The 56746-nt window shown below is 71.1% G+C and carries 51 protein-coding genes (2 of these 51 only partly in view); 24 read left to right on the top strand and 27 right to left on the bottom strand.

Features of this window, described 5'->3' with window-relative positions:
* The 6 genes in view from M2157_RS07270 to iolC are tightly spaced (at most 28 nt apart) and all read right to left on the bottom strand, a layout consistent with a single transcriptional unit that may run on beyond the window.
* A protein-coding gene (locus tag M2157_RS07270; RefSeq protein ID WP_280864793.1) for a TIM barrel protein crosses the window boundary here: on the bottom strand, positions 1-909 show its 5' portion. Its footprint begins 42 nt before the window's first position; 909 of the gene's 951 nt are visible here — the first part of the coding sequence; the start codon lies at positions 907-909; the stop codon falls past the left edge of the window.
* A 28-nt stretch (positions 910-937) separates the two neighbouring features.
* A complete protein-coding gene (locus M2157_RS07265) occupies positions 938-2428 on the bottom strand; it encodes a CoA-acylating methylmalonate-semialdehyde dehydrogenase (protein ID WP_280860971.1) in 1491 nt (496 codons plus the stop codon).
* A gap of 14 nt (positions 2429-2442) precedes the next feature.
* Entirely contained in the window at positions 2443-4320 is a 1878-nt protein-coding gene (gene iolD, locus M2157_RS07260) for a 3D-(3,5/4)-trihydroxycyclohexane-1,2-dione acylhydrolase (decyclizing) (protein WP_280860970.1), read from the bottom strand.
* Positions 4317-5189 (bottom strand): 5-deoxy-glucuronate isomerase, encoded by an 873-nt coding sequence (gene iolB / locus M2157_RS07255; protein ID WP_280864792.1) that lies wholly within the window; start codon positions 5187-5189, stop codon positions 4317-4319. The genes iolD and iolB overlap by 4 nt, the downstream gene beginning before the upstream one ends.
* Positions 5186-6058, bottom strand: a complete 873-nt coding sequence (locus M2157_RS07250; RefSeq protein WP_280864791.1) for an aldolase — start codon at positions 6056-6058, stop codon at positions 5186-5188. Before M2157_RS07250 ends, iolB begins: the two co-directional genes overlap by 4 nt.
* Positions 6048-7016: a 5-dehydro-2-deoxygluconokinase gene (gene iolC, locus M2157_RS07245; RefSeq protein WP_280860967.1), complete on the bottom strand. Its 969-nt coding sequence runs from the start codon at positions 7014-7016 to the stop codon at positions 6048-6050. The genes M2157_RS07250 and iolC overlap by 11 nt, the downstream gene beginning before the upstream one ends.
* A gap of 179 nt (positions 7017-7195) precedes the next feature.
* On the opposite strand from iolC, the gene M2157_RS07240 reads away from it, so the two are divergent.
* Positions 7196-8194 carry a LacI family DNA-binding transcriptional regulator gene (locus M2157_RS07240; protein WP_280863717.1) on the top strand — a complete coding sequence of 333 codons (999 nt, stop codon included), beginning with the start codon at positions 7196-7198 and terminating at the stop codon, positions 8192-8194.
* Positions 8195-8239: 45 nt separating this feature from the next.
* Here the strand turns inward: M2157_RS07240 and M2157_RS07235 are convergent, their stop codons facing one another.
* Positions 8240-9952, bottom strand: a complete 1713-nt coding sequence (locus M2157_RS07235; RefSeq protein ID WP_280864790.1) for a helix-turn-helix domain-containing protein — start codon at positions 9950-9952, stop codon at positions 8240-8242.
* 198 nt (positions 9953-10150) lie between these two features.
* On the opposite strand from M2157_RS07235, the gene M2157_RS07230 reads away from it, so the two are divergent.
* The 6 genes from M2157_RS07230 (at position 10151) to M2157_RS07205 (ending at position 16602) form a co-directional block, all read left to right on the top strand.
* Positions 10151-11890, top strand: a complete 1740-nt coding sequence (locus tag M2157_RS07230) for an FAD-dependent monooxygenase (protein WP_280864789.1) — start codon at positions 10151-10153, stop codon at positions 11888-11890.
* A 66-nt stretch (positions 11891-11956) separates the two neighbouring features.
* Positions 11957-12826 (top strand): intradiol ring-cleavage dioxygenase, encoded by an 870-nt coding sequence (locus M2157_RS07225; RefSeq protein ID WP_280860964.1) that lies wholly within the window; start codon positions 11957-11959, stop codon positions 12824-12826.
* Positions 12823-13890 carry a maleylacetate reductase gene (locus tag M2157_RS07220; RefSeq protein ID WP_280860963.1) on the top strand — a complete coding sequence of 356 codons (1068 nt, stop codon included), beginning with the start codon at positions 12823-12825 and terminating at the stop codon, positions 13888-13890. Before M2157_RS07225 ends, M2157_RS07220 begins: the two co-directional genes overlap by 4 nt.
* Positions 13891-13933: 43 nt before the next feature.
* Positions 13934-14848 (top strand): YceI family protein, encoded by a 915-nt coding sequence (locus M2157_RS07215; RefSeq protein ID WP_280864788.1) that lies wholly within the window; start codon positions 13934-13936, stop codon positions 14846-14848.
* 50 nt (positions 14849-14898) lie between these two features.
* Positions 14899-15306: a DUF3224 domain-containing protein gene (locus tag M2157_RS07210; RefSeq protein ID WP_280860961.1), complete on the top strand. Its 408-nt coding sequence runs from the start codon at positions 14899-14901 to the stop codon at positions 15304-15306.
* Positions 15307-15495: 189 nt separating this feature from the next.
* On the top strand, positions 15496-16602 hold the full coding sequence (locus M2157_RS07205; RefSeq protein ID WP_280860960.1) for an FAD-dependent oxidoreductase: 1107 nt from the start codon (positions 15496-15498) through the stop codon (positions 16600-16602).
* 126 nt (positions 16603-16728) lie between these two features.
* On the opposite strand, the gene M2157_RS07200 is transcribed toward M2157_RS07205, so the two are convergent.
* Positions 16729-17406 (bottom strand): response regulator transcription factor, encoded by a 678-nt coding sequence (locus M2157_RS07200; RefSeq protein WP_280860959.1) that lies wholly within the window; start codon positions 17404-17406, stop codon positions 16729-16731.
* A gap of 144 nt (positions 17407-17550) precedes the next feature.
* Positions 17551-18576 (bottom strand): serine/threonine-protein kinase, encoded by a 1026-nt coding sequence (locus tag M2157_RS07195; protein ID WP_348541783.1) that lies wholly within the window; start codon positions 18574-18576, stop codon positions 17551-17553.
* A gap of 114 nt (positions 18577-18690) precedes the next feature.
* Between M2157_RS07195 and M2157_RS07190 the strand changes: the two genes are divergently transcribed.
* The 3 genes from M2157_RS07190 to M2157_RS07180 all read left to right on the top strand — a co-directional run bounded on the left by M2157_RS07190 (position 18691) and on the right by M2157_RS07180 (position 22863).
* Entirely contained in the window at positions 18691-19542 is an 852-nt protein-coding gene (locus M2157_RS07190) for a hypothetical protein (protein WP_280864787.1), read from the top strand.
* A 123-nt stretch (positions 19543-19665) separates the two neighbouring features.
* Positions 19666-20712 carry a LacI family DNA-binding transcriptional regulator gene (locus M2157_RS07185; RefSeq protein ID WP_280864786.1) on the top strand — a complete coding sequence of 349 codons (1047 nt, stop codon included), beginning with the start codon at positions 19666-19668 and terminating at the stop codon, positions 20710-20712.
* A 78-nt stretch (positions 20713-20790) separates the two neighbouring features.
* On the top strand, positions 20791-22863 hold the full coding sequence (locus tag M2157_RS07180) for a beta-galactosidase (RefSeq protein ID WP_280860956.1): 2073 nt from the start codon (positions 20791-20793) through the stop codon (positions 22861-22863).
* On the opposite strand, the gene M2157_RS07175 is transcribed toward M2157_RS07180, so the two are convergent.
* Positions 22860-23705 carry a helix-turn-helix transcriptional regulator gene (locus tag M2157_RS07175; protein WP_280864784.1) on the bottom strand — a complete coding sequence of 282 codons (846 nt, stop codon included), beginning with the start codon at positions 23703-23705 and terminating at the stop codon, positions 22860-22862. The genes M2157_RS07180 and M2157_RS07175 overlap by 4 nt on opposite strands.
* Before the next feature lie 103 nt (positions 23706-23808).
* Between M2157_RS07175 and M2157_RS07170 the strand changes: the two genes are divergently transcribed.
* Positions 23809-24516, top strand: a complete 708-nt coding sequence (locus M2157_RS07170) for an SDR family oxidoreductase (protein WP_280864783.1) — start codon at positions 23809-23811, stop codon at positions 24514-24516.
* 33 nt (positions 24517-24549) lie between these two features.
* Here the strand turns inward: M2157_RS07170 and M2157_RS07165 are convergent, their stop codons facing one another.
* From M2157_RS07165 to M2157_RS07135, 7 genes are all read right to left on the bottom strand, one after another.
* Positions 24550-25512 (bottom strand): electron transfer flavoprotein subunit alpha/FixB family protein, encoded by a 963-nt coding sequence (locus M2157_RS07165; protein ID WP_280864782.1) that lies wholly within the window; start codon positions 25510-25512, stop codon positions 24550-24552.
* Between the two features lie 21 nt (positions 25513-25533).
* Positions 25534-26319, bottom strand: a complete 786-nt coding sequence (locus M2157_RS07160) for an electron transfer flavoprotein subunit beta/FixA family protein (RefSeq protein ID WP_280864781.1) — start codon at positions 26317-26319, stop codon at positions 25534-25536.
* Positions 26320-26351: 32 nt separating this feature from the next.
* On the bottom strand, positions 26352-27098 hold the full coding sequence (locus tag M2157_RS07155) for a GntR family transcriptional regulator (protein WP_280864780.1): 747 nt from the start codon (positions 27096-27098) through the stop codon (positions 26352-26354).
* Positions 27091-28257 (bottom strand): acyl-CoA dehydrogenase family protein, encoded by a 1167-nt coding sequence (locus M2157_RS07150; protein WP_280864779.1) that lies wholly within the window; start codon positions 28255-28257, stop codon positions 27091-27093. The genes M2157_RS07155 and M2157_RS07150 overlap by 8 nt, the downstream gene beginning before the upstream one ends.
* A 27-nt stretch (positions 28258-28284) precedes the next feature.
* Positions 28285-29478 carry a CaiB/BaiF CoA-transferase family protein gene (locus tag M2157_RS07145; RefSeq protein WP_280864778.1) on the bottom strand — a complete coding sequence of 398 codons (1194 nt, stop codon included), beginning with the start codon at positions 29476-29478 and terminating at the stop codon, positions 28285-28287.
* A 135-nt stretch (positions 29479-29613) separates the two neighbouring features.
* Positions 29614-29880, bottom strand: coding sequence for a hypothetical protein (locus M2157_RS07140; RefSeq protein WP_280860947.1), 267 nt, complete (start codon positions 29878-29880; stop codon positions 29614-29616).
* A gap of 330 nt (positions 29881-30210) precedes the next feature.
* The gene (locus M2157_RS07135) at positions 30211-30669 is read right to left on the bottom strand and encodes a MarR family transcriptional regulator (RefSeq protein WP_266511678.1); all 459 of its coding nucleotides are present in this window, start codon (positions 30667-30669) and stop codon (positions 30211-30213) included.
* A gap of 138 nt (positions 30670-30807) precedes the next feature.
* Between M2157_RS07135 and M2157_RS07130 the strand changes: the two genes are divergently transcribed.
* A complete protein-coding gene (locus tag M2157_RS07130) occupies positions 30808-31161 on the top strand; it encodes a hypothetical protein (protein WP_280864777.1) in 354 nt (117 codons plus the stop codon).
* Positions 31162-31174: 13 nt separating this feature from the next.
* On the opposite strand, the gene M2157_RS07125 is transcribed toward M2157_RS07130, so the two are convergent.
* Positions 31175-32164 (bottom strand): helix-turn-helix domain-containing protein, encoded by a 990-nt coding sequence (locus tag M2157_RS07125; RefSeq protein WP_280864776.1) that lies wholly within the window; start codon positions 32162-32164, stop codon positions 31175-31177.
* Positions 32165-32397: 233 nt separating this feature from the next.
* Positions 32398-33375, bottom strand: a complete 978-nt coding sequence (locus M2157_RS07120) for an alpha/beta hydrolase (RefSeq protein ID WP_280860943.1) — start codon at positions 33373-33375, stop codon at positions 32398-32400.
* A 247-nt stretch (positions 33376-33622) separates the two neighbouring features.
* On the opposite strand from M2157_RS07120, the gene M2157_RS07115 reads away from it, so the two are divergent.
* Together M2157_RS07115 and M2157_RS07110 are read left to right on the top strand one after the other, a co-directional pair.
* Positions 33623-34591: a TerC family protein gene (locus tag M2157_RS07115; protein WP_280864775.1), complete on the top strand. Its 969-nt coding sequence runs from the start codon at positions 33623-33625 to the stop codon at positions 34589-34591.
* Between the two features lie 109 nt (positions 34592-34700).
* On the top strand, positions 34701-35582 hold the full coding sequence (locus M2157_RS07110; RefSeq protein ID WP_280864774.1) for an LLM class F420-dependent oxidoreductase: 882 nt from the start codon (positions 34701-34703) through the stop codon (positions 35580-35582).
* Positions 35583-35720: 138 nt separating this feature from the next.
* Here the strand turns inward: M2157_RS07110 and M2157_RS07105 are convergent, their stop codons facing one another.
* Positions 35721-35927 (bottom strand): hypothetical protein, encoded by a 207-nt coding sequence (locus M2157_RS07105; RefSeq protein ID WP_057618090.1) that lies wholly within the window; start codon positions 35925-35927, stop codon positions 35721-35723.
* A gap of 117 nt (positions 35928-36044) precedes the next feature.
* On the opposite strand from M2157_RS07105, the gene M2157_RS07100 reads away from it, so the two are divergent.
* Entirely contained in the window at positions 36045-36950 is a 906-nt protein-coding gene (locus M2157_RS07100; protein ID WP_280864773.1) for a LysR family transcriptional regulator, read from the top strand.
* A 137-nt stretch (positions 36951-37087) separates the two neighbouring features.
* Here the strand turns inward: M2157_RS07100 and M2157_RS07095 are convergent, their stop codons facing one another.
* Positions 37088-37651: an NADPH-dependent FMN reductase gene (locus M2157_RS07095; protein WP_266511696.1), complete on the bottom strand. Its 564-nt coding sequence runs from the start codon at positions 37649-37651 to the stop codon at positions 37088-37090.
* Positions 37652-37770: 119 nt separating this feature from the next.
* Here M2157_RS07095 and M2157_RS07090 point away from each other — a divergent pair, with 119 nt between their 5' ends.
* Genes M2157_RS07090 through M2157_RS07075 form a run of 4 tightly spaced genes read left to right on the top strand, consistent with a single transcriptional unit; the run spans position 37771 to position 42199 of the window.
* Positions 37771-38442 carry a helix-turn-helix domain-containing protein gene (locus M2157_RS07090; protein WP_280864772.1) on the top strand — a complete coding sequence of 224 codons (672 nt, stop codon included), beginning with the start codon at positions 37771-37773 and terminating at the stop codon, positions 38440-38442.
* A 59-nt stretch (positions 38443-38501) separates the two neighbouring features.
* Positions 38502-39536, top strand: coding sequence for a LacI family DNA-binding transcriptional regulator (locus M2157_RS07085; RefSeq protein ID WP_280864771.1), 1035 nt, complete (start codon positions 38502-38504; stop codon positions 39534-39536).
* Between the two features lie 17 nt (positions 39537-39553).
* Positions 39554-40732, top strand: coding sequence for a 4-hydroxybenzoate 3-monooxygenase (locus M2157_RS07080; RefSeq protein ID WP_280864770.1), 1179 nt, complete (start codon positions 39554-39556; stop codon positions 40730-40732).
* 30 nt (positions 40733-40762) lie between these two features.
* Positions 40763-42199, top strand: coding sequence for a benzaldehyde dehydrogenase (locus M2157_RS07075; RefSeq protein ID WP_280864769.1), 1437 nt, complete (start codon positions 40763-40765; stop codon positions 42197-42199).
* Positions 42200-42202: 3 nt separating this feature from the next.
* Here the strand turns inward: M2157_RS07075 and trxA are convergent, their stop codons facing one another.
* On the bottom strand, positions 42203-42589 hold the full coding sequence (gene trxA, locus M2157_RS07070) for a thioredoxin (RefSeq protein WP_280864768.1): 387 nt from the start codon (positions 42587-42589) through the stop codon (positions 42203-42205).
* A 144-nt stretch (positions 42590-42733) separates the two neighbouring features.
* Between trxA and M2157_RS07065 the strand changes: the two genes are divergently transcribed.
* Positions 42734-44173, top strand: a complete 1440-nt coding sequence (locus tag M2157_RS07065; RefSeq protein WP_280864767.1) for an NAD(P)/FAD-dependent oxidoreductase — start codon at positions 42734-42736, stop codon at positions 44171-44173.
* On the opposite strand, the gene M2157_RS07060 is transcribed toward M2157_RS07065, so the two are convergent.
* Positions 44170-44814, bottom strand: coding sequence for a peptide deformylase (locus M2157_RS07060; protein ID WP_280864766.1), 645 nt, complete (start codon positions 44812-44814; stop codon positions 44170-44172). The genes M2157_RS07065 and M2157_RS07060 overlap by 4 nt on opposite strands.
* Before the next feature lie 136 nt (positions 44815-44950).
* Between M2157_RS07060 and M2157_RS07055 the strand changes: the two genes are divergently transcribed.
* Positions 44951-46348, top strand: coding sequence for a PepSY-associated TM helix domain-containing protein (locus tag M2157_RS07055; RefSeq protein ID WP_280864765.1), 1398 nt, complete (start codon positions 44951-44953; stop codon positions 46346-46348).
* 18 nt (positions 46349-46366) lie between these two features.
* Here M2157_RS07055 and M2157_RS07050 read toward each other — a convergent pair whose 3' ends face one another.
* Together M2157_RS07050 and M2157_RS07045 are read right to left on the bottom strand one after the other, a co-directional pair.
* A complete protein-coding gene (locus tag M2157_RS07050) occupies positions 46367-46813 on the bottom strand; it encodes a MarR family transcriptional regulator (protein ID WP_280864764.1) in 447 nt (148 codons plus the stop codon).
* Complete coding sequence (locus M2157_RS07045; RefSeq protein WP_280860930.1) at positions 46810-47292, bottom strand: MarR family transcriptional regulator; 483 nt, start codon at positions 47290-47292, stop codon at positions 46810-46812. The genes M2157_RS07050 and M2157_RS07045 overlap by 4 nt, the downstream gene beginning before the upstream one ends.
* Positions 47293-47383: 91 nt before the next feature.
* Between M2157_RS07045 and M2157_RS07040 the strand changes: the two genes are divergently transcribed.
* Positions 47384-48349, top strand: coding sequence for a pirin family protein (locus M2157_RS07040; protein WP_280860928.1), 966 nt, complete (start codon positions 47384-47386; stop codon positions 48347-48349).
* Between the two features lie 250 nt (positions 48350-48599).
* Here M2157_RS07040 and M2157_RS07035 read toward each other — a convergent pair whose 3' ends face one another.
* Positions 48600-50417, bottom strand: coding sequence for an ABC transporter ATP-binding protein (locus M2157_RS07035; RefSeq protein ID WP_280860927.1), 1818 nt, complete (start codon positions 50415-50417; stop codon positions 48600-48602).
* Between the two features lie 167 nt (positions 50418-50584).
* On the opposite strand from M2157_RS07035, the gene M2157_RS07030 reads away from it, so the two are divergent.
* Both M2157_RS07030 and M2157_RS07025 read left to right on the top strand, forming a co-directional pair.
* Complete coding sequence (locus tag M2157_RS07030) at positions 50585-53545, top strand: GH59 galactosidase (RefSeq protein WP_280864763.1); 2961 nt, start codon at positions 50585-50587, stop codon at positions 53543-53545.
* A 191-nt stretch (positions 53546-53736) separates the two neighbouring features.
* Positions 53737-55533, top strand: a complete 1797-nt coding sequence (locus tag M2157_RS07025) for an APC family permease (RefSeq protein WP_280864762.1) — start codon at positions 53737-53739, stop codon at positions 55531-55533.
* Here M2157_RS07025 and M2157_RS07020 read toward each other — a convergent pair.
* Positions 55517-56746, bottom strand: the 3' portion of a protein-coding gene (locus M2157_RS07020; protein ID WP_280864761.1) for a hypothetical protein. Its footprint extends 438 nt past the window's final position; 1230 of the gene's 1668 nt are visible here — the last part of the coding sequence; its start codon lies beyond the right edge, outside the window — the gene reads right to left on this strand; its stop codon occupies positions 55517-55519. The two genes, M2157_RS07025 and M2157_RS07020, sit on opposite strands and share 17 nt — an antisense overlap.

The following is a 56746-nucleotide window of genomic DNA, read 5'->3' as shown; positions in this document are numbered from 1 at the left end:
GCCGGCCAGGTGTTCACGCGTGGTCACCGCGATGGGCAGCGGCACCTCGGGAGCGCACGGGTACAGGTCCTGCTCGACGATCACGAACAACTCGGCGTCCAGCTTGGCGAGTTCGGCCACCACCTCGGCCGGGTCCGGCACTCCCGCGGGCGGCGACACGCACACACCCCGCTTGACGGCCTCCCCGAAGGAGAGATCCTCGGCGGCGACCTGCGCGAGTATCTCCGGGTCCATCTGCTTGATGTGGACGTAGCCCACCCGCTCGCCGAACCGGCGGATGAGATCGAGGTTGTCCCCGCCGCCGTAGGCCACGTGCCCGGTGTCCAGGCAGAGGTTGGTGTACCGGTCGTCCGACTCGTTCAGGAGCCGCTCGATCTCCGGCTGGGTCTGGATGTGGCTGTCGGCGTGCGGGTGGATCACCAGCCGGACGTCGTACTCGTCGAGCAGCAGCCTGCCCAGCCGGTCGGCGGCCTTGCCGAAGCCCGCCCACTGGCCGGCGGCCAGCTCCGGGGACTCGGTGAACGCGCCGGTCTTCTCGTCCCGGTACATGGGTGGGATGAGGACCAGGTGGTGGGCGCCCGCCGCCTGGGTGAGCGTGGCGACCTGGCGGACGTGGGCGAGCATCTCGTCCCATGCCTCGGGCCGGTGCAGCGCGCCGAAGGCCGTACCGCCGGAGACCTGGAGGCCACGGGCGTCCAGCTCCTCCTTGAGGCGCTGCGGGTCGGTGGGGAGATAGCCGTACGGGCCGAGCTCCAGCCACCGGTAACCGGCCTGTGCGAGTTCGTCGAGGAAGCGGGTGTGCGGCACCTGGTGCTCGTCCTCGGGGAACCAGACGCCCCAGGAGTCGGGGGCGGAGCCCAGACACAGGTTGCCGACGGTGGTGCGGAGCGGGGATGGCGCCGTTGCCATGAAGTGTCCTTCGGGGAGGGGACAGGGGTCAGTTGGAGGTGGGGAAGTCGAAGCCGGCGGCGATCTGCTGGGACTGCTGCGGCCAGCGGGTGGTGACGACCTTGGGGCGGGTGTAGAAGCGGATGCCCTCGGGGCCGTGGATCGGGTGGTCGCCGATGAGGGAGTCCTTCCAGCCGCCGAAGGAGTAGTAGGACATCGGGACCGGGACCGGCACGTTGATGCCGATCATGCCGACCTTGATACGGCGCTGGAATCGCCGTGCGGCCTCGCCAGAGGCGGTGAACAGGGCGGTGCCGTTGCCGTAGGGGTTGGCGTTGATGACGTCGATGGCCTGGTCGAGGGTGTCCACGCGCACGATCGCGAGGACGGGGCCGAAGAGTTCTTCCCGGTAGGCGTCCATGGCGGTGGTGACGTGGTCGAGGAGGGAGGGGCCGGTGAAGAAGCCGTCCTCGTGTCCGTCGACCTTGAGACCCCGGCCGTCGACCACGACGGTGGCGCCCTGCGCCTGCGCGGTGCCGACCGCGTTCTCCACCCGCTCCTGGGCGGCCTTGGTGACCAGGGGGCCCATGTCGGTGCCGGGCCGGTCGCCGGGGCCGACGTTGATCTCGCGGGCCTTGCGTTCCAGGACTTCGACGAGTCCCTCGGCCGCGTCGCCGACGGCGACGGCCACGGACACGGCCATGCAGCGCTCGCCCGCGGAGCCGTAGGCGCCTGCGGTGATGTGGTTGGCGGCGAACTCCAGGTCGGCGTCCGGCAGGACCACGGCGTGGTTCTTGGCGCCACCGAGGGCCTGGACGCGCTTGCCCGCCGAGGTGGCCCGTTCGTGCACGTACCTGGCGATCGGCGTAGAGCCGACGAAGGAGACGGCCTCGATGCCCGGGTGGGTCAGGATCGCGTCCACGGCGTCCTTGCCGCCGTGGACGACGTTGAACACACCGTCCGGCAGACCGGCCTTCTGGTAGAGCCCGGCGACGAAGTTGGCAGCCGAGGGGTCGCGCTCGGACGGCTTCAACAGGAACGTGTTGCCGGTCGCGATGGCGATCGGGTGCATCCACAGCGGCACCATGGCGGGGAAGTTGAACGGCGTGATGCCGGCGACCACGCCCAGCGGCTGGCGGAAGTCGTGCACGTCCACGCCACGCGAGACCTGGTCGGAGAAGGAGCCCTTGAGCACCTCACCCAGGCCGCAGGCGAACTCCACGACCTCCCGCCCGCGGGTGATCTCCCCGCGGGCGTCGTCGACGGTCTTGCCGTGCTCGGCGGAGATGATCCGGCCCAGCTCCTCCTCGTGCTCCACGAGGAGCTGACGGAAGGCGAACATCACCTGGGTGCGCTGCGAGAGCGAGGACTCCGACCAGGTCTCGAAGGCACGGCCGGCGGCCTGGACCGCGGTGTCCACGTCGGTGGCGCCGCCGAGGGCGACACGGGCCTGCTCGGCGCCGGTGGCGGGATTGAAAACCGGGGCGGTGTCCGTGCCGGGGACCGGGGAGCCGTTGATCCAGTGGGGAATGGTCTTCACGGGGAGCGGTTTCCTTACAGGTAGGGGCGCTGGGTCTGCTTGCGGGCGGCGTAGGTGGCGCGGGCGGCCCGGGTGGTGTCGAGGGCGGCGACCTCGCTGACCGGGACGTCCCACCAGCCGTGGCCGGGCGGGTTGGGCCCGTACAGGTCGGTCTCCACGTGCACGACCGTGGTGCGGGTAGCCGCCTTCGCCTTCTCCATGGCCGAGCGGAACTCGTCGACGGAGGTGGCGTGCAGGACGTCCGCGCCCAGGGAGGAGGCGTTCGCGGCCAGGTCGACGGGGAGCACCTCACCGTCGAGCAGGCCCGAATCGCCGTCGCGGTAGCGGTACTTGGTGCCGAAGCGCTGCGATCCGAGCGACTCCGACAGGGCGCCGATGGAGGCGAAGCCGTGGTTCTGGACCAGGACGACGATGACCTTGAGGCCTTCGGAGATCATGGTCACGATCTCCTGGGCCATCATCAGGTAAGAGCCGTCGCCGACCAGAACCACGACCTCGCGGGTGGGGTCGGCCATCTTGACGCCGACGCCGGCGGCGACCTCGTAGCCCATGCAGGAGTAGGCGTACTCGACGTGATAGGCCTTGGGATCCCTGGCCCGCCACAGCTGCTGCAGATCGCCGGGCATGGAACCGGCCGCGTTGATGACCACGGCCCGGTCGTCGAGGACGTCGTTGAGGGCGCCGAGGATCTCGGTCTGGGCGGGCAGCGGGCCATGACCGACGTGGAAGCACTCCTCCTCGATCTCCCGCGTCCGGGCGATGAGCCGACGGGTGAGCGCGCGGTACTCCGCCGGGACCTCCCAGTCCGTCAGCGCGCCCGCGAGTGCCTCGATGCCCAGCCGGGCGTCGGCCACCAGGGGTTCCGCCGAGTGCTTCACGGCGTCGAGGCGGGCCACGTTGAGGTTGACGAAGGTGACGTCCGGGTTGGCGAAGACCGTGTGGCTCGCGGTCGTGAAGTCCGAGTACCGGGTGCCGACACCGAGCACCACGTCCGCCTCCCGGGCCAGCTCGTTCGCCGCGTACGACCCCGTCGAACCGATACCGCCGACGGCGCGGGGGTGATCCCAGGGCACGGCGCCCTTGCCGGCGTGGGTGTCGGCGACCGGGATGCCGGTGGCCTCGGCGAAGGCGCGCAGCGCGGTCTCGGCACCGGAGTACACGGCACCCCCGCCGGCCACGATCAGCGGCTTCTTGGCATTCCGCAGCAGCAGCGCGGCCCGTTCCACGGCTGCCGGCTCCGGCACCGGGCGTCCCACGTGCCACACCCGGCGCCGGAAGAAGGCCACCGGCCAGTCGTACGCCTCGGCCTGCACGTCCTGCGGCAGCGCGAGGGTGACCGCCCCCGTCTCCACGGGGTCGGTAAGGACCCGCATCGCCGCGAGCGCGGCGGGGATGAGCTGTTCGGGGCGCGAGACGCGGTCGAAGTACTTCGACACGGCGCGGAAGGTGTCGTTGACGGTGACGTCGCCGCCGCGGGTGTCCTCCAGCTGCTGCAGCACCGGGTCGGCGGCGCGGGTGGCGAACATGTCGGACGGCAGCAGCAGTACGGGCAGGCGGTTGGTGGTGGCCAGCGCCGCACCGGTGATCATGTTCGTCGAGCCGGGCCCGGTGGAGGCGGTGCACGCGAAGGTGGCCAGGCGGTCGCGCATCTTGGCGAACGCGACGGAGGCGTGCACCATGCCCTGTTCGTTGCGGGCGAGGTAGTAGGGGAGGTCGGCCTCTCCGGTGGTGGCGGCCTGCAGCAGGGCCTGCCCGATGCCGGCGACGTTGCCGTGGCCGAAGATGCCCCACACGCCGGGGATGAGCCGCTGCTCCTGTCCGTCGCGCTCGCTGTACTGGTGGGCCAGGAAGCGCACCAGGGCCTGCGAGGTGGTCAGTCGGATGGTGTTCATCGGTGTTCTCCGAAGGGCAGCCGGTCGTCGACGTCCTGGGACGCCCAGGTGTCACGGACCCAGCCGTGGGCGGGGTCGTCGCAGATCAGCCAGGCGCGGTCCTGGCCGGGTCCGGCCATCACGTTGAGGTAGTACAGGTCGTAGCCGGGCGCGGCGATGGACGGGCCGTGCCAGCCGTGCGGGATCAGCACCGAGTCGCCCGAGCGGACCTCGGCCAGCACGTCGATGGGCCGCTCGGGCGTGCCGTAGACCCGCTGATAGCCGAAGCCGTTCTCGCCCGCGACCTGGAAGTGGTAGATCTCCTCCAGCTCCGACTCGACGCCCGGGCGGACCTCGTCGTGCTTGTGCGGCGGGTACGAGGACCAGTTCCCGCCGGGCGTGAGGACCTCGCACACCAGCAGCTGCTCGGCGTCGAAGGTGCCGGGCAGGCAGTAGTTGTTGACCTGTCGTGAGCAGGCGCCGGCGCCGCGCAGTTCGACGGGGACGTCCTCCTTGCGCCCGTACCGAGCCGAGTGACCTCCCCGCTCGGTACGGGCGGAGGGCAGTGCGTACGTTCCACCGCCCGCACTGCTGATCACGGCCTGCGACTCGCGGGGCAGATACGCGAAGTCGGTGACCGCCGAGAACACGTCCGTCCGGCCGCCGAGTTCGAAGCTCCGCCCGTCGACGGCGACGGTGCAGCCGCCGTTCAGGGGCAGGACCAGGAACTCGTTCTCCCCGGTGGACAGGGCGTGTTCCGCGCCCGGCTTCAGGGTCAGGATCCTGAGGCCGGAGTATGCCCAGCCCGCCGACTCCGGCGTGATGGCCAGGTCGTAGGGGCCGTCGGCCGAAGTCCCCTTCGGCAGGTGGTACTTGCCCGAGGAGGTCACAGCAGGCTCACCGCCTTGTCCACGGCGCCGGCCACATCGCCGCCCGCGGGGTAGAGCAGCGAACGGCCCACGACCAGGCCCTGCGCGGTCGGCTGCTTCAACGCCGTGCCCCAGGACGCGAAGGCCGCCTCTGCGTCCTTGACCTCCCCGCCCAGCAGCAGCGCCGGCAGGGTGGAGGAGGCGAGCACCCGCTCCATCCCGGCGACCACCGGGAGTTTCAGCCAGGTGTAGGCGGTACGGCGGCCCAGCGCCGAGGCAATGGTGATCGACTTGATGACCGCGTCGGTCGACAGGTCGTTGCGGATGCGGCCGTTCTCCCACCTCGAGATGAACGGCTCGACCATCGCGATCAGTTGGCGGTCGTTCAGCTCGTCCACGGCACGCGCGGTGTTCTCCAGCGCGGAGGGCGTCGCGGGGTCGTCGAGGGCGATCCGGGTGAGCATCTTGCCGCCGTCGAAGCCCATCGCGGCGATCGTGGCGGCGTCATAGCCGGTGAACCGGTCGTCGATCTCGAACACCGAACCCGCGAGACCGGCCCGGTTCATGGACCCGAAGACGCTCCTGCCGTCCAGGACCCCGAGCAGCAGCAGGTCCTCCAGGATGTCGGCGGTGGCCAGCACGCCGGTCACACCGGGGCGTTCGAGGGCGATGCAGAGCCGGTCGAGCAGCTCGGAGCGGTCGGCCATCGCGTGGGGGTCGTCGCCGACGCCGCTGGCGCCGCGGGCGGGGTGGTCGGCGGCGATGATCATCGCCTTGCCGTGCTCACCGAGAATCGAGGTCGCCTTCACCCGGCGGGCGGCGGCCGCCGCGACGGCGCCGGGGTCGCCCACCCGGGCGGACACGATCCGGCTCAGCTTCTCAGACGGCACTGGGCACCTCATCCAGCTTGGCGTGGACTTCCGACTCGGTCGGCATGGCGTCGGAGCAGGACAGCCGGCCCGCGACGATCGCGCCGGCCGCATTGGCGAAGGACACCGCCCGGCGGGTGTCCCAGCCGGACAGCAGCCCGTGGCACAGCGCCCCGCCGAAGGCATCGCCGGCGCCCAGGCCGTTGACCACGTCCACCGGCACCGGCGGGATCTCGACGGCAAAACCGTCCCGGGCCATCGCCAGCACGCCCTTGGGCCCCTGCTTCACCACCGCCAGCTCCACACCGGCGGCCAGCAGCGCCTTCGCGGCGGCGTACGGCTCACGCTCACCGGTGGCCACCTCGCACTCGTCGAGATTGCCCACCGCCACCGTCGTGTGGCGCAGCGCCTCGGCGTACAGCCCACGCGCCTGACCGGGATCGGCCCAGGCTGTGTCCTTCCAAAACGTCGGCCGCCAGTCCAGGTCGAAGACCGTCACCCCGGCCTTCGCCCGGTGCGCCAGCGCCGCCAGCGTGGCCGAACGGCTCGGCTCCTCACTCAGCCCGGTCCCGGTCACCCAGAAGATCCGCGCGTCCCGCACCGCGTCCAGATCCAGCTCACCGGGGGCGATGTCCAGGTCGGGAGCCTTCGGCAGCCGGTAGAAATACAGCGGGAAGTCGTCCGGCGGGAAGATCTCACAGAACGTCACCGGGGTCGGCGCGATGTCCGACGTACCGACGAAGCGGCTGTCGACGCCGTAGCCGTCGAGCGCCTGTCGCACGAAGTCCCCGAAGGGGTCCCGGCCCGTCTTGGTGATCACCGCCGCCGAGTGCCCGTACCGGGCCGCCGCCACCGCCACGTTGGTGGGACTGCCGCCCAGGTACTTGCCGAACGACGTGACCTCCGCCAGCCCGACACCGGTCTGGAGCGGATAGACATCCACCCCCACGCGGCCCATGGTCAGCACATCGAACGGCATCGCTGAATTCCCTTCGCTGTCGCGCTCTACTAGCGCGCTCTAGTGCGAGTACGATGACCCCTGTCCAAATGTCATGTCAATAGCTTGTTGCCGGAAGATTTCGAGGCTGCCCTAGGGTGGGCTCCGTCGAAAGGTGGGTTCAACGCGTGGATGCAGCACCGGGCAGGCAGCGGCCGACGATGGCCGATGTGGCCGACAAGGCAGGTGTGTCCCGGGCGCTCGTCTCGATCGTGTTCCGCAATCAGCCCGGCGCGAGCCAGGAGACCCGTGAGCGAGTGCTGAGGGTCGCCGACGAGATCGGCTACCGCCCGGACAGCGCGGCCCGGTTGCTGGCCCGGGGCCGCAGCCGCACGCTCGGCGTGATGTTCACCGTGCACCAGACCTTCCAGACCGACCTGATCGAGGGCATCTACCCCGAGGCCGAGCGGCTCGGATACGACGTCCTGCTCTCGGCGGCGGTCCAGGGGCGCAGTGAGGCCAAGGCGGTCGAGGCGCTCCTCGGGCACCGCTGCGAGGCGCTGATCCTGCTCGGCCCGGACGCGGACGCCGGCTATCTCGACGAGCTCGGTCAGCGGGCCGTGACCGTGTCGGTCAGCCGTCGCGTCCCGCGGGCCCGCGTGGACTTCGTGCACAGCGCCGAGAGCAAGGGTGTCCGGCAGGCCATGGACCACCTGGTCGAACTCGGCCACCGCAGGATCGTGCACATCGACGGTGGCCGCGGTCCCGGGTCCGCCGAACGCCGGCGCTCCTACCGGGCCGCGATGCGCCGGCACGGCCTCGAGTCGGAGATCCGGGTCATCCCCGGTGAGCACACCGAGCAGTCCGGTATCGAGACCGGCAGGCTGCTCCTGGAGGAGCGGGACCGCGGACTGCCGCTGCCGACCGCGGTGCTCGCGGGCAACGACCGTTGCGCGATGGGCCTGCTGATGCCGTTGGCCCGGGCGGGTGTCGAGGTTCCGCGGGACATGTCCGTCGTCGGCTACGACGACAGCCACCTCTCCCATCTCATGCCGATCGGCCTCACCACCGTGCGCCAGGACGCGGTCCTGATGGCCGAGCACGCGGTGCGGTTCGCCGTGGAGCGGCTGGAGAATCCGCAACTGGAGCCGCGCGAGGCCGTGTTGGACCCCAAGCTCGTCGTGCGCGGCACCAGTGGCCCGCCGCGGGAAGCGCCCTGAACGACGTGTCCGCCGGCCCGGTTGCCCGGGGCCCGAGCCCGTTCCTCAGCCCTCGTACTCCCGCAGTTTGCGGTACAGCGTGGCCCGCCCGATGCCGAGTACCGCCGCCGCGCGGGACTTGTTGCCGCCGTGGCGGTGCAGTGTCTCCAGGATCGTGGCGCGTTCGGCGTGTTCCATAGGGCTGAGCGGGCGGGCGGCGGGCCCTTCCCGCACGGTGTCCGGCAGTTCGGCCCGGCGTACCGGACCGGAGGCCCTTCGGTGTTCCGCCAACGCCTGGACGACATGGGCGAGTTCGGTGACGTTCCCTGGCCACGGATGCTGTTCGAGCGCGCGCAGGGCGTCCAGGGTCCAGGTCAGCGGAGGACTTCCCGGTGCGGGGCGCGGGGTGAGGGCCGACAGCAACTCCCTGATGTCCTCGGTGCGTTCGCGCAGTGGTGGGAGGGCGACCGTGCGGGCGGCGAGTTTGTCGAGGAGCCGTTGCAGGCAGGGGCCGGGCGGAGTGCCGGGGGTGTGGGTGACCAGCAGCCGGGTGTCCGGGTGCGCGTCGAGCAGGGAGTTGAGCGTGGCCACGGCGGGCTGTGTCAGCCGCTCGGCGTGCCGGAGGATGAGGGGCCTCGCCGCGGCCCATTCCGTCAAGTCCCCTTCGAGCGCGCCGCCTTCGGCCGCGTCCACGGTCTCGATGCCGGCCGGTCCCAGCAACTCCCGGGCCAGCGCGGTCTTGCCCGTCCCCCGTTCACCGGTCAGCAGCACGGGCTCGGGGGAGCGGACCAGTTCGGCGGCGCGTTCCACGGCGTACCGCCACGGAAGGGAGGAGCCGGTCAGACGGGGGAGCGGGCGCGGTCTCGGCCTCGGCGTGCCCTCGGCCTGCGGCTCCAGGACGGCCACGATCCCCACGACCACGCCCGCCTGCCGCACCAGGTCGATCCGAGCGCTGCACCCGGCTCCCTCGGGCAGTCGGGCGGCGGCCGGTGCGTCCGTGTGCCGTGCCGTCGTCGCCGTACGCTCAAGAACCCGAAGGATCTCCTCGGTCATCAGCCGCTCCGCCGCCGAGCTGATCAGACGGTTGCGGCCGTCCAACACGACCACCGCACGGTCCTCTCCCCGCGCGGCGCGCAAGTAGGCGTCCAGAAGGACCTGTTCGGCACGTCCCGCCCGGGCGACAAGTTCGGCCTCCACGGCGGCGGCAGCGGCCTCGGCGAGGGCCGCCTGCGGGTGCGGCGGGCATCCGCCGCACAGGTGGGAGGCGACGGTGAGGGTGCCGAGTGCCTGTCCGCTCTTCGGCGCGAGCACCGGGACGCTGACCGCCGACACGTCCTGCCACACGTCGAGGAAGTGCTCGGGCCCGTGCACCTCGGCCCGGCGCCGACTGCGCAGGGCGAGAGCCGCGCTGTTGTGGCCCACCTCCTGCTCCGACAGCCCCGGGTGCGGGGTGAGCTCGGGCGCGCTCCCGGACGTCCACAGCACACGCAGTCGCGCGTCGGTGAGGAGGAGGACCGAGCGGCCGGTGCCCAGGGCGGGGGCGATCCGTTCGAGCACCGGACGGGCGGCGCCGAGGAGCGGCGACTCGACCGGTCGGGGCGCATCGGCGGCGGGCTCCTTCAGGTCGTGCGGAACGCCGAAGAACCGGGCCCGCCGCCACGCCGCGAGGACCTCCTCCGGCACACCGTCGGGCAGCGGGCGCCCGGACAGGAAGCGCTCGCGCGCCACTCGCAGCGGTGGGAGGGCGTGGACTGCGGGGGAGGGCTCTGTGGTGGTCACGACGTACCCACCGTAGCGGGTTCGGTTGAACGGGCAACGACTGCCCCGTACGGAGGCGGCGTCCGGCGGCACGGGTCCCCCACCAACCGCCCGCCCTGCAGCCGATGCCTATGTCTCACATTGAGACACCCGCACACCGCCGTACCGCACCATGATCAAGACTGTCCGTCGTCCGTATGCCCACGCCAGGAGCGCCCCGTGTCCCCCGTCGTCGAGACCGACGTCCTGATCGTAGGCAGCGGCCCGGCCGGAGCCTCGGCCGCGCTCGCCCTGAGCACCTACGGCGTCCCCAACATCGTCGTCACCCGCTACGCGAGCCTCGCAGACACCCCCCGCGCGCACATCACCAACCAGCGCACGATGGAGGTGCTGCGCGACCTCGGCGTGGAACAGGACGTCATCGCGCAGGCGACCCCGCAGCATCTGATGGGCAACACCACCTTCTGCACGAGCCTGGCCGGCGAGGAACTGGGCCGGGTGCGCTCGTGGGGCAACGACCCGCTCGTCCAGGCCGCCCACGAACTCGCCAGCCCCACCCGCATGTGCGACATGCCGCAGCACCTCATGGAGCCGGTCCTCGTCAACGCGGCCGTCGCCCGCGGCACAAGCCTGCGCTTTCAGACCGAGTACCTCTCCCACACCCAGGACGCCGACGGCGTGACGGTCACCGTGCGGGACCGGCTGCGCGGCGACACGTACGAGATCCGCGCCAAGTACCTGATCGGCGCGGACGGCGGCCGCTCCAGGGTCGCCGAGGACGCCGGGCTGCCGATGGGCGGCCAGATGGGCGTGGCCGGCAGCATCAACATCGTCTTCGAGGCGGACCTGGCGAAGTACACCGCCCACCGGCCCTCCACCCTCTACTGGGTCCTCGCCCCGGGCGCCACCGTCGGCGGCATCGGCGCGGGCCTGGTGCGTTGTGTGCGGCCGTGGAACGAGTGGATGATCGTGTGGGGGTACGACGTCACGGCGGGCGCCCCCGACCTGACCACCGAGTACGCCGAGTCGATCGTGCGCCAGCTGGTCGGCGACGACGAGATTTCCGTGACGATCAAGTCGTCCTCGGCCTGGACCGTCAACGAGATGTACGCCGAGACCTACTCCAACGGCCGCGTCCTCTGCGCCGGTGACGCCACCCACCGCCACCCGCCGTCCAACGGCCTCGGCTCCAACACCTCCATCCAGGACTCCTACAACCTCGCCTGGAAGCTCAAGCTCGTCCTCGACGGCACCGCCGCCCCGAAGCTCCTCGACACCTACACCGCCGAACGCGCTCCCGTCGGCAAGCAGGTCGTCACCCGCGCCAACCAGTCGATCGGCGAGACCGCCCCGATCTTCGAGGCCCTCGACGGACTCTCCCCGCAGACCCCCGAACAGCTGTGGGCCAACATCGCCGCCCGCAAGGACACCACCGAGGCCGCCGAGAAGCAGCGGGCCCGGCTCCGCGAGGCCATCGCCTTCAAGGTGTACGAGTTCAACGCGCACGGCGTCGACCTCAACCAGCGCTACGCCTCGGACGCCGTCGTCCCCGACGGCACCCCCGCGGAGACCTTCGCGCGCGATCCCGAGCTCCACCACCAGCCCACCTCCCGCCCCGGCGCCCGCGTCCCGCACGCCTGGATCACCTCCGGCACCCGCACCCTCTCCACCCTCGACACCGTCGGAAAAGGCCGCTTCACCCTGCTGACCGGCATCGGCGGCGAGGGCTGGGTCCGGGCCGCCGCGGCACAGGACATCGAAATCGCCACCGTGGTCGTCGGCCCCGGGCAGGAGTACGAGGACCCGTACGGCGACTGGGCGCGCCTGAGCGAGATCTCCGACGCGGGCGCGCTGCTCGTACGGCCCGACGGGTTCGTCGCCTTCCGGCACGCGACCGCCGCGCCGGACGCCGGAACACTCCTGACGGACGCGTTGCGGCAGGTCCTCGGGCACGCCTGAGCCAGGCCCGGACACACCGGGCGCGCAATCATGGAAGAAGCGACATGCCGACGAGGAGGAGCCGGGATGACCACCGACGCGATCGGAACCAGCGTCACCGAGGAGGCCGTGGCCAGCCTCCACGCGACCGCCGATCCCCGCCTGCGCGAACTGCTCGCCGGCCTGATCGGCCACCTGCACGACTTCGTGCGCGAGAGCCGGCTCACCCAGGAGGAGTGGGAGAAGGCGATCGCCTTCCTGACGGCGACCGGGCAGAAGTGCACCGACACCCGGCAGGAGTTCATCCTGCTCTCGGACGTCCTCGGCGTCTCCATGCTCGTGGAGACACTCAACGGCGACCGCGTACCGGGCGCCACCGAGTCCACCGTGCTCGGCCCCTTCCATATGACCGAGTCGCCCGTGCGGGAACTCGGGGACGACATCGACCTGGTGGGCGGTGCCGAGCCGTGCGTGGTCAGCGGCCGGGTGCTGTCGGCGGACGGCACCCCGCTGCCCGGCGCCGTCCTGGACGTCTGGCAGGCCGACGATCAGGGCTTCTACGACGTCCAGCAGCCCGACGTACAGCCCGCGGGCAACGGACGCGGACTGTTCACCGCCGACGCCGAGGGCCGCTTCTGGTTCCGCACGTGCGTCCCGGCGCCCTACCCGATCCCCACCGACGGCCCGGTCGGCGACCTGCTCGACGCGACCGGACGGCACCCGTACCGGCCCGCCCACATCCACTTCATCGCCGGAGCCGAAGACCACACCCCCGTCACGACCCACATCTTCGTCGCGGGCAGCGACTACCTCGACTCCGACGCCGTCTTCGCCGTGAAACAGAGCCTGGTGCAGGACTTCGCGACGACCGACGACCCGTCCCTGGCCGCCGAGTTCGGCATCCCGAACCCCTTCCGGCACGCCCGCTTCGACCTCGTACTGGAGCCGAACGCATGACGTTCTCGGCCGACTTCACCTACGAGAGCCGTCCCACGCGGGTCGTGTTCCGGCCCGGCGCCGCCGTGACGGCGACCCCCGGCGAGGCCGAACACCTGGGCCTGCGCCGCCTGTTGGTGGTGTGCGGCAGCCGGGGCGAGGCCGTGGCGCGGGCGGTCGCGGACGCGCTCGGCGACGCGTGCGCGGGGCTGCACGCCGAGGCCCGTATGCATGTACCCGTCGAGGACGCCGACCGGGCCGTGGCGGTGGCCCGCGCGGCTGGGGCCGACGGGGTCGTCGCGGTCGGCGGCGGCTCGTCCATCGGCCTCGGCAAGGCGATCGCCCTGCGCACCGGACTGCCGCTGATCGCCGTGCCGTCGACCTACTCGGGCTCCGAGATGACCCCCGTGTGGGGCCTGACCGAGGGCGGGGTCAAGCGCACCGGCCGCGACCCGAAGGTCCAGCCCCGCAGTGTCGTCTACGACCCCGAGCTGACCGTCTCCCTGCCGGTGCCGCTCACCGTGACCAGCGGCATCAACGCCCTCGCCCACGCGGTCGAGGCGCTCTACGCCCCGGACACCTCGCCGCTGATCGCGTTGATGGCCCAGGACGGCGTACGGGCGATGGCCGAGGCGCTGCCGCTGCTCGCCGCGCGGCCCGACGACCTGGACGCGCGCGGCCGGGCCCTGTACGGCGCGTGGCTGTGCGGGGCGTGTCTGGGGGCGACCACCATGGGGCTGCACCACAAGCTGTGCCACGTCCTGGGCGGCACCTTCGGCCTGCCGCACGCCGAGACACACACGGTCGTCCTGCCGTACGCGCTCGCGTACAACGCCCCCGCCGCTCCCGGTGCGTTGACCGTGCTGGGACGGGCACTCGATGCCGACGACCCGTCACGAGCCCTGTGGGATCTGGCCGGACGCCTGGGTGCGCCGCGCTCCCTCGCCGAACTCGGTCTCCAGGAGACCGACGTGGCGGAGGCGGCCGTACAGGTGGCGGGGCAGCCGTACGCCAACCCGCGTCCTGTGACGGCGGAAGGTGTGCGGGAGGTACTCCAGGCGGCCTATGAGGGACGTCGACCATGAGTCCCGCAGCACCACAGCAAGTCCCCTAAGAAAGGTGAACATCATGGCCCTCGCACTGCTCCGGCGCCGGCGGTCCAAGGCTGCCCTTGCCGAGGCGGCGGGCCTCTCCGTCCCCCTCCCGGAAGGCGCGGGCGCCGTGGCCCGTGAGATCGTCGACCCGATGGGCTCGCCCATGGCGGGCGCGGACGTCACCGTCACCGCCCTGGACACGCACCGGGTCGCGGTCCGCGGTACGACCGACCCCTACGGCTACTTCCTCGCCGTTCTGCCGCCCGGCCGCTACAGCCTGCTGGCCGCGGCGGAGGGGCTTCAGCCGCATCGCGAGACGGTCGACGTGGGGCCGTACGGGATGACGCCCACCGAGCGGGTCTGGCTCCAGCCCGCCCAGGCGCTGCAGCTGCCCACGCCAGGCGTCTGGCTGTTCGATCCGCCGCACACCGCGATCCGATTCATCGCCAAGCACGTCGGCATGGCGCACGTCCACGGCCGCTTCGAGCGTTTCGAGGGCGGTATCCAGGTCGCGCAGGACATGTCGCAGACCCGTGTCCAGGTCCGTATCGACGCCTCGAGCATCACCACCGGCAACACCACGCGGGACAATCATCTGCGGTCCGCCGACTTCCTCGACGTCGAACGCTTCCCCCACATCGACTTCGTCAGCACCCGCTTCGCCTACCGCGGCGGAAGCAAGTGGACCCTCCAGGGCAGTCTGACCATGCACGGCGTGAGCCGCTCGGTCGCCCTGGACACGACCTACCTCGGCACGGTGAACGGCGGCTACGGGGAGGAACTCCGCTGTGCGGCCCTGGCGACGGCGGAACTCCATCGCGAGGACTACACGCTCAACTGGCGGTCGATGCTGGCCCGGGGCATCGCGGTCGTCGGCCCCACGGTCCAGCTGGAACTGGACGTCCAGGCGATGTACCGCACCCACGACACGCCCACCCCACCGGAGTAGGCGCGAGCGGAAGACCGGGCATTGTCAGACCCGGTCGGTACCGTCGGCCCATGAGAGCCAACGGAACATTTGGCGTGAAGGCGTTCGTCCCGACCGAGCTGAAGCCCGAGCCGGCCGTGACCACCGGGCTTCCGGTCGGTGTCGCGACGATGGAGAAGCACTTCGAGGGCGAGATCGCCGGCCGCTCGGCGACCTTGTTCACCGCCGCGTACGACCAGCAGTCCGGCGTCGGCACCTACGTGGCCATGGAGTCCTTCGAGGGTTCGCTGCACGGCAGGTCCGGCGCCTTCAACTTCGTGCACTCGGCGACGACCTCCGGCAGCGACCGCACCGCGGAGTTCTTCACGATCGTGCCCTCCAGTGGCACCGGGGACCTGGCGGGGATCTCCGGCACCGGCGGCCTCGCGGTCGACGCCGACGGCACCCACCGGATCCGGCTGGACTACGAGCTCGGCTGACGTCGCGGTCCAACTCGCCGTCACTGGAAGGCACATCGCACGTCCTCGGGGCCGACAGCTTCACGGAAAGCTCACATAACCCAACTCAAACTTTAGGTTTCAAGCGTTACGCTCACCGGCATCCGAGTGCTCGGGGGAGCGGCTCGTCCGCCATGGCACTCCCTCCCCCCACGGTTCAGGAGACTCGGCGTGAGTGACGGCGACGTAGTGGTGATCGGCGGCGGCTATGCGGGCGTCCGGCTGGCGAAACGGCTGGACGCGACGGCACGGGTCACGCTCGTGGACCGCAAGGAGGTCTTCTTCCACCGCATCTCCTCCCTCCGGGCGGGTGTGCGCAGGGAGTGGAGCGCCACCCCCTTCATCCCGTACGACCGGCTGCTGCGCCACGGCCAGATGGTCGTGGGCAAGGTGGTGCGCATCGACACCGCCGAGCGACGAGTGGTGCTGGCCAACGGCACACGGCTGCCCTACGACGTGGTGGTGATCGCGACCGGCGCCGACTACCCGGAGCCGGCCCGCTTCGCCGGGACCACCACCGAGGAGGCGATGAAGTCCTTCGCCGAGCACCAGCAGAAGATCGCCTTCGCCGAGCACGTCCTCGTCGTCGGCGGCGGGCCCTCCGGCGTCGAACTCAGCGCCGAGATCCGGCTGGCCCGGCCGGACGCCCGGGTCACGCTCGCGCATTCCGGCACCGAGCTGCTCGGCAGCACGGGCAGTGAACGGGCCGGGCGCAAGGCGCGCGAGTGGCTGGAGGCCCACGACGTGGAGGTACGGCTCGACTCCTTCATGGCCCCGGGCAACGACTTCGCCACCTACCGCGACGCCCGCGGCGACGTCATCTCCGCGGACCTCTCCTTCTGGGCCACCGGCACCACCCCCAACACGCTCTGGCTGCGCCTGGGCGGACACGGCGAACTGCTGACCCCCTCCGGGCATGTGAAGGTCGACCGCTCGCTGCGGGCCGAAGGGCACCTGGACGTCTTCGCGGTCGGCGACGTCAACGACGCCACCGAGCTCAAGATCACCCCGGCGGCGCTCGCCCAGGCCGACCTCGCGGCCTGGAACATCCGCGCCCACCTGAACAGTTCGGGCAAGCACCGCAAGGAGCCGCGCTTCTACCGGCCCATCCACCGCACCCCGCTGATCGTGCCCTTCGGCCCTGCCGACGGGGTGACCATGCTGCCCGTGCCGGGAGGCGAGACGGCGGTGCTCGGCAGCCGCACCAGCACCGTGGCCAAGGCGAAGACCCTCATGACGCCCTACATGAGGCGCCAACTCGGCTACACGGCCGCCTGATCGGCGAAGGCGAACTCGGCGGTGGCGTGCCGGGACCCCCGGTGCGTGGCGAGGCGAAGCCACGCCCGGCCGTCGGCAGGGCGGCTCCAGCAGGACCGGGTCCCGCTGGAGCCGCGGTCCCCGCTCTCACGCGTGCAGGACGTGCTGGGTGGGCCGGACCAGTCCCGACTCGTAGGCGAAGACCACCGCCTGGACCCGGCCGCGAGCCCCGATCTTGGTGAGGATGTTGCTGACGTGGGACTTCACGGTGGTCGGGGCGATGGAGAGCCGGTCGGCGATCTCGGCGTTGGAGTCGCCGGAGGCGACGGCGGTGAGTACGTCCCGCTCGCGTCCGGTGAGGGTGCCCAATCGGTTGCCGGGTGCGTTGCTCCCGATGGCGCGCTGGTCGCGGACGGCGTCGATGAGCGCACGGGTCAGTCCGGGGGAGACGACGACGTCGCCGGCGGCCACGACCCGCACGGCCGCGACCAGTTCGTCGGCGGTGGCGTTCTCGGGGAGGTGTCCGGCGGCCCCGGCGCGCAGGGCGCCGTAGGGGTAGGTGTCGTCGGTCGTGGTGAGGAGCAGGACGTGCGGGGCGTGCCCGTCCGGAGCGTGGGCGAGACGGCGGACGGTCTCGACGGTGTCCGTGTCGGTGGCACGGCCCTCCAGCAGGACGACGTCCGGCCGGAGCAGGGCGCTCAGCCGGACCGCCTGCGGCCCGTGCGCAGCCTCGCCGACCACGCTCAGACCGGGCTGGGACTCGAGGAGCATTCGAAGGCCGACACGCTGAAGTGACTGGCCGGTGGCGATGAGGACGCTGGTCATGGCGTGCGTGCTCCATCCTCGTCCAGCGGACTACGTGCTGAACGAAACGGTTTCGTTCTCGTGGATTTCAGAGTAGCCCCGGAGTTATCGAAACGGGCGCGTATCGGTTGTGGGGTGGGTCACATTCCGGTTGTGTTTGGGTCCTCAGGGGGTCGTCGTCGCTGGTGAGGACGGGGGCCGGGAAGTGCCCGCGACCGTCGGAGGCGGAGTGGTCTCCGGCAGCCTGGTCGCACCGCCCGGCGGAATCGCGGTGACGACCATGACGGCGGCCACCGCTGCGGCGACGATCAGCACCAGCACGGTCAGGAGACGGGGGCGCGTGTCGCGCGCTGGTCGCTGTACCGGCCCGACCGGCTCGGGTGCCGAGGCGAGCGGGGCCGGATACGCCACGACGTCGTCCGCCCCGGGCCGCAGGTCCGGATCCTTGCTGAGGAGTCCGCGCAGCAGCGGCGTCAACGGGCAGTCCGCACCCGGCAGTTCGGGCTCCTCGTAGACCACGGCCAGCAGCGTCGCCGGCAATGAGGGGCGGGAGAAGGGGGAGCGGCCGGTCAGCGCCGTGCACAGGGTGGCGCCCAGGGACCACCAGTCGGAGGCCGTGCCCGGCTCGGCACCCGTGGCGCGCTCCGGGGGCAGGTACTCCGGGGAGCCGATGAGCATGCCGTCCCTGGTGAGCGCCTGCGCGTCCTGAAGGGCGGCGATCCCGAAGTCGGTGAGCACGACCCGCTGTCCGGGGCTCAGCAGGACGTTGCCGGGCTTGACGTCACGGTGCAGCACCCCGGCGGCGTGCACCTGGCGAAGTGCCTGGGCCGGCGCCAGTCCGATGCGGGCCGTCTCGCGCACGCCCAGCGGCCCCTGATCGGCGACGGTCCGTTCCGGCGAGGGCGCTTCGATCAGCTCCATCACGATCCAGAGCCGGTCGTCCTCCTCGGCCACGTCGTAGACGCGGACCACGCCCGGATGGTCGATGCGCGCACCGGCCCTCGCCTCACGCAGCGCGCGCTCCCGACGGATGTGCGCGTCGGCGTCCGTGCCCGGGCCCTCCAGATACAACCCCTTGACCGCCACCGGACGTTCCAGCATTTCGTCGCGGGCCCGCCACGCCCGCCCCGTACCGCCTTGCCCGACACTCTCCGTCAGGCGGTAGCGGCCCCGATCCGCATGTGTGTTCACCTCCCGGCTCCTTCCATGACAACACGGCCCGAGCGGTGCGCGGCAGGGGGCAACCCGGCACGGACCGGCGGCGACCCAACAGTGAATCCCGCCCCCACGAAGGGAGTTCACTCCATGCGCACCCGCATCGCGCGTCTCGTCACCGTCCTCGCCGCTCTGCTCGCGGTACTCGCCGGCCCCGCCGTCACGGCGACCCCGGCACAGGCGGCGGACACCTGGAACCCGCCCGCAGGCCTCGTGCAGCCGCTGGGCGAGGTGTGGAACCACGTCGAGTCGACCTACCCCGACCTCTACGGCTTCCGCAACTACGGCTGGGACCAGATCGTCGCCAACAAGGGGAGCGTCAACTACTGCGTCCGCTGGGAGTCCGACGCCCCCGTCAGCGCCGCCCTGCGGGACCAGGTCCACGCCGCGCTGAAGAAGCAGTTCGGCAAGTGGACGGCGGCCATGCTCGACAACGGCACCGGCACCAACGCCTGGCCATACACCACCGTGCCCGTCAACATCGTCGGCTGGGCGGTGAAGAACCGCTCGACCCTCCAGTGGACGGACAACTCGGTCGACATCTACGCCGGAAACCTGGACTCCGGCGGCGCCCCGCAGTGCGCTCCCGACTGCGGCCGCTTCTTCCACCAGGACGGCAACTACTCGAAGTGCCCCGGCGGTGTGGCCCGCCACTACGACCAGTCGCTCTGGCTCACCAAGGGCTTCCAGGGCGGCGCCGGCGGGGACTGGGGTCAGCGCGTCGGCCAGGAGTACTTCACCGGCGCCCTGGCCCAGGAGAACATCCACATCTATCTCCACGAAGTCGGCCACACCTTCGGTCTCGACGACTTCTACGACTGGACCCCGACCGGTCAGTGCTGCTTCCTGATGAAGGCGGGCAGCGCGACCCAGATCACCGACTTCGACAAGTGGATGCTGCGTGACTTCTGGCGCCACCTGAAGAGCCGGTACGGCTACTGAGGAGAGGGGATTGACGCGGCCCGGTGTGGCTGCCACAGTTTTGACTACGTAGTCATCGAGCCGTGGCGCACGTATGCGGACTTCGGTGACTACGTAGTCAAAGTTTTACGGCGAGGAGCGCACATGGCGGCCACCGGACCAGGACGTCCGCGGCGGGGCCCCGGCATGACCGAGGTCGCGCGGGCCGCCGGTGTCTCGCAGAAGACCGTGTCGCGGGTCGTCAACGGCGAACCGCACGTCAGCCCGGAGGTACGCGACCGTGTGCTCCGGGCCGTACAGGAGCTGGGGTACCGCCCGAACAACGCGGCGCGCGCCCTGCTGCTCGGCCGCTACCGGCGGATCGGCGTCGTCTCGCTCGGCAGCGCGCTCTACGGCCCCTCCACCCTGCTCCTCGCCCTGGAACGAGCCATGCACCGGGCGGGCTACTCCTTCACCCTGGCCGGAACCCTGGAGGGACAGCCGGTCCAGGTCGCCGTGGAGGCACTGCTGGAACAGGGTGTGGACGGGATCGTCCTGTCCGAGCCCATCGACGACGGCGCCCCGCTCCGGCTCAGCGCGGACGTGCCGGTGGTCAGCCTCGGCGAAGGCGTCGAGGTCGGCCAGGGAAAGAGTGCCGTCGTCGGCGCCGACGGACTCGTGGCCGCCCGGACAGCCACCGAACACCTGCTGTCCCTGGGCCACCGCACGGTCTGGCACATCCCGGGACCGCACGACTGGTGGGCCGCGCGTGACCGCGTGCGCGGCTGGCGGGAGGCCCTCGCCGCCGCCGGTGCCCCCGAGCCCCCGCTGCCCGTCGAGGGCGACTGGAGCCCGGCCTCCGGGTACACGGCCGGACGTCGGTTGGCGGGGCTCTCCGACGTCACCGCCGTGTTCGCCGCCAACGACGACATGGCGATCGGGGCGCTGCGGGCGTTCGCCGAGGCGGGCCTGTCCGTCCCCGGCGACGTCAGCGTCGTCGGCTTCGACGACATCCCCGCGGCCGCCTATCTCTCCCCGCCCCTGACCACCGTCCGCCAGGACTTCACCGCGGTCGCCGACCGGGCCGTCGACGTGCTCATCGCCATGATCGAAGGCGACCCGGCACCTGCCGAACGCACCGACATACCCGTCGAGTTGACCGTACGGGCCTCCAGCGGCCCGGTACGCGAACCCGCACCACCCCTGCGCTGAACCGTCGGCGAGACGGCCCGCTGCCGTTGTTCGTGATCTCTGCGGCCCTTGCCGTCTGGCCAACCGTATTGGAGAAGGATGTTCGAGCTTCCGCCCCGCGTTCTGTTCGGCGCCGCCTACTACCACGAGTACCAGCCGTACGAACGCCTGAAGGACGACCTCGACCTGATGGCCGAGGCCCGCTTCACGGTGATCCGGGTCGGCGAGTCCGTGTGGTCCACCTGGGAACCGGAGAACGGCCGCTTCGACCTCGACTGGCTCCAGCCCGTCCTGGACGGCGCTCACGAGCGGGGCATCTCGGTGATCCTCGGAACACCGACGTACGCCGTACCGCCGTGGCTGGCCCGCCAGTACCCGGAGATCGCGGGGGAGTCACGCACGGGTGAGCGCATCGGCTGGGGTGCCCGGCAGGAGGTCGACTTCACCCACCCGGCGTTCCGCTTCCACGCCGAACGGATCATCCGGAAGATCGTCGCCCGGTACGCCGACCACCCCGCCGTGATCGGCTACCAGGTCGACAACGAACCTGGCCCCCATCTCCTGCACAACCACGGCGTGTTCCAGCGCTTCACCGACGAACTCCGCGCGCAGTACGGCGACGTGGAGACCCTCAACCGCGAATGGGGCCTGGTCTACTGGTCGCACCGGCTCTCCACCTGGGCCGACCTGTGGACCCCCGACGGCAACGCCCAGCCCCAGTACGACCTGGCCTGGCGGCGCTTCCAGGCCCGGCTCGTCACCGAGTTCATCGCCTGGCAGGCGGACATCGTCCGCGAGTACGCCCGCCCCGGCCAGTTCGTCACCACCTGCATCTCCTACGACCGCCTCGGCGTCGAGGACGACAAGCTCACCGAACGGCTCGACGTCACCGCGGGCAACCCGTACTACACGATGCAGGACGCCCTCGAACTGCCCGACCGGGGCGGCGACGGACAGGACTGGACGACCAACGGCACCTGGGCGCTGTACCGCAGCGCCGACCGCATGTACTCCTCCCGCCAGGAACCGTTCCTGGTCACGGAGACCAACGCCCAGGCCATCAGCTACCCGTGGAACAACCGCCCCGCCTACGACGGCCAATGGCGTCAGGCCGCCTGGGCGTTGATCTCCCGCGGTGCCTCGATGATCGAGTACTGGCACTGGCACACCCTGCACTTCGGCACCGAGACCTACTGGGGCGGCATCCTCCCGCACAACGGCCGCCCCGGCCGCGTGTACCGGGAACTCGCCTCGCTGGGAGCGGAGTTGGAGAAGGCGGGCGACCTCGCGGCGGCCCTCACCCCGGACGCCGACGTCGCCTTCGTGTACGACGGCCCCAGCAAATGGGCGCTCCAGGCGCAGCCGCCACTCGCCCTGGCGGACGGGGGCGCGAACGGGCGGTCGTACGAGACGGTCTTCGACGCCTTCTACCGGGGCGCCTTCGACGCGGGGCTCCAGACCCGCATCCTCCACCCCGGGCAGCTCTCGACGGCCGCACTGCCCGACGTCCTTGTCGCCCCCGCCTTCTACGCCGCCGACGACGAGACCCTCGACCGCCTCAAGGCCTACGCCGAGGCGGGCGGGCACCTGATCGTCGGTCCCCGCACCGGGTACGGCGACACCGAGGCGAGGGCCCGCACCGAAGCGCAGCCCGGAAGGCTGGCGGAGGCGGCCGGGGTGACGTACGACGAGTTCAGCAACCTGGGCGCCCCACTGCCGGTCACCGGCACGGATAGTCTCACCCTGCCGTCCGAAGCGTGCGCCCTGCACTGGGCCGACGGTCTCCAGCCGCAGGGGGCCGAGGAGTTGGCGGCCTACGACCACCCCCACTTCGGGCGCTGGCCGGCGGCCACGACACATCGTCATGGCGCGGGCCGCATCACCTACGTGGGTACGGTTCCCGACCCGGCTTTCGCCCGGGCCGTGTTCGAGTGGGCCGCCCCGGCCTCCTGGCGTCCGGCCCTTCCGAGCGTCACCGCGACCTCGGCCACCGCCCGCGACGGCCGCCGGGTCCGCTTCCTGCACAACTGGTCGTGGGAGGCGGTCTCGGTCGCCGTGCCGATGTCCCTACGGGACGCTCTGACGGACGAGGTGTACTCGGAGGCCGTGCCCCTGGGGCCCTGGGACGTGAAGATCCTCACGGAGGACGAGACGAAGGAGGAGCTCCGCTAGCTTCGCTCGGCCAGGCTCTGCGTGCCCAGCACCGAGATCAGCCGCAGCTTCTCGGCGGCCTCGGTGCCCGGCTCGGCCGAGTACACGAGGATGTGCAGGTCGTTCTCCTCCACCCGGAGCAGGTCGCAGTCGAGCGTGAGCGCGCCGGCCTGCGGATGCTCGATCGCCTTGCGCGAGCCGGCGAGACGGCCCACCACTCCCGCGTCCCACAGTTCGGCGAACCGCTCACTCCTGGTGCGCAACCCAGTCACGAGAGCATGGAGTTGGCGGTCGGCGGGATAGCGGGCGGCGGCCGCGCGCAGTTCGGCGACCATGCCCGCCTCGAAGTCACGCCGTTCCTCCGGCGTGTGCCGCACCCTGGTCGGCATGCCCGTGAAGTTGCGCCACACCGCGTTGCGTTCGAAGCCGTTCAGGACCGACGGATCGCCCATCAGAGCCGCGTACATCGGGTTGGCCAGCAGCAGCGTCATGGCCGCGTCGGAGACCGCGACGGCGGTGTCGACCAGCCGGTCCAGCAGCCGCTGCACGCTGGGCGTGATGAACCCGGGCACGACATCCGGCCCCGGTGGCACCAGTTCCGCGAGGCCGAAGAGGTACGTCCGCTCGTCCCCCGAGAGCCGCAGCGCCCGGGCCAACGCCTCGACGACCTGCACGGACGGGCTGGCCGCCCGCCCCTGTTCGAGACGCGTCACATAGTCGACCGAGATGCCGGCCAGCAGGGCCAGCTCCTCGCGCCGCAGTCCGGCAGCCCGCCGATGGCCGCCGGAGGGCAGCCCGGCCGCGTCCGGGGGAACCCGGTCGCGCCAGCGCCGCAGCGCCCGTCCCAGTTCTGTCACCGCCATGCTCCCCAGTGAACACCGTCGGCCGCGGATGTGCCTGGTACCGCCGGTCCCAGGAAGAAGGGTCTTCTGGCTGACCGCGCTTCGGCGCAGCAAGCTGGACGGCATGACGACAACACTCATCACCGGAGCGAACAAGGGTCTCGGCTTCGAGACCGCCCGCCAACTGATCGCCGCAGGCCACACCGTCTATGTCGGCGCCCGTGACGCCGAGCGCGGCCGCCGCGCCGCCGACGAGCTCGGCGCGCGGTTCGTCCAGCTCGACGTCACCGACGACGCCTCCGTCGAGGCCGCGGCCAAGACCCTGGACGCCGCGGGCGGCCTCGACGTCCTGATCAACAACGCCGGCATCGAGACCCGCACCGAGGACAACAGCGTGCCGGTCGCGGCGACCGTGACCGCCGACCACATGCGCAGCACCTTCGAGACGAACGTCTTCGGTGTCGTCCGCGTCCTGCACGCCTTCCTGCCGCTGCTCCAGCGCTCGGCCGCGCCCGTCGTGGTCAACGTCAGCAGCGGCCTGGGCTCGCTGTCCCATCTCTCCGACCCGGACCACCCCGCGCACTTCTACCCGGGCATCGCCTACCCGACGTCCAAGACCGCGGTCAACATGCTCACCGTGCAGTACGCGAAGGCGTTCCCGGCCATGCGGATCAACTCCGTGGAGCCCGGATTCACCAAGACCGACCTGAACGGCAACACGGGCACACAGACCGTGGCGGAGGGCGCCGAGATTATCGTCCGCATGGCCCAGGTCGGCCCGGACGGCCCGACCGGAGGCTACTTCGACGCCGAGGGCCCGCTGCCCTGGTGACCCGCGGGCGACCCCGACACCCCTCCAACGGGCTCAGCCCTTGCGGGTGTTGATCTCCTCGGTGAGGGCGGGGACGACGTCGAAGAGGTCGCCGACGACGCCGTAGTCGACGAGGTCGAAGATCGGGGCCTCGGCGTCCTTGTTGACCGCCACGATGGTCTTGGAGGTCTGCATGCCGGCGCGGTGCTGGATCGCGCCGGAGATGCCGTTGGCGATGTACAGCTGCGGCGAGACGCTCTTGCCGGTCTGGCCGACCTGGTTGGTGTGCGGGTACCAGCCCGCGTCCACCGCGGCCCGGGAGGCGCCGACGGCCGCGCCGAGGGAGTCGGCCAGGGCCTCGATGATCGCGAAGTTCTCGGAGCCGTTGACGCCGCGGCCGCCGGAGACCACGATCGCGGCCTCGGTCAGCTCCGGACGCCCGGTCGACTCACGCGGGGTACGGCCGGTCACCTTGGTGCCGGTGGCCTGCGCGGAGAACGTCACCGACAGCTCCGATACCGCGGGGTTGGCCGGGGCGGCCTCCACGGCGGCGGAGTTGGGCTTGACGGTGATGACCGGGGTGCCCTTGGCGACGCGGGACTTGGTGGTGAAGGACGCGGCGAACACCGACTGGGTGGCCACCGGGCCCGCCTCGCCGGCTTCCAGGTCGACGGCGTCGGTGATGATGCCGGAGCCGATCCGCAGCGCCAGGCGGGCGGCGATCTCCTTGCCCTCGGCGGAGGACGGCACCAGCACGGCGGCCGGGGACACTTCGGCGACGGCGGCCTGCAGCGCGTCGACCTTGGGGACGACCAGGTAGTCGGCGTACTCGGAGGCGTCGTGGGCCAGCACGCGGGTCGCGCCGTGCTCGCCCAGGACGGCGGCGGTGTCGGCGGCACCGGCACCCAGCGCGACGGCGACCGGCTCGCCGATACGGCGGGCCAGGGTCAGCAGCTCCAGGGTGGGCTTGCGGACGGCACCGTCCACGTGATCGACATAGACGAGAACTTCAGCCATGGGAATGCAACTCCTGTTGACTCAGATGAACTTCTGGCTTGCGAGGAACTCGGCGAGCTGCTTGCCGCCCTCGCCCTCGTCCTTGACGATCGTGCCCGCGGTACGGGCCGGGCGCTCCGTGGCGGAGTCGACCGTGGTGTAGGAGCCCTCCAGGCCGACCTGCTCGGCCTCCAGGTCCAGGTCGGACAGGTCCCAGGCCTGCACCGGCTTCTTCTTCGCCGCCATGATGCCCTTGAAGGAGGGGTAACGCGCCTCGCCCGACTGGTCGGTCACCGACACCACCGCCGGCAGCGAGGCCTCCAGCTGCTCGGTGGCGGAGTCGCCGTCGCGGCGGCCCTTGACCGTGCCGCCCTCGACCGTCACCTCGGACAGCAGGGTCACCTGCGGCACACCCAGACGCTCGGCCAGCAGCGCCGGAACCACGCCCATGGTGCCGTCGGTGGAGGCCATACCGGAGATCACCAGGTCGTAACCGGCCTTCTCGATCGCCTTGGCCAGCACCAGCGAGGTGCCGAGGGCGTCGGTGCCGTGCAGGTCGTCGTCCTCGACGTGGACGGCCTTGTCGGCACCCATCGACAGGGCCTTGCGCAGCGCGTCCTTGGCGTCCTCGGGGCCCACGGTGACCACCGTGACTTCGGCATCGTCCGCTGCTTCGGCGATCTGCAGCGCCTGCTCGACCGCGTACTCGTCGAGCTCGGAGAGCAGACCGTCCACGTCGTCCCGGTCGACGGTCAGGTCATCGGCGAAGTGCCGGTCGCCGGTGGCGTCGGGCACGTACTTCACAGTGACAACGATCCTCAAGCTCAAGGTCTTCTCCTGATTCTTTCGGGTGGGGAACATCAGCGTCCGCTGCGCCGCAGCCGTACGCGATACGAGTAGTGCTCGGGCAGGAAGTGACTGACGGCCAGCTCCACGAGCCGTCCGGCCGCCGACTGGTAGACCCGGTCGATGCGCAGCAGCGCACGGCCCGGTTCGCACCCGAGGTGTCCGGAGATCCCGGCGTCGGCCGCCGCGACCGTGATGCTCTGCTCGGCCTCGGCGATGGGCTCGGGCAGCCGTTCGTCGAGCAGTCCGATGACCGTGGTGGCACCGGCGGTGCCGGGCCCGGCCAGTTCCGGGACCGACTCCAGAAGGCGGCCGACCTCCGGCGGCAGAAACACTGAGGTGTGGCAGAACGCGGTGTCCTCGTGCAGCCGTAGGAAAGCGACCTTGTGCACCCGGTCGCTGTGCAGACCCAGCCGTCCCGCCGCGTCGACGTCGACCCGTCGGTGCAGGGGCGTGACGACCTGCATGCGGGTGTCGATGGACAGGCCCATCAGGTCGTCCACCGAACCGAACTGACGCAGGTACTGCTCCTCACGGGGGGTGGCGAAAGTGCCCCGGCCCGGCACCCGGTGCACCAGCCCCTCGGCGACGAGGTCCTGGAATGCCCGCCGTACGGTCTGGCGGCTGATCCCGAACCGGTCGGCCAGCTCGGCCTCGGTCGGCAGCCGCACCCCCTCCGGGAAGTCCTGGCGCAGGATCGCCGCCCGCAACTCCCGTGCCAGCCGCAGGTAGATGCTGTCGCGCTGGTTCTGCTCAGCCATCCAGACCACCCCGCGCCACCAACTGAGCCGCGATCACGTTGCGTTGGATCTCATTGGTCCCCTCGCCGACGATCATCAGCGGCGCGTCCCGGAAGTACCGCTCGACGTCGAACTCGGTGGAGTACCCGTAACCGCCATGAATCCGTACGGCGTTGAGAGCGAGCTCCATCGCCGTCTCGGACGCGAACAGCTTGGCCATGCCGGCCTCCATGTCGACCCGGCGTCCGGCATCGGCCTCCCGGGCCGCGTACAGCACGAGTTGGCGGGCGGCCGTCAGCTTGGTCGCCATGTCGGCGAGGTAGGTGCCGATCGCCTGGTGACGCCAGATCGGCTTGCCGAAGCTCTCGCGCTCCTGGGCGTAGCGCAGCGAGTCCTCCAGCGCGGCCCGCCCCACGCCCAGGGCACGGGCGGCGACTTGGAGCCGTCCGGTCTCCAGCCCCTTCATCATCTGGGCGAAACCGCGTCCCTCCACGCCGCCCAACAGGGCGTCGACGGGCGCCCGGTAGCCCTCGAAGCTCAACTCGCAGCTCTCCACGCCCTTGTAGCCGAGCTTGGGCAGGTCTCGGGAGACGACAAGGCCGGGACCGTGTTCGGCGAGCAGCACGGAGATGCCCGTGTGGCGCGGTTCGGCGGTCGGATCCGTCTTGCAGAGGAGGGCGATCAGCCCGGAGCGGCGGGAGTTGGTGATCCAGGTCTTCGCCCCGTCGACGACGTACTCGTCGCCCTCGCGGCGGGCGACAGTGGTGATCGACTGGAGATCGCTGCCGCCGCCCGGCTCGGTCAGCGCCATGGTGGCGCGGAGCTCTCCGGTGGCCATCCTCGGCAGACAGCGGCTCTTCTGCTCCTCGGTCCCGAAGTGGAGGAGCAGCTTGGCGACGACGGTGTGGCCGCCCATCGCCCCGGCCAGACTCATCCAGCCGCGCGCGAGTTCCTCGGTGACCAGGACGAAGCAGGGCGTGGAGACGGGGTTGCCGCCGTACTCCTCGGGGATGGCCAGGCCGTAGACGCCGAGTTCCTTCATCCTCTCGATGAGGTGCTCGGGGTAGGTGTCGCTGTGCTCCAGTTCCCGGACGACGGGCCGGACGTCTCTGTCGACGAACTCGCGCACGGTCCGTACGACGAGACGCTCGTCGTCGGAGAGGATGTCCAGGACGCTCATCGCTCGTGTCTCCTCCGGTCCGAGGGCTCAGACGACCGCGTCGGCGCGCAGCGCCGCGATGTCGTCGCCGGTACGGCCGAGCTCCGTGAGGATCGCCTCGGTGTGCTCGCCCACGGCCGGGACCGGGTCCATGCGGGCGGGCAGTCCCGCGAGGTCGGCCGGGGGCAGCAGCGCCTCCACCGTGGCCCCGCCGGGAACGGCGACCTCGTGCCAGCGGCCGCGGGCGGCCAGCACCGGGTGGTCGAGGAACGCGGCGACGTCATTCACCCCGGCGCAGGCGATGCCGATGTCCTCCAGGTCCTTCAAGACCTTCCCGGCGTCGGAGCGTGCGATCCGCTCGGCGACCACGGCGTTGAGTTCCTCGCGGTGGGCGACCCGGGCGGAGCCGGTGGCGAAGCGCGGATCCCCGGCCAGCTCGGGCCGTCGTAGGAAATGTGTACAGAGGGCGAGCCACTCGCGTTCGTTCTGGATGGAGAAGAGCACGTCCTTGCCGTCGGCGGCGGTGAAGGCGCCGTACGGGGCGATGGTGGCGTGCTGGGTGCCCAGACGCGGCGGCTGGCTTCCGCCGTAACGCGTGTAATTGGCCGGCTGGCCCATCCACTCGGCCAGTGCCTCGAACAGCGACACCTCCACCGGGTGGGCCCTGCCGGTGGTGGCCCGGGTGTACAGGGCGGTGAGGACGCCGCTGTAGGCGTACATCCCGGCTGCGATGTCGGCGACCGAGATCCCGACCCGTGCGGTCTCCTCGGCGGTCCCGGTCAGCGACACCAGGCCCGTCTGGCACTGTACGAGCAGGTCGTACGACTTGCGGTCCGCCCACGGCCCGTCGGTGCCGTATCCGGAGATCGTGCACGGGATCAGCCGCGGCCAACGCTCGGCGAGAACGTCCACGCCCAGGCCCAGCCGGTCGGCCGCGCCCGGAGCCAGGTTCTGTACGAACACGTCGGCGCCGTCGAGGAGTTGGTGCAGGATCTCAAGACCGCGCGGGTCCTTGAGGTCGAGCGTGAGCGACTCCTTGGACCGGTTGAGCCACACGAAGTAGCTGGAGTGGCCGTGCACGGTCGTGTCGTAGCGGCGGGCGAAGTCACCCTCGCCCGGCCGCTCCACCTTGATCACCCTGGCGCCGAGGTCGGCCAGCTGCCGGGTGGCGTAGGGCGCGGCCACGGCCTGCTCCAGGCTGACCACCGTGACCCCGGACAGGGGAAGCTGCGGCACGCTCATGGGGCCTTTTGTACGGCCAAATCCAGGAGGGTGTCAACGGCTGCCACAGCCCCACGACCTGTGCTCTTCGCCACCTCAGGCCTGTCGGCGAGATCACCCACGGCCACTTTGTACGGCCCTTCGGCCGAGCATGGCTCAGCTCTGGCGGCCCGGATGGCACAGGACCATGACCGCGCGGGCGACGAGCTCACCCGCCCCGCCGAGCTCCTGTCGGTAGCGGTCCGTGATCTCCCGTACGGCCTCCACGAAGCCGGGGTCGACGGCGCGGGCCCGGGTCGGGGCGGGGAGCTCCTGAGCCATCTCGCGGCGGCGCGCGAGCAGCGCGATGATCTCCTCGTCGAGACGCTCCATCCGAGTGAGTGAGATGTCCTCGCCCGGGGCGGTGGCCTGGTTCGTCGTCACGCTCAATCTCCGTCCGTCTGCGCGAAACGCGGCGCTTTCCATCACCGCTGGTCCCTCAAGACCCTGCCCGTGGCGGTCAGCGCCAATTCCTCCCGGAACTCGACGGTCCTCGCACCTTCAACCCGGTGCACCCGGTAGGTGGCCTTGGCGCCACTGAGCCTGTCGCGTGCAGCGCCATCCGCAGTACGGACAGCGCAGCGCCGCCCACGCCGGGCCGTTGCTCCGCAAGGACGTCCGGGTGTCGACGGACGCGGCCGCGGCGCGGATGTCTCGCCGGGCACCGTCGCGATGGCCGCGGGCGAGGCGGTCACCGTGTGAACGGCGTCCGGGTCAGGCCGGCACGCCGTGGGCTTCGAGGGCTCGTACGAGAGGGGCGAGTTCGGGGTTCGTGGCCGCCTGGTCGAGGGCTTCGCGGAGGGCCTTCTCGTTGGTGGGGCGGGCTTGTTCGAGGAGGGTGCGGCCCGCGTCGGTGACGTCGGTGTAGATGCCGCGGCGGTCGGTGGGGCAGAGGTAGCGGGAGAGCAGGCCGCGGTCCTCGAGGCGGGTGACCAGGCGGGTCGTGGCGCTCTGGCTGAGAACGACGGCGTCGGCGACCTGCTTCATCTGCAGATGTCCGCCCTCGCCGTCGTGCTGGCGGCCCAGGACGTCGAGCAGGGAGTACTCGCGCACGCTGAGGTCGTGTCCGGCCTGCAGGGCGCGCTCGATGTGGGCCTCGATCCGTCCGTGCAGCAGGGAGAGCGCGCACCAGCCCTGGGCGAGGGCGGTCAGTGCGGGGTCTGTGGCGGTCATGGGGCCTGCTTCCTCCGTCCCGATACGGATCCGTCCCGATACGGATACGCCCAGGATATTGCATCGCTGAAACTTCCTGCGTCTGCTTCTATAGTGCGCGCGCAACTATCAGAACCGCATCCGCAGAGAGCGACTCCGATGACGACCCGGCCCTCCACCACGACCCTCTGGCGCCCGACCGGCCCCAAGGAGCTGGACCTGGTCCGGGAGCTCGACTGGCGTGCCTGGCCGCCGAGGCTGCCCGAGCAGCCGATCTTCTACCCGGTCCTCGACGAGGACTACGCGATCAGGATCGCCAGGGACTGGAACGTCAAGCACGACGGCGCCGGCTTCGTGACCCGCTTCGAGGTCGAGTCGGACTTCCTGACCCGCTATCCCGTCCAGCAGGCGGGTGGCCGCACGATCCTCGAACTGTGGGTCCCGGCCGAGGAGCTCGACGAGTTCAACGCGCACATCGTCGGCGTGATCGAGGTCGTGCACGAGTTCCGCTGACCCTGAGCTCCCGCTACGACCGTGCCAAGTGCCTCATGGTCAGGGCCAGTTGCAGCCGCAGTCGCCCCTGAGGTGTGCGCAAGGGCCAGCCCAGCAGATGCTCCGCGTGGGACAGCCGGTCCTGGAGGGTGGAGTGGTGGACGTTGATCTCGGCGGCAGCCGCACGCAGGCTCGCCGTCGAGACCACGGCGTGCAGCGTGCCGAGCAGCCAGGGCGTGGCCGCCCCCGCCGCCTCCAGCGCCTGGACGTCGGGCGGCGGCTCGGCGCCCGGCGCGACGAGGTCGGCCAGGAGCGCGACGCCGCCCAGTTCTCCGGCGTACACGATCTTCGGTCCGGGATCCTGAGCCGTGCCCTCCGCGGTGAACCGCAGCGCGGTGCGGGCCTCCGCCCAGGACCGCGGCAGATCGAGCACGGGCACGGCGGGCCCCACCCCGACCCGCCCCGCGGGCAGTTCGGCGTCCGCCCGCCCGGCCACGACCCGGGGCCGCCCGCCGAACGGGGCCAGCGCACGCGCGGACGCCGTGGGCTCCAGCCCGAGCCCACGCGCCGCGTGCAACCGGGCGGCCTCGGGTGCCGTGGCATCCAGCACGGTCTCGACCAGCGCCGGATCATCGACGGGCGCGCGTCCCCGCGTACGGTCCAGCACGAGCCGTACGGCCCCCGCGGCGCGCTCCAGAATCACCGCGTCGACCACACTGGGCGCCGCCTCCGCGCGCTCCAGCCACAGCGCGGCGGCCCCACCGGGCGCGAGCGCGGTCGTGGGCCACCCGGGATCCGGCGGCACCCCGGAGTCCCGGCGCGTCCCGTCGGCCTCGACCCGCACCTGCACCCGCCGCTCGGCATCGACCAGCCGGGCGGGCACTCCGGCCAGTACGGCGGCCCCCCGCACCAGCGCCTCCAGCCCCGCGCGGGCCTCGGACAGCCGATCGAAGTAGGCGATGACCCGGACGGCGGCACCGGCATCCGGATCCAGCGCGGTGAGGCGCCCGGCCAGCTCTTTCATACGCCCATGGTGCGCCATGGTGGACGCGAAGCGCCCCCACGAGGCGCGGGACTGTGACATGTGCGGCTCCACCATGTGGGGATGCCTGGCTCCACCCGTGGGGACATGTGTGGCTCCGCCCCGTTGGGACATGTGTGGCTCCGCCACGTGGCCGCGCGACCAGCCGCGACGGAGCCGCAGTAGCCCGACATCCGCACGCGAGGCTTCCGTCCGCGCCTCCGACCACACGACCCCTAACTGCCCAGCAACCTCCGCAGCCACCCCACATGCGCCGCCCGCGCCGCCTGGGACAACGCCGCCTGCGGAGCGAACCCGTCGAACCCGTGGAAGCCTCCCGGCCACACATGCAGCTCCGCCACCCCGCCCGCCTGCCAGATCCGCGAGGCGTACGCGACGACCTCGTCCCGGAACGTCTCCGCCGACCCCACGTCGAGGAAGGCCGGCGGCAGTCCCGACAGGTCCTCGGCCCGGGCAGGCGCCGCGTACGCCGGAACGTCGGGGCCGCCCCGCAGTTCACCCAGCAACGCCGTCCAGCCCGTCTCGTTGGCCGTCCGGTCCCACACCCCCAGGCCCGCCATCTGATACGTCGAGTGGCTGTCATTGCGGTCGTCCAGCATCGGGCACATCAGCAGCTGTCCCATCGGCCGCGGCCCCTCGCGGTCCCGGGTGAGCAGCGCCAGCGCCGCCGACAGCCCGCCACCCGCGCTCGCACCGGCGATCACGATCCGCTCGGGGTCGCCGCCCAGCTCCTTGGCGTGCTCGGAGGTCCACACGAGCCCGGCGTAGACGTCCTCGACCGGTGCCGGATGCGGATGTTCGGGCGCCAGCCGGTACTCCACCGACACCACCACCGCGTCCAGTTCCTTCGCCCAGGCCAGCGGACCGTCCACCCCGACCCGGTTGTTGCCGAGGATCATGCCGCCGCCGTGGACGTGGTAGATCACCGGACGCCCGGTGCCCGCGGACGCCGGACCGGTGGGGCGGCAGATCAGCAGCGAGATCTCGGGGGCGCCCGCGGGTCCCGGCACCGACCGGTCCTCCACCTCGAAGAACCCGTCCAGCGTCAGGTCCAGGTCGGCCAGCATCTCGATGCCCGGTCCCTGGCGCACGACGTCGATCTCGTCCACGGTGAGACCGGGCGAGATCACGTCCTTGATCAGATCCAGGGCGGCACTGAGCTCGGGGTCGAACGGGGGCGGCACATAGGTCATGGCTTCTCCTCACGCGGGGCGCGGCGGCTCGTGGCGTCATGATCAGGGCAACGGCGTCCGTCCTGGATGCCGCCGTACGGCGGAACCTGCCCGCCGTACGGCGGGTGGTGAGCGGCGGGATTCCGCCATGCAGCGTGTGACCTGCGATTCCTTGCCATCGCGTGACCTGTTGTTCACCTTTTGCAGGTGGAAGGGATCACCGGTGGTGGCAACGCTGTCGATGCCCCCCCACGCATCAGGAGAACCAGTGAACGTCTCTCTCACCGTCTGGCTGCTGACCATCGTCGCCCTGTGCGTCCTGGTCGGCGCCGATTTCTTCATCGGCCGCAAACCCCACGACGTGTCGGTCAAGGAGGCCGGCATCTGGACCGTCGTCTGGGTCGTGCTGGCCTGTCTCTTCGGACTCGGGCTGCTCCTCTTCGGCGGTGGGAAACCCACGGGCGAGTTCTTCGCCGGATACATCACCGAGAAGTCCCTGAGCGTCGACAACCTCTTCGTGTTCGTCCTGATCATGGGAAAGTTCGCGGTGCCCTCGCAGTACCAGCAGCGGGTGCTGATGGTCGGCGTCGTGATGGCGCTCGTGCTGCGCGCCGGGTTCATCGCGGCCGGAGCGGCGATCATCACCGCGTTCTCCTGGGTGTTCTACCTCTTCGGCGCCTTCCTGATCTGGACCGCCTGGAAGCTCGTCCAGGACGCCCGCAAGGACGGACACGACGAGGAGTACGAGGAGAACAAGCTGCTGAAGATGGTGGAGAAGCGTTTCGGCGTGGCCGACCGCTACCACGGCACCAAGCTGTGGATCGAGGAGAACGGCAAGCGGGTCATGACCCCGATGCTGGTCGTGATGCTCGCCATCGGATCCACCGACGTGCTGTTCGCCCTGGACTCCATCCCCGCCATCTACGGGCTCACCCAGGACCCGTACATCGTCTTCACCGCGAACGCGTTCGCCCTGATGGGCCTGCGCCAGCTGTACTTCCTCATCGGCGGCCTGCTGAAGAAGCTGGTCCACCTCAGCTACGGCCTCTCGATCATCCTCGGCTTCATCGGCGTCAAACTCGTCCTGCACGCCCTCCACGAGTCCGGCGTCCACGTCCCCGAGATCAGCATCCCCTTCTCCCTCGGTTTCATCGTCCTCGTCCTGACGATCACCACACTGACGAGCCTGCGGGCTGCGAAGAAGCAGGGGGAGACGGAGGCGGAACGGGTGGCGTGAGAGGCGCAGCGGCCGGAGCACGTCCGCGCACATCGCCCCCTTGACTTCGAGAGCACTTCAAGTTCTAGCGTCGGGCAGGTCGGCCAAAGTCCCGTGAACGGAGACGGACATGCGCGTGGGCGTGCACATCAACCGGTTCAACCACCCCGCGGGCGCACCCGCTCTCGGTGCCGAGCTCGCCGCCGCGGGTGCCGCTGCGGAGGCGGCCGGCGTGAGCTGGCTGTCGGTGATGGACCACTACTTCCAGATGGAGTTCAACGGCGGCGCCGAGGACCCCATGCTGGAGGCCTACACGACCCTGAGCTTCCTCGCGGCGCACACCGAGACGGTCCAGCTCGGCGCGCTCGTGACCGGAGTGACGTACCGCCACCCCGGACTGCTCGCCAAGATCGCGACCACGCTCGACGTGCTCTCCGGCGGCCGGGCCACCCTCGGCATCGGAGCCGCCTGGTACGACCGGGAGCACGAAGGGCTCGGCGTGCCGTTCCCGCCTCTCGCGGAGCGCTTCGAACGGCTGGAGGAGACCCTGCGGATCTGTCTGCAGATGTGGGACCCGGCGGCGAACGGCCCCTTCGAGGGCACCCACTACCGGCTCGCCGAGACCCTGTGCGTGCCGGCTCCGGTCAGCCGCCCGCACCCCGAGATCATGATCGGCGGCAGCGGCGAGAAGAAGACCCTCCGCCTGGTCGCCCGCCACGGCGACGCGTGCAACCTCTTCGCCACCTCGCCGGAGGAGGTCACGCACAAGCTCGACGTGCTGCGCGGCCACTGCGACACCGAGGGGCGGGACTACGACGAGATCCGCAAGACCGTCGCCTACACGGGCGACCCGGCCACCGAGGGTGACCTGGAGGCCTTCACCCGGGACATCACCGGCTACGGCAAGCTCGGCATCGACACCGTCATCCTCGCCCCGCGCATCGGCGCCCCCGCGGAGTGGATCGAACGCTTCGTCGCACCGGCCGTGGAGCGGCTCGCGGAACTGGACTAGCGGCCTGTCCGGCGGATCTGCCGACTTCAGGAAACGGTGTCTGATCAGTGCAGGTGAGCGGGGCATGAGGTCCCTCCCCGCTCGAGCGAGGCCGGCCGCACGAGACCCCGCGATGCCGGCATGGCCGCCGGACCGGCCCTAACCCGCCCGCGCCGCGGAGGGCCGGCTGCGGGAGACGACGCGGGTTCCGCAGCCGTCGGTCACGCGGACCTGCAGCGAACCGCACGCGCAGCGGGTCCACACCGTCCCGCCCGTCGCCGTGCCGTGCCGGGACACCACCTGGAAGGGCTCGGCGCCGTCCGGCCAGCCGCAGTGCGGGCAGACGGCGCGGATAGTGCTGGTCATGGTGACTCCTCGTACCTCGTGGCTGTTTACGGCCGTCGCGACACAGCCCAGAGTGCAGCGGAGTCTTCGTTCACGTCCAGGTTGACTTCCTGGACCCGACCTTGAAGCGTGGGCTTCATGATTGACCTGCGCCGGCTCCACGTCCTGAGGGCGGTCGCCCACTACGGCACGGTCACCGCGGCCGCCCGCGCCCTGCACTTCACCCCGTCGGCCGCCTCCCAGCAGATCCGCCAACTCGCCCGCGACCTGGGCGTCGACCTCCTCGAGCCCCAGGGCCGCGGGATCCGTCTCACCCCGGCCGCCGAGAGCCTGCTCGCGCACGCCGACGCCATCCAGGCCCGCTGGGACCGGGCCGAACTCGATCTGCGCGCCGACCACAGCGAGCCCGCCGGACCGCTCAGGGTGAGCGGTTTCCCGGTGGCCGTGTCCGTGCTGCTGGCCCCGATGGCGGTCCGGCTGCGCGAGCGGCATCCCCGGCTGACCGTAGGCATCCAGGAGTCGGGCGTGACGGAGAGCTTCGACCTGCTCTTCGAGGGGGAGATCGACCTGGCGGTCGTGGAGGCGACCCCGTACAACCCGCCCATGAGTGACGTGCGCTACGACCAACAGCCCTTGCTGGACGACCCGTTCGACCTGGTCGTCCCCGCGGGTCACCCCCTCGCCGGACGCGAGCGCGCCGACCTCGCGGACGCGGCGCACGAGGACTGGATCGCCCCGGTCCCCGACAGTCCCTGCCGCCCCCATGTGCTCTCGGCCTGCGGCGCGGCCGGCTTCACCCCGAGCGTGGCCCACCACGCCCTGGACTGGAACGTCACGGCGCACCTGGTGGCCCACCGCCTGGGTGTCGCCCTGATCCCCCGCCTGGCCCACCTGACCCCCCACCTGCCGATCGCAAGGGTGCGCTGCGAAGGCAACCCCCATCGCAAGCTCCTCACCTGCACCCGCGGCGGAGCGCACGAACGCCCGGCGATCGCGGCGGCGCTGGGAGTTCTCAGGGAACTGGCTCCCACGGCAGTGGGGTGAGGAGGCGCGCCCCGCAGGGGCGCGGGGCTGTGTCGACATGCGGCTCCGCCGCGTGGGCGCGACCAGCCCCCACGGACCCGCAGACAAACGAAACGGGGCCGGAGTACAAGACCCCGACCCCCGTTCAGCGCCGCAGGTCAGGCCGCGGCGACCTCGCCCGTGTTGCTGTGCAGCTGCGCGACGACCTCGGCCAGCTGCGCGGCGACCTCGGCGTCGTCGGCCGGGTGCGTCTCGGCGAAGCGCACCAGCGAACCCGGGATGGACAGCTTGACGTCCTCGAGCACCTTGCCGCCGGCGATGCCCACGGACTTGCGGGTCTCGTCCTGCGCCCACACGCCGCCGAACTGACCGTACGCGGTACCGACCACGGCGACCGGCTTGCCGCCGAAGGCGCCGGCGCCGAAGGGACGCGACAGCCAGTCGATGGCGTTCTTCAGCACGGCCGGGATGGTGCCGTTGTACTCGGGGGAGAAGAACAGGAACGCGTCGGAGGCCTGCGCGGCCTCACGCAGCTTGGCGGCGGCCGCGGGGACGCTGCCCTCCACGTCGATGTCCTCGTTGTAGAAGGGGATCTCGCCGAGGCCCTCGAAGAGCACGACCTCCGCGCCCTCGGGGGCGTGCTTGACGGCCGCCTCGGCGAGCTGGCGGTTGGTCGAACCGGCGCGAAGGCTTCCGACGAGCGCGAGAATGCGAACAGACATGCGAACTCCAAGGGAGGGTGAAACATTGCCGTAATGATGCGGACCGAGGTCCGCTTAAAGTTGTACCCCCTTAACCGGACCTCGGTCCAGTTTTCTTCCCGCTGCTTTACGCTTATTTCATGTCCGCCGTCCTGCCACCCCTGCCGCCGCTGCCGACTCCCCCGGATCACAGTGGGGAACCCGAGCTGCTCCAGCTCGGTCTCCCCGAGGACGAGCCGTGCCTGCGCGCCGACGCCGCGCGCAACCGGGCCCGGCTCCTGGAGGCGGCCACCCGCCTGGTCGCGGAGCACGGGGCCGCGGGGGTCACGATGGAGGCGGTGGCCGCGGCCGCGTCGGTCGGCAAGGGCACCGTCTTCCGCCGGTTCGGCGACCGCACCGGCCTGCTGACGGCCCTGCTCGACCACTCCGAGCGCAACTTCCAGGCGGCCTTCCTCAGCGGCCCCGCCCCGCTCGGCCCCGGCGCACCACCCGCCGACCGGCTGCGCGCCTTCGGCCACGCCCTCCTGCGCCGGTCCGGCGACGAGATGGACCTGATGCTGGCCGCCGAGCCGAGCCCGGAGCGCCGCTTCACCCCCGCGCCCCGCCGGGTGCACCACAGCCATGTGACCCTGCTGCTGCGCCAGGCACGCCCGGAAGCGGACTGCGAACTGCTCGCCCAGGCCCTGATGGGCTACCTCGATCCCGCCACCATTCATCACCTCACTCGGAGGTGCCAAATGCCGCTGGAGCGACTGGAGAAGGGCTGGGACGACCTCGTCGACCGGCTCACCTGCACCGATCCGCCACGGTGAGTTCGGGCCGCGACCCGGTCCGGTACACCGTCACAGCTTCTGCAAAGATGACGACCGTCATGGTGCAGATACCGAAAACGCCCGCGCCCGTTTCCCCGGCGACGCGCTCGGTTCCCACGAGCGCCGATGTGGCCCGCCTGGCCGGCGTCTCCCGAGCGACCGTCTCCTACGTCCTCAACAACACCAGCGCCGTCCGGATCAGCGAGCCCACGCGCCGCCGCGTCCACGAGGCCGCGAAGGAACTGGGGTACGTGCCGCACGCGGCCGCCCGCAGCCTGCGCGCCGGCCACAGCCGGATGGTCCTGATGCCCGCCCCGTCCATCCCGGTCGGCCCGCTCTACAGCCAGTTCATCAGTGAACTCCAGTGGGCCCTGGGCCGGTTGGACTACACCGTCGTGCAGTACGGCAGCGTCGGCCTGCAGGGTGACGAGGCCGCCCGCGCCTGGGCCGAGCTGCGCCCGGTGGCGGTCCTGGTGCCCGGCGCGGGACTCGGCCCGCAGGGCGTGGCCCTGCTCCGGCGCTCCGGTGCCCGGGCCGTGGTCACCCTGGGTCCCGAGGCGGTCGAGGGGGCCCACGCCCTGCTCATGGACCACGCGGGCGTCGGCCACAGTGCCGCCACCCACCTGTACGCCCGCGGCCGGCGCCGCATCGGCGTGGTGGTGCCCGAGGAGGCCGGCCTGGAGGCCTTCTCGCTGCCCCGCCTGGCGGGTGTGCGCAGGGCCCTGCACGGCACCGACGCCACGCTGACCGAGCTGCCCCTCGCCTACGAGGAGCAGGCCGCGGCCAAGCTCGCCGTCCGCTGGCGGGACCTCGGCCTCGACTCCGTGTTTGCGTACAACGACGAGTACGCGATGCTGTTAATGCGGGCCCTCCAGGACGAGGGCATCCGCATCCCGGAGGACACCGCGGTGATCGGCGCCGACGATCTGCTCCTCGGCCGGCTGCTGCGGCCCAGGCTGAGCACGGTCCACCTCGAGCTGCCGTCCGGCCGCGACCTCGCCGAACTGGTCGACCGCGCGGTGCGCGAACCGGGCGCCGCGACCGAGACGCACACGGTGCTGGGTGCCACGGTGGTGCACCGCGACTCCAGCTGACGCAGGGAGGCCTGCCCATGCGCACCACGGTCGGGATCATCGGCGGCGGCCCCGCCGGGCTGCTCCTCGCCCGGATGCTGCACCGCGCGGGGATCGACTGCGTGGTCCTGGAGAGCAGGACGCGGGAGTACGTCGAACACCGTCAGCGTGCCGGGATGCTGGAGCAGGGCACGGTCGACGCCCTGCGCGCGTGCGGCGCCGCCGAGCGCCTGGAGGCCGAGGGACTGGTCCACCGGGGCATCGAGCTGCGGTTCGCGGGGGAGCGGCATCACATCGACTTCCCCGTCCTCACCGGTGGCCGCACGGTCACGATCTACGCCCAGACCGAGATCGTGAAGGATCTCGTCGCGCTCCAACTGGCCGAGGGGCCACCGCTGTTGTTCGAGGCGGAGGCTCTGGCGGTGGATAAGCCGGAGAGCGACGCCCCTGTCGTGCGGTTCCTGCACGAGGGCCGCGAACAGACGCTGACCTGCGACTGGGTCGCGGGCTGCGACGGCTTCCACGGCATCTCCCGGGAGGCCTTCCCGGCGGCGACGAGCCGGACCTACGAGCACGACTACCCGTACTCCTGGCTCGGGATCCTCGCCGACGTCCCGCCGTCCTGCGAGGAGTTGATCTACGCCCGCGGCGGGCGCGGCTTCGCCCTGCACAGCATGCGCTCGCCCACCGTCTCCCGGCTCTACCTCCAGGTCCCGAACGGTACCGATCCCGAGGACTGGTCCCACGAGCGGATCTGGGACGAGCTCGCCGCCCGCTTCGCGATCGACGCCGACTGGACACTGGAACGCGGCCCCATCACCGCCAAGGCGGTGACGCCCATGCGCAGTTACGTCCACGAACCGATGCGGCACGGCCGTCTCCTGCTGGCCGGCGACGCCGCGCACATCGTGCCGCCGACCGGGGCCAAGGGCCTCAACCTCGCCGTGTCCGACGTGTCCGTACTCGCCCGGGCCCTGACCGAACTGCACCGCACGGGATCGACGCAACTGATCGACAGTTATTCAAAGTTGTGTCTTTCTCGTGTGTGGCAGGCCACGCGGTTCTCGTACGACATGACTAGGATGTTGCACGCTCAACCAAATGGGGATGCGTTCGAGAGCCGGATGCAGCTCGCACGGCTGCGCCGCATCACCGCATCCCGCCACGCGGCCGCCGAACTGGCCGCGAACTACACGGGACTACCGCTCCCCGTGTGAGTCCCACCGGTGATCGAACGGAGAGCCGTCATGTCATTGCTCGACCCCAAGAGCTGGCAGCCCCACCCCCTGTCGGGACCTGAGTACGCCGTCACCGAACCCGCCACCGGCGACACGCTCGCCACCGTCACCCTCGCCGGCGCGGAGGACGTGGAGCGCTCCGCGGCGGCCGCCCGGGCCGCCCAGACCGAATGGGCCCGGCTCCCGCACTTCGTGCGGGCCGGGGTGCTGCGCAAGGCCGGTGACCTGTTCTCCGCCCACGCCGACGAACTGCGCGAGTGGCTCGTCCGCGAGTCCGGGTCCATCCCCGGCAAGGCCGACTTCGAACTGCACGTCGCCGCCCAGGAGTGCTACGAGGCCGCCGCGCTCGCCTCCCGCCCCGCGGGCCAGGTCCTGCCCAGTGAGGCGCCCCGCCTGTCCTACACGCGCCGGGTCCCGGTCGGTGTCGTGGGCGTGATCGCGCCCTTCAACGCCCCGCTGATCCTCTCGATCCGCTCCGTCGCCCCGGCCCTGGCGCTGGGAAACGCGGTGATCCTGAAGCCGGACCCGCGCACCGCGGTCTGCGGCGGCCTCTCGCTCGCCGCCGTCTTCGCCGAGGCCGGGCTGCCCGAGGGGCTGTTCCATGTCCTGCCCGGCGGCCCCGACGTCGGCCAGGCCCTGGTCGCCGACCCGCGTGTCCCCGTCATCTCCTTCACCGGATCGACCGCGGCGGGCCGCGCGGTGGGCGAGGCGGCGGGACGACACCTCAAGCGCGCCCACCTGGAACTCGGCGGCAACTCCGCGCTGATCGTCCTGGAGGACGCCGACATCGAGGCCGTCATCTCCACGGCGGCCTGGGGATCCTTCTTCCACCAGGGCCAGATCTGCATGACGACCGGCCGCCACCTCGTCCACGACTCGCTGTACGAGGAGTACGTCGAGCGTCTGGCCGCCAAGGCCGACTCCCTCGCCGTCGGCGACCCCAACCGGGAGCAGGTCCACCTGGGCCCGATCATCGACGACAACCAGCTCGCCAAGGTGCGCGGCCTGGTCGAGGCCAGCACCGCCCAGGGCGCCAAGCTGGCCGCCGGCGGCACGCACGAGAAGCTCTTCTACCGCCCGACGGTCCTCGCGGGCCTCGACGACAGCACGCCCGCCTACGCGGAGGAGGTGTTCGGCCCCGTCGCACCCGTACGGTCCTTCAGCACGGTCGACGAGGCCGCCGCCCTGGCCGCCGCGGGGCCGTACGGCCTCTCGCTCGGCATCGTCACCGGGGACGCGGCCCGCGGTCTCGACCTGGCGGAGCGGATCCCCACCGGCATCGTGCACATCAACGACCAGACCGTGAACGACGAGGCGGTCGCGCCCTTCGGCGGTATCGCCGCGTCCGGCACCGGCGCCCGCTTCGGCGGTGAGTCCAATGTGGAGGCCTTCACCGACGTGCGCTGGACGACGGTACGCGCGGACGTGGCGACCTACCCCTTCTAGGGGTTACTCGCCGTTCTGCCCGGCCTGGGCCTGCTGCTCGGCCACGGACTTGCGGACCTCGTCCATGTCCAGCTTGCGGGCCTGCCCGATGACGTCCGTCAGGGCGGATTCGGGCAGCGCGCCCGGCTGGGCGAACACCGCGACCTGGTCGCGGACGATCATCAGCGTCGGGATCGACTGGATACCGAAGGCCGCGGCCAGCTCCGGCTGCGCCTCGGTGTCCACCTTGCCGAACACCAGGTCGGGGTTGTCCTCGGCGGCCTTCTCGTAGACCGGCGCGAACTGGCGGCACGGGCCGCACCACGACGCCCAGAAGTCGATCAGGACGAACTCGTTGTCCGTGACCGTCTGGTCGAAGTTCTCCTTGGTGAGCTCCACGGTGCTGCTCATGACGTGATCCCTCTTCCTGGTCTCGGAGCGAAGCCGTCGGCACAACACGGCCTGTGCGCCGGGTATTCCACAGCTGTCACCACTCGGTATGCGGCGCGCGTACCCCTGGTGGCCCGAGCGCACACCACCCACCAGACTGGGCCCATGACGGAAACGGAAAACATCGCCTCCAGTACCTACGATGTAGTGGTGCTCGGTGCCGGGCCCGTGGGGGAGAACGTGGCCGACCGCACCCGCGCGGCCGGTCTCTCCACCGCGGTCGTGGAGAGCGAGCTGGTCGGCGGAGAGTGTTCCTACTGGGCCTGTATGCCCAGCAAGGCCCTGCTGCGGCCGGTGATCGCCCAGGCGGACGCGCGCCGCCTGCCGGGCCTGAGCGCCTCGGTGCAGGGATCCCTCGACACGGCCGCGGTCCTCGCACGCCGGGACTACTTCACCTCGAACTGGAAGGACGACGGCCAGATCGGCTGGCTGGAGAGCATCGGCGCCGACCTCCACCGCGGCCACGGCCGTCTCACCGGAGAGCGCACGGTCACGGTCACCGGCCCCGACGGCGTACGGAAGGTGCTGACCGCCCGGCACGCCGTGGCCGTCTGCACCGGCACCCGGGCCGTCCTGCCGGACCTGCCGGGCCTCGACGAGGTCAAGCCGTGGACCAGCCGCGAGGCCACGAGCGCCCAGGCGGCACCCGGACGGCTCGTCGTGGTCGGCGGGGGAGTGGTCGCCACCGAGATGGCCACGGCCTGGCAGGCGCTCGGCTCGCAGGTCACGCTGCTCGTGCGCGGGAAGGGCCTGCTCAACCGCATGGAGCCCTTCGCGGGCGAACTCGTCGCCGAGGCGCTCACCGAAGCGGGCGTGAACGTCCGCACCGGCACGTCGGTCGAGTCGGTCACCCGCGAGAACGGCACGGTCGTGGTCGTCACCGGCACCGGCGACCGTATCGAGGCGGACGAGATCCTCTTCGCCACCGGACGCGCCCCGCACACCGACGACATCGGCCTGGACACGATCGGCCGGGAGCCCGGCACCTGGCTGGAGGTCGACGACAGCCTCCGTGTGACCGGCAGCGACTGGCTCTACGCCGTCGGCGACGTCAATCACCGCGCGCTCCTCACCCACCAGGGCAAGTACCAGGCGCGCATCGCGGGCGCGGCGATCTCCGCCCGCGCCTCCGGGGCCGCGGTCCAGGCGGATCCCTGGGGCGCCCACGCCGCGACCGCCGACCACGACGCCGTACCCCAGGTCGTCTTCACAGACCCTGAGGCCGCCGCGGTGGGCCTCTCCCTGGCGGAGGCCGAACAGGCGGGCCACCGGGTCCGCGCGGTCGACTACGACCTCGCCTCGGTGGCGGGCGCCGGCCTCTACGGCGACGGCTACCGCGGCCGCGCCCGCATGGTCGTCGACCTGGAGCGCGAGATCCTCCTCGGCGTCACCTTCGTCGGCCCCGGCGTCGGCGAACTGATCCACTCCGCGACCATCGCGGTCGCGGGCCAGGTCCCGATCGGCAGGCTGTGGCACGCGGTCCCGTCGTACCCGACGATCAGCGAGGTGTGGCTGCGGCTCCTCGAGGCCTACCGGGACAACTAGGGCAGCTCGAAGCCGAGGGACGCGGCCGCCTGCTCCGGAGTCGGCTGCGTCCACCGCTCGGCCATCGCCTGGTTCGAGGACAGCGAGCGCAACTCGGCGCGGTCGAGGTACAGCATGCCGTCGAGATGGTCCGTCTCGTGCTGGACGATCCGCCCGGGCCAGCCGCTGAACACCTCGTCGACCGGGCGGCCGTACTCGTCCTCGCACGTCAGCCGGACCTGGGCGGGCCGTGCCACCACGGCCTGCCAGCCCGGCACGCTCAGACAGCCCTCGAAGAACGCGGCCCGTTCCGTGCCGACCGGCTCGTACGACGGGTTGACCAGCACGCGGAACGGCTGCGGCACCCGCCCACGCACGTCCCGCACCTCCTCCGGTACGGGCGCCGGGTCCTCGACGACCGCGATGCGCAGCGGCACCCCCACCTGCGGGGCGGCCAGGCCCACGCCCGGCGCCGCGTGCATGGTGACACGCAGGGCCTCGACGAAACGGGACAGGAGCGCGGCGTCCAACTGGCCGTCGTACGGCTCGGTGGCGCGGCGCAGGACGGGTTCGCCGGCCGCCACGATCGGCAGCGGACCGTCCGTGGCCAGGAGTTCGCCGACCAGCTCGGCAAGGGGCGCGCGATGACTCGGAGTTGCCATCGCGCCAGGATGCCACGGCACCGGGCGAGCCGGGTGCTTCCCGTGTGATGCGGGTCACTTCAAGTGCCGGGAACTCGATGCCCCCTTCCTCCGACTACTGGACCGTCACCGTCCCCAGCCCTCGGAGAAGCCGCCGATGTCCATCGCCCCCTCGACGACCACCGCCGAGGCCCCGAAACCGGCCGCCCCGGCGCCGGTTCCCAGCAGATGGGCCCCGCTGCGTCCGCTCGTGCTGCGTCTGCACTTCTACGCCGGCGTGTTCGTCGCGCCCTTCCTCCTCGTCGCCGCCGTCACCGGCTTCCTGTACGCCGGCGCCTTCCAGGCCGAGAAGATCGTCTACCGGGACCAGATGACCGTCGCCGCCGTCGGCGACACCAGGCTGCCCATCTCCACTCAGGTCGCCGCCGCCCGCGAGGCCCACCCCGAGGGCACCGTCTCGGCCGTACGGCCTTCCCCCGAGGCCGACGCGACGACCAGGGTCCTGCTGTCCGGGGTGAAGGGAGTCGACCCGAACCACACCCTCGCCGTGTTCGTCGACCCGTACACCGGCAAGGTCCGCGGCGCGCTCGAGCAGTACGGCTCCACCGGCGCGCTGCCGCTGCGGACCTGGATCGACGAGTTCCACCGCGACCTCCACCTCGGCGAGAACGGCCGTCTGTACAGCGAGTTCGCCGCCAGCTGGCTGTGGGTGATCGCGGGCGGCGGCATCGCGCTGTGGTTCTCCCGCCGCCGCGCCCTGCGCAAGGTCCGCGGTACCAGCGGGCGGCGCCGCACCCTCGGACTGCACGCCAGCGTCGGCGTCTGGGCCGCGGCCGGCTTCATCTTCCTGTCGGCGACCGGGCTGACCTGGTCGACGTACGCCGGCGCCAACATCGATGAACTCCGCACCTCACTGGGCCAGTCCACGCCCTCGGTCTCCGCGGCCGCGGGCGGCGACCACTCGGGCCACGGCGCGTCCGCCTCGGCGGGTGCCGCCGAGCACGGCGTCGGCCTCGACAAGGTGCTGGCCGCCGCCCGTGCCGAAGGGCTCGGCGACCCCGTCGAGATCGTCCCGCCCGCCGACGAGTCGTCGGCCTATGTCGTACGGCAGGTGCAGCGCAGCTGGCCCGAGAAGCAGGACGCGGTCGCCGTCGACCCGACCAGCGGCGAGGTCACCGACGTGCTGCGGTTCGCCGACCACCCGCTGCTCGCCAAGCTGACCCGCTGGGGCATCGATCTGCACACCGGCGTCCTGTTCGGGCTGGTCAACCAGATCGCCCTGATGCTCCTGGCGCTGTCGCTGGTCCTGCTGATCGTGTGGGGCTACCGCATGTGGTGGCAGCGCGGCCGTGGCTCCGCCTTCGGCCGGCCGATCCCGCGCGGCGCCTGGCAGCAGGTCCCGCCGCAGCTCCTGGTGCCGGCTGTGGTGGTCGTCGCCGTCCTCGGCTACTTCGTGCCGCTGCTCGGCATTCCGCTGGCCGGCTTCATCGTCGCCGACGTGATCCTCGGCGAGGTCGCCCACCGGCGGGGCAAGAAGGGCGAGGCGGCGACCTGAGACGTACGCGCCGTCCCGCTACTTGCTCAGGGCGGCGAGCTCCTCGTCGGCCCGCTCCGTGATGAGGCTCAGTACGCGGCCGGCGACCGCGAGGTCGTCCGCGGGGATGCCGGCGTAGACCCGGGCGGTGATGGGGGCGGTCTCGGCGGAGGTGGTCTCGAACAGCTTCCGTCCGGTGTCCGTGATCCGCACCTGGGACCGCTCATGGGGAGCCAGCAGTCCCGCGGAGATCAGCTCGTCGACCACGGAGTGCGCCTCCGCCGCGTCGATCTTGAGCGCGCCGACGAGGTCCTCGACGATGCGGTCACGCTCGACCGGGCCCTCGGCGACGGCGGCGAGCCGCAGGGTGACGGACTGCTGGAAGGTCGCGCCGTGGCGGGCCAGGACGTTCTCGAGGAGTGCACGGGCGGCGTAGTGGGCCAGGGCTATCACGCGGGGGTTGAGGACGGGAGTGGTGGTGGTCATGACTGCTCCTCCAGGGTCTCGTTCGTCGGGTCGAGAGGTGCGTCGAGCAGGGCCGCCAGCTCGCGCTTGAACCCCCGCGTGCGCGCGCTGTCCAGGCCTCCGAGCGGTGCCAGCAGTTGCTCCAGGAGCCCCTGGACGACCTTGATGGCCCGCAGGGTCCGCTCGCGGCCCTCCTCGGTCAGCGCCAGTTGCACCGCGCGCGGGTCGCGGGGGTCCCGGGTGCGTTCCAGGAGCCCGGCGCTCTCCAGGGAGCGCGCCAGCTTGGAGACGTAGAGCGGTTCGAGGCCGGTCCGGTCGGCGAGGCGTCGCTGGCTCGGGCGTTCACCGCCGCGCTGCATGCCGTACAGCGACGCCACCAGCGAGTACTGGGCGTGGGTCAGGCCGAGCGGCGCCACCGCGCGGTCGACCGCGACCCGCCACTTCATCGACAGTCGCCAGACCAGGAAACCGGGCGTCGCGCCTTCGGATGCCGTACTCATGCCCGATACAGTACATGGCTACTATGTCCATGGCTACTATTTCCCCACAGGTCCCTGACGGGAATCGCCTCACGGGTCTAGGTTGGGCGTCATGAGCAATCTTGATCGCGAGGCGGTTCCCGCCCTGTGCGGCGGCCGCGGCTTCGTGGTGGCGGAACCCGTGCGCGAACTCCTCAGCCCTCGGCGCGTCAAGCTCGGCGAGGCCGGCGAGGTACGCCGGCTTCTTCCCAACCTGGGCCGCCGCATGGTCGGCGCCTGGTGTTTCGTCGATCACTACGGCCCCGACGACATCGCCGACGAGCCGGGCATGCAGGTGCCCCCGCACCCGCACATGGGCCTGCAGACGGTGAGCTGGCTGCACGAGGGCGAAGTGCTGCACCGCGACTCCACCGGCAGCCTCCAGACCATCCGCCCCCGTGAGCTGGGCCTGATGACCTCCGGCCGCGCGATCAGCCACTCCGAGGAGAGCCCGAAGTCCCACGCCCGCTTCCTGCACGGCGCCCAGCTCTGGGTCGCCCTGCCGGACGGCCATCGCCACACCGACCCGCGCTTCGAGCACCACGCCGAGCTGCCGCAGATCACGGCACCCGGTCTGACGGCCACGCTCATCCTGGGCGACCTCGACGGCGCACGCTCACCCGGAACGGCGTACACCCCCATCGTCGGCGCCGACCTGGCCCTCGCCCGTGGCGCGGACGTACGCCTGCCACTGGTGCCGGACTTCGAGTACGCCGTTCTGTCCATGTCCGGCGAGGCCCATGTGGACGGGGTGCCGCTCCTGCCCGGTTCGATGCTCTACCTCGGCTGCGGCCGCACCGAACTCCCGCTGCGCGCCGAGTCGGACGCGGGCCTGATGCTCCTGGGCGGCGAGCCGTTCGAGGAGGAGCTCGTCATGTTCTGGAACTGGATCGGGCGGTCCCAGGAAGAGATCGAACAGGCGCGGCAGGACTGGATGACAGGGTCCCGTTTCGGTGAGGTGAAGGGCTACGACGGAGCTCCGCTGCCCGCTCCGGAGCTGCCGCCGCTGCCGCTGAAGCCGCGGGGGAGGGTGCGCTGACCCCCGCGGCTGTTCGATGGCCGGGGTGCGGCCGGCTGTCGCGGCCAGAGCAAACTCTCCCGCCGGAGGGTGACCACGCTGATCGAGAACGTGGAGTGCCCTTCGCTCTCCCCCGACGGAACCCGAGTGGCCTTAACGAAGCGGGTGTTGTCCCGTACCGACCTGTGGGGCGTGCCCGCGAACGGCACGGGCACCCCCCGTCTGCTGATCCCGGGTGCGTCCTCCCCTGCACCCCTGTGACGAACCCCGTTCACCGCAACTCGACCTCCACGGGGTCGTCGTCCTCGAGGAAGCCGCCCGACTGGTGGTGCCACAGCTTGGCGTACGGGCCGTCCAGCGCGAGCAGTTCCTGGTGACTGCCCTGTTCGACGATCCGTCCCCGGTCGAGGACGACGAGCTGGTCCATGCCCGCGACCGTGCTCAGCCGGTGCGCCACCACGAGCGCCGTCCGCCCCTCCATGAGCCGCCACAGCGCCTCCTGGACCAGGATCTCGCTCTCCGAGTCCAGGGCGCTGGTGGCCTCGTCGAGCAGCAGGATCGGCGCGTCCCGCAGGATCGCCCGCGCCAGGGCGACACGCTGGCGCTGTCCGCCGGACAGTTTGACGCCGCGCTCGCCCACCAGGGTGTCGAAGCCCTCCGGCAGCGCGTCGGCGAACTCCGTGACGTGTGCCGCCTCGGCCGCGCGGCGGATCTCGGCCTCGGTGGCGTCGGGCCGGGCGAAGGCGATGTTGTCCCGCAGGGTGCGGTGGAACATCGCCGGGTCCTGCGGCACATAGGCCATCAGACCGCGCAGGTCGGTCTGGCGCAGTCTGCTGATGTCCTGTCCGCCGACCAGGATCCGACCGCCGTCGATGTCCTGCATCCGCAGCAGCAGCCGGGCGAGTGTGGTCTTGCCGCCGCCGGACCGGCCGACGAGCCCGACCTTCGTCCCGCCGGGCACGACCAGGTCGAGCCCCTCGAAGAGCGGCTCGGCGCCCGCGTGGGCGAAGTTCACCCGCTCGAAGCGGACATCGGCGGCCCCGGGCAGCAACGGCTCGGGCGAGGGCGGGTCGAGCACGGTCGGCGGGGTCAGCAGCAGTTCGGTGAACTGCGCGGCCTCCGTCATCGAGCTCTCCAGGCGACGGTAGATCTGGTTGAACTCGAACATGATCCGGGTCGCGTTGGAGTAGTAGGTGAAGGCGACCACGACCGCCTCCACACCGTGGCTGCCGCCGCCGAGGGTGACCGCGAGGAGCAGGCCCAGCGCGTTGGTCAGCACGGACATCGGCGCGACGAAGGTGTCGATGCGCAGGTTGCCGTAGTCCCACGACCGGAGCATGAGCCGGCGTGAGGTCGCGACGCGGGAGCGGTGTTCGGCGGCCTCGCGTGCCTCGGCGCCGAACGCCCGGACGGTGTCCATGTTCATCAGGCTGTCGGCGACGTGTCCGGAGACCCGCGCGACCGCCGCCTCGCGCTCGGCGACCAGTGCCTGGCGGCGCCGGATGAGGGGTGCAGCGCACAGCGCGGTCACCGCGATCATCGTCAACAGGCCGACGACGAGCAGCGGTTCGTAGCGCCACAGCACCACCGAGCCGAACAGCAGCGGTACGACGTTGCCCACGACCTGGAACGCCAGGGTGTCGACGAACGGCTCGAAACGGGTGGCGAAGCTCAGGACGCGCTTGGTGAGGGAACCGGCGAAGTTGTCGTGGAAGAACGTGGCGTCCTTGGCGAACAGTTCGTCCATTCCGATCACGTACAGGTGCTCGATGCCGAGGGCGTCGAGACGGTTCATGCAGTGCAGGGCGACCCGCCACAGCGCTTCCGCGAGCAGCAGGACACCGGCGAAACCCAGGACGTACGGCAGTGCCGACCCGGCGGTCAGTTCGGCGCCGTCGGCGATGTCGCCGGCGAGCCTGGCGACGATCAGCGGGGCGATGTAGTTGAGGCCGATGCCGCCCAGCGCGAACAGCACCATGGCGGGAATCGTCAGCCGGCGGAGCCGGGCCAACTCCCGTCCGTAGTAACGGAGTGCGAGGAGTACCGCGCCCCGGCGCGGCGTGATTTTCTCTAGCTCAGGCGTCTGCATCCTAACCCTGTGTGTATGGGGAGTAGCGTTCCGAGTTCGGCAGTGTCCCGCGACGGCACCTGCGCGGTCCACGCGTTTTTCGGCAGGTCACGCCCACGGGGACGGACAAATCTCAAGTGACGCAAGGGGATTGACGTAGAAAGCGCTTGCCGCCTACGGTCCCCCGAATGGGTATGCAGCGAAGATTCGGCTGGGCGTCGCTCGCCGCGGCGACCACCATGGCACTGGCGGCAGGGGTGACCGCGGCGCCCGCCGCCCACTCGGCGGACGATCCCGTGCAGATCGTGGTCGACGGGAACGACGTACGCGCGGACAACGTGAACGGCCTGACCTACAAGGGCCTCGGCCTGCTCAGCTGCAACAGCACGAGCAATCTGCTGATGGACTACAAGGCGGAGCACCCCGAACGGTACTGGCAGCTCGTCAGGGTCCTGTTCGGTGGGAAGAGCCCCTTGATCAACCACGTCAAGATCGAGATGGGTTCGGACACCAACACCTCCACCGGCTCCGATCCCGCGACCATGCGCACCCGCGACGAACTCGCCGACGCGTCCCGCTCCCCGGGCTTCCAGCTCGCCGCCGACGCGAAGACGGTCAACCCGGAGCTCAAGGTGTCGATCCTGCGCTGGGTCATGCCCCAGTGGGTGCAGACCGAGTGGAACAAGGGCACCGGCACCGACGAGATGTACCGCTGGTACAAGGAGACGATCCTCGACGCGTACCAGAAGTACGGGTACATGGTCGACTACGTGAATCCGGACACCAACGAGACCCAGAAGCCGGACATCTCGTTCATCAAGTGGTACAAGAGCGCGCTGGCGAACGACACCCAATTCAGCGATTCGCGCTATGGCCTGACGGATCGTCAGCAGAAGTCGGCCGCGAAGGCCTACCACGACATCAAGATCGTCGCCTCGGACGAGAACACCACGAAGAACATCGGCCCGGCGATGCTCACGGACACCGAGCTCTTCGGCATGGTCGACGCGGTGGGCTACCACTACACCACCGACGACCGGCTCGACGGCACGTCCGACAGCGCCACGTACCGGCCGTACACGAAGCTGGCGACCGGCGACAACACCTACGGTCAGGACAAGGAGGTCTGGTACAGCGAGGGCGTCGGCTCCTTCGGCTGGACGGACTACCGGGTCTCCAACACCGAGGGGCCGGGCGGCGCGAGTACGGGCATCGGCGGTGTGCAGAGCGCCCTGGACCTCGCCAACCGCTCCGTGAAGAGCTACGCCAACTCCAAGCGGACGCACTACATCTTCCAGCCGGCGATCGGGGCCTTCTACGAGGGCGCGCAGTACAGCCACAAGGAGCTGGTCAGCGCCCGTGACCCGTGGTCGGGGAGCATCCACTACGATGCCGCCGTCTATGTGATGCAGCACTTCACCCAGTTCGCGAAGACCGGCTGGGAGAACGACACCAACACGGCCGGCATCTGGCGCACCGTGCCCGAGGCCAGCTACAGCGGCGTCAGCGGCACCGAGAACGTCGACGGCTCGAACGGCGCCCCCAGTTACATGACGCTCGCCGACCCGGCGAAGAAGGACTTCTCGACGAGCGCCGTCAACGACAGCGACCGGACGAAGAGTTACCGCATCAAGGCCGAGAACATGGCCCTGGGCGGCGATCCCACCATGGAGGTCTGGGAGACCCGCGCGGCGGACCCCGGCCAGGCCTACGACGCCAACTTCAAGCATCTGGCCGCCCAGATCCGGCCCGACAGCGACGGCTACTACACCTACACCGTCCAGCCGCGCTCGATCGTCACGTTCACCACCCTCGACCGCAGCTCCGACAAGGCGACGAAGCAGCGGCTTCCCGGGACCGCCGCCCGCACGGTCCTCGACACCGACGCGACCGGCAAGAAGCACGACACCCACGACACCGTCCTGTACGCCGACGACTTCGGGTACCAGGAGGAGGGCCGGGTCCGGGTCGGCACGGACAACGGGGCCCGCAAGGTCTCCCAGTCGTACCTCACCTCCCGTGGCAACCAGCCCCGTTACCTGGTCGACCAGACCGGCGCGTGGGAGGTCGGCAAGGACCCGAGCGGCGACAACGTGCTGTACCAGTACCTGGACCAGTCCATGAAGGACACCGGCGCCTGGAACCGGAACACCCCCAACACCACGGTCGGCGACTTCCGTTGGGAGAACTACCGGGCCTCGGTCGACGTCTCCTTCCCGGACCCGGCCGGCGGCCTCGCCACCCTGGGCGTACGCCAGCAGAAGGGCATGGCCGCGACCGACGCCGCGTACAGCGTCGGGATCGGCCCGAACGGGAGCTGGACCTTCTCCAGGTACGGCACGGCGCTCAGGACCGGGACGGTCGCCGCGGCCGACGACTACCGCCTCGCCGTCGAGGCCAAGGGCGCGACCGTCACCGCGTACGTCGACGGCCAGGCCGTCGCCACCTACCAGGACCCGACGCCGGTGGCCGAGGGCCGCGTCAAGCTCGGCACCGACTTCCACACGACCGCGTTCGACAACCTGAAGGTCGAGAAGGTCGCCGGATACACCCCGTACGCCGCCACGCTGACCGACAACATGGACAGCTCGGTCTCCTACGACGGCACCTGGAGCCGGAACGCCTCCCTCGGCGACGCGATGAACTGGTACCGCTCGACGTCGACCGGCGCCACCGCGGGAGCGACCGTCACCGTCCCGTTCCGCGGCACGGGCATCGACGTCATCGGCGGCAACGACGGAAGCGCTGTCCTCGACGTCCTCGTGGACGGCCGGTCCGTCGCCCGGAACGCGAAGACCACCGCGACCGACAAGCGTCAGGCGACGTACTCACTCCGCGGCCTGCCCGACGGCAGACACACGGCGACGTTCACCCTCAAGTCCGGGAAGATCGTGCTCGACGCCTTCACCGCACTCTCCGGCGACGTGGACGGGCCGGTCGACACGACACCGCTCAGGACCGCCCTGGACGCGGTGGGCCCCCCGGACCGGAGCGACTACACGGCCGACTCCTGGGCCGACTTCGCCACCGCACGCACGGCCGCCAGGGCAGCGGTGCGCGGGCAGAAGGGCCTCGACGCCCTCGGCGTCGGCCAGCTCGCGAACAGGCTCGTCGACGCCTACGACAGGCTGGTCCGCACGGAGCCCTGACCGGCACCGCCGGCGGGCCCGCCCCCTCGGGCGGACCCGCCGGCCAAGGGCAGCGATCGGGAACCCGCGAAGACGTCGTCCCGGCATCGATTCAGTACCGGTTCCTCACCTGCCGTCCACAGCCTCCCGCGTCGCTCCCGAAGATAACCTGGTCTGCGGTAACTCCGGGGGAGGGGGACGAGTTGGGGTGGATGGGCGACCGGGGCTCGGCACGGTCGGGCTCGTTGGAGGACGCCGACGAACGCCGTCGGCTGTCCACACTGGATCTGGTGGGGCTCGCCGCCGGCGGTGTCGTGGGGTCCGGGTGGCTTCTGGCAGCCGGTAAAGCCCACTGGGCGGTAGGTGACAACGCCGTGTGGGCCTGGGCGGCCGGCGGCGCGCTGATGCTGCTGATAGCCGCCGTGATGGTCGAACTGGGCATCGCCGTCCCCAAGACGGGCGGCCTGATCTTCCTCCCCCTGCAGGCCGCGGGCCCACTGGTGGCCACGGTCGTGGCCGCCGGGCTGTGGATCGTGTACGCGGTGAATCCGGCGAGCGAGGCAGTGGCCATGGTCCACGGACTGGCGTACTGGTTCCCGTCGTTGCTGCGGAACGGCGAGGTGCTGAGGAACGTCGCCGAGCCCACCCCGCAGAGCATGGAACACGCCTACGACTTCTCGATGACCGGCGTCCTGTGGGCCGTGGTGTTCATGGCGCTGATCGTCGGGCTCAACCTGCTGCCGCCGCGCCGGCTGATCAGGCTGAACCTCTTCATCACCATGGTGAAGGTCCTGGTCCCGGTGCTGATCATCGTCTGTCTGGGGTTCGCCGCGTTCGACGCCGCCAAGAGCTGCGAGCCGGAACAGGTCTGGTACCTCAGCGGGCGCTCGGGAACCGCCGAGCACCTGCAGAGCCAGGCCGGGCACCTGTCGCCGCTGTACGTGGTGCTGGGCGGCGCCGTCATCTACGCGTACATCGGCTTCCAGGCGCCGCTCGACTTCGCCGGCAACGTCAAACGGCGCGGCATGGGCGAGGCGGCGCGGCTGCGCTGGGCGGTGTACGGCACTCTCGTCGGCGCGTTCCTGCTGTACACGGCGCTGCAGTACGTGTTCGGCAGACACTGCCAGGGGCTCACCGGGAACATGCTCGAATCGCCGTACTCCCAGTTCGCCGCGGCGGCGACGATGACCTGGCTGGCCTGGCTGATCCGGGTGAACGCGGTGCTGTCCCCGATGGGGTCCGGAATCGTCTTCACCCACGCCCTGACCCGCGAGGTCGCGGCCCTCAGCCGTGCCCACCTCACCCATCGCGGGCTGCAGACGGCGCGCCGGGCGTCGTTCCGGTTCCGGGGCGGCGAGATCGACGCGTACTGGATGATCCTGCTGGTCAACTTCACGATAGGGCTGGCGATGCTCGTCGTGGTGCGGGGCAACTGGGAGGAGCTGGTCGCCCTCAACAGCGTACCGACGCTGGTCGTGTACGCCACGCCGGGCGTCGTCCTGGTGGCGCTGAAGCTGCCGGAGTTCGGGAGGACGCGCCGGATGGTGCACCTGGCGCTCTCCGCCACCGCGTTCGTCGCGATCGCCGTCGTGATGCTGGAGGCGGGGTGGCCCAACGTGTGGCGGGGCATGGCCGCCGTGGGGATCGGCTCGGCGCTGCTGCTCGGGCTCCCCTGGCTGGCGAGACGCGATCTTCCCTTCATAGGGGGCCTCTTCAGGCGCTACGACGCCCGGGACCACGTCTCTCGCTTCGCCACCCCCGGGGACCCTGCGGTACGACCGGTGCTGCTGTTCCTCGCGCATCTGGCGGTCATCGTGTCGTGCACACTGCTGCGGCACGTCCTGAGCGACGATCTGGCCCTGGTGCCGCAGCTGATCGTGGCCCTGTCGGCGGCTGTCGTCTTCCCGCTGCTGGTCCGGGCCTGCCGCCGCTACATGGACAGAGTGCCGCCCACGCTGCCCGTGCCCCGCCGTGAACCTCAGGAAGTGCCCGTCACCGCAGCGACTTGATGACCCACTCCGCCGCCTCGTGCTGCCCGGCCGCCCGCAGTTCGGCCACCGCGTCATCGCGGTGGCCCACGTCCGACCAGCGGCCCACCGTGGCCCGCAGCAGCAGCTCGGCGTCCGGCAGCGGCAGTGCCAGCACTCCGCCCACGACCTCGACGACGGCGGCCGGAGTCACCAACTGCTCGTTCTCCAGGAACCGTTCGAGCAAGGTCCAGGCCTCGTCGCGCAGCTCGGCGCGGTGCAGACGGGCCGCGACATCGGCGACCAGGGCGGCGTCGACCGTCAACCGGGTGGAAGGGTCCGAGAGTTCGCGGCAGGCCGCGTCCACCGCGACCGAGTGCCGGGTCCGCAGTGCGCTCAGGCACTCCACGAACCAGTTCCGGTTCGCGTGCGGTTCCATGACGGCCAGGGCCAGTCGGCGTCCCGCCTCGTCCGCGGCCCGGGTCCGGTCACGGCTGCGCTCTACGTTGTCCAGCAGGGCCACCAGTTCGGTGCCGGAGCGCCCCTCGACGCCCACGGCGGCGACATGGCGCAGCAGCCGGGAGCACTCGGGAGCCGCGTCCTTCTCCGGCAGCCACTCGTCCAGGTGTTTCAGGTCGTCGAGGGGGCGGGGCGCGGAGCTTGGGGTGGCGGAGCCCGCCACGATGTCGGCCAGCAGCTCCCGGGTGGTGCGGGTCAGGGCCGGCTCCTTGTGCCAGTACGACACGAGCGCGGCGAGTTCCTGGACGTTCGTGTGCCCGGCCGCGTAGTGCCGTACCAGGGCACACTTGCCGGGTGAGTCCTCCTCCTTCGCCAGCAGCGCGCAGAGCTTCACCACGTGCCGGGGCCGCGTGGTGCGGCCGATGTGCTCGGCGAGGGCGTCGTGACCGGCCCCGCGCCGGGCGATCAGCTTCGCCACCAGTCGCCGCGTCATCTCCACCTGGGTCGCGTCCGAGGCCTTCAGTCTCTCCTCGATCCAGCGCTCCAGGACCCGTCCGACCGGGCTGAGGTGCTGGAACGCGCCCGACAGGTCGGCGATCTCCTCGCCCTCATCGCCCGGCCCGGCGTCCGGCTCGCTGTCGGCGATCGCCCGCAAGGTCAGTTCCAGCAGCCGGTCGGCCTCACGGTCGCAGCCCTCGTCGCGGAGCGCGGTGTACAGCAACGCCTTGTCGAGGTTGGTGCGGCCGGAGCCGGGGCCCGCGAACACCTGCACGGTGCGCTCCGCGAGGTCGGACCG

It is taken from the genome of Streptomyces sp. SAI-127, from assembly GCF_029894425.1.
Taxonomy (GTDB): domain Bacteria; phylum Actinomycetota; class Actinomycetes; order Streptomycetales; family Streptomycetaceae; genus Streptomyces.
Note: the sequence above shows the minus strand (reverse complement) of the source record. Positions and strands in the feature narration are given on the sequence as shown.

Coding starts and splice junctions, on each gene's coding strand:
- M2157_RS07155 (WP_280864780.1), bottom strand. CDS start 27,098: ATGGCTGAGCAGAACCAGCGCGACAGCATCTACCTGCGGCTGGCACGG.
- M2157_RS07065 (WP_280864767.1), top strand. CDS start 42,734: ATGACGGAAACGGAAAACATCGCCTCCAGTACCTACGATGTAGTGGTG.
- M2157_RS07105 (WP_057618090.1), bottom strand. CDS start 35,927: ATGACCAGCACTATCCGCGCCGTCTGCCCGCACTGCGGCTGGCCGGAC.
- M2157_RS07030 (WP_280864763.1), top strand. CDS start 50,585: ATGGGTATGCAGCGAAGATTCGGCTGGGCGTCGCTCGCCGCGGCGACC.
- M2157_RS07090 (WP_280864772.1), top strand. CDS start 37,771: ATGTCCGCCGTCCTGCCACCCCTGCCGCCGCTGCCGACTCCCCCGGAT.
- M2157_RS07055 (WP_280864765.1), top strand. CDS start 44,951: ATGTCCATCGCCCCCTCGACGACCACCGCCGAGGCCCCGAAACCGGCC.
- M2157_RS07240 (WP_280863717.1), top strand. CDS start 7,196: ATGGCCGATGTGGCCGACAAGGCAGGTGTGTCCCGGGCGCTCGTCTCG.
- M2157_RS07175 (WP_280864784.1), bottom strand. CDS start 23,705: ATGGCGGTGACAGAACTGGGACGGGCGCTGCGGCGCTGGCGCGACCGG.
- M2157_RS07145 (WP_280864778.1), bottom strand. CDS start 29,478: ATGAGCGTGCCGCAGCTTCCCCTGTCCGGGGTCACGGTGGTCAGCCTG.
- M2157_RS07085 (WP_280864771.1), top strand. CDS start 38,502: ATGGTGCAGATACCGAAAACGCCCGCGCCCGTTTCCCCGGCGACGCGC.
- M2157_RS07095 (WP_266511696.1), bottom strand. CDS start 37,651: ATGTCTGTTCGCATTCTCGCGCTCGTCGGAAGCCTTCGCGCCGGTTCG.
- M2157_RS07040 (WP_280860928.1), top strand. CDS start 47,384: ATGAGCAATCTTGATCGCGAGGCGGTTCCCGCCCTGTGCGGCGGCCGC.
- M2157_RS07135 (WP_266511678.1), bottom strand. CDS start 30,669: ATGACCGCCACAGACCCCGCACTGACCGCCCTCGCCCAGGGCTGGTGC.
- M2157_RS07025 (WP_280864762.1), top strand. CDS start 53,737: ATGGGCGACCGGGGCTCGGCACGGTCGGGCTCGTTGGAGGACGCCGAC.
- iolD (WP_280860970.1), bottom strand. CDS start 4,320: ATGAACACCATCCGACTGACCACCTCGCAGGCCCTGGTGCGCTTCCTG.
- iolC (WP_280860967.1), bottom strand. CDS start 7,016: ATGCCGTTCGATGTGCTGACCATGGGCCGCGTGGGGGTGGATGTCTAT.
- M2157_RS07125 (WP_280864776.1), bottom strand. CDS start 32,164: ATGAAAGAGCTGGCCGGGCGCCTCACCGCGCTGGATCCGGATGCCGGT.
- M2157_RS07220 (WP_280860963.1), top strand. CDS start 12,823: ATGACGTTCTCGGCCGACTTCACCTACGAGAGCCGTCCCACGCGGGTC.
- M2157_RS07150 (WP_280864779.1), bottom strand. CDS start 28,257: ATGAGCGTCCTGGACATCCTCTCCGACGACGAGCGTCTCGTCGTACGG.
- M2157_RS07080 (WP_280864770.1), top strand. CDS start 39,554: ATGCGCACCACGGTCGGGATCATCGGCGGCGGCCCCGCCGGGCTGCTC.
- M2157_RS07215 (WP_280864788.1), top strand. CDS start 13,934: ATGGCCCTCGCACTGCTCCGGCGCCGGCGGTCCAAGGCTGCCCTTGCC.
- M2157_RS07200 (WP_280860959.1), bottom strand. CDS start 17,406: ATGACCAGCGTCCTCATCGCCACCGGCCAGTCACTTCAGCGTGTCGGC.
- trxA (WP_280864768.1), bottom strand. CDS start 42,589: ATGAGCAGCACCGTGGAGCTCACCAAGGAGAACTTCGACCAGACGGTC.
- M2157_RS07210 (WP_280860961.1), top strand. CDS start 14,899: ATGAGAGCCAACGGAACATTTGGCGTGAAGGCGTTCGTCCCGACCGAG.
- M2157_RS07075 (WP_280864769.1), top strand. CDS start 40,763: ATGTCATTGCTCGACCCCAAGAGCTGGCAGCCCCACCCCCTGTCGGGA.
- M2157_RS07045 (WP_280860930.1), bottom strand. CDS start 47,292: ATGAGTACGGCATCCGAAGGCGCGACGCCCGGTTTCCTGGTCTGGCGA.
- M2157_RS07180 (WP_280860956.1), top strand. CDS start 20,791: ATGTTCGAGCTTCCGCCCCGCGTTCTGTTCGGCGCCGCCTACTACCAC.
- M2157_RS07110 (WP_280864774.1), top strand. CDS start 34,701: ATGCGCGTGGGCGTGCACATCAACCGGTTCAACCACCCCGCGGGCGCA.
- M2157_RS07165 (WP_280864782.1), bottom strand. CDS start 25,512: ATGGCTGAAGTTCTCGTCTATGTCGATCACGTGGACGGTGCCGTCCGC.
- M2157_RS07225 (WP_280860964.1), top strand. CDS start 11,957: ATGACCACCGACGCGATCGGAACCAGCGTCACCGAGGAGGCCGTGGCC.
- M2157_RS07050 (WP_280864764.1), bottom strand. CDS start 46,813: ATGACCACCACCACTCCCGTCCTCAACCCCCGCGTGATAGCCCTGGCC.
- M2157_RS07170 (WP_280864783.1), top strand. CDS start 23,809: ATGACGACAACACTCATCACCGGAGCGAACAAGGGTCTCGGCTTCGAG.
- M2157_RS07185 (WP_280864786.1), top strand. CDS start 19,666: ATGGCGGCCACCGGACCAGGACGTCCGCGGCGGGGCCCCGGCATGACC.
- M2157_RS07130 (WP_280864777.1), top strand. CDS start 30,808: ATGACGACCCGGCCCTCCACCACGACCCTCTGGCGCCCGACCGGCCCC.
- M2157_RS07035 (WP_280860927.1), bottom strand. CDS start 50,417: ATGCAGACGCCTGAGCTAGAGAAAATCACGCCGCGCCGGGGCGCGGTA.
- M2157_RS07060 (WP_280864766.1), bottom strand. CDS start 44,814: ATGGCAACTCCGAGTCATCGCGCGCCCCTTGCCGAGCTGGTCGGCGAA.
- M2157_RS07120 (WP_280860943.1), bottom strand. CDS start 33,375: ATGACCTATGTGCCGCCCCCGTTCGACCCCGAGCTCAGTGCCGCCCTG.
- M2157_RS07100 (WP_280864773.1), top strand. CDS start 36,045: ATGATTGACCTGCGCCGGCTCCACGTCCTGAGGGCGGTCGCCCACTAC.
- M2157_RS07190 (WP_280864787.1), top strand. CDS start 18,691: ATGCGCACCCGCATCGCGCGTCTCGTCACCGTCCTCGCCGCTCTGCTC.